The sequence below is a fragment of the Streptomyces sp. 4N124 genome (assembly GCF_052245395.1).
GTDB lineage: Bacteria > Actinomycetota > Actinomycetes > Streptomycetales > Streptomycetaceae > Streptomyces.
In genome coordinates, this window is record NZ_JBQQBS010000051.1 from 1 (window position 1) to 56278 (window position 56278).

At 67.4% G+C, this 56278-nt stretch carries 51 protein-coding genes and 8 pseudogenes (1 of these 59 cut by a window edge); 35 read left to right on the forward strand and 24 right to left on the reverse strand.

The window, feature by feature from the left end:
* The first annotated feature begins 200 nt into the window (after nt 1-200).
* From ACTWQO_RS36525 to ACTWQO_RS36600, 16 genes and pseudogenes are all read left to right on the forward strand, one after another.
* A complete protein-coding gene (locus ACTWQO_RS36525) occupies nt 201-839 on the forward strand; it encodes a group II intron reverse transcriptase/maturase (protein WP_443241682.1) in 639 nt (212 codons plus the stop codon).
* Between the two features lie 127 nt (nt 840-966).
* Nucleotides 967-1116, forward strand: a pseudogene (locus ACTWQO_RS36530) (IS481 family transposase); the annotation flags it as partial.
* A gap of 202 nt (nt 1117-1318) precedes the next feature.
* Complete coding sequence (locus ACTWQO_RS36535) at nt 1319-1801, forward strand: hypothetical protein (protein WP_443241683.1); 483 nt, start codon at nt 1319-1321, stop codon at nt 1799-1801.
* 186 nt (nt 1802-1987) lie between these two features.
* Nucleotides 1988-2770: pseudogene (locus ACTWQO_RS36540) on the forward strand (sigma-70 family RNA polymerase sigma factor); the annotation flags it as partial.
* 411 nt (nt 2771-3181) lie between these two features.
* On the forward strand, nt 3182-3553 hold the full coding sequence (locus ACTWQO_RS36545; RefSeq protein WP_443241684.1) for a phage holin family protein: 372 nt from the start codon (nt 3182-3184) through the stop codon (nt 3551-3553).
* A complete protein-coding gene (locus ACTWQO_RS36550) occupies nt 3550-4020 on the forward strand; it encodes a DUF3618 domain-containing protein (RefSeq protein WP_443241685.1) in 471 nt (156 codons plus the stop codon). Before ACTWQO_RS36545 ends, ACTWQO_RS36550 begins: the two co-directional genes overlap by 4 nt.
* Nucleotides 4021-4049: 29 nt before the next feature.
* A pseudogene (locus ACTWQO_RS36555) lies at nt 4050-4268 on the forward strand (DUF4235 domain-containing protein); the annotation flags it as partial.
* 806 nt (nt 4269-5074) lie between these two features.
* Complete coding sequence (locus tag ACTWQO_RS36560; protein ID WP_443241686.1) at nt 5075-5896, forward strand: ABC transporter ATP-binding protein; 822 nt, start codon at nt 5075-5077, stop codon at nt 5894-5896.
* Between the two features lie 14 nt (nt 5897-5910).
* On the forward strand, nt 5911-6771 hold the full coding sequence (locus ACTWQO_RS36565; RefSeq protein WP_443241687.1) for an ABC transporter permease: 861 nt from the start codon (nt 5911-5913) through the stop codon (nt 6769-6771).
* Nucleotides 6772-6877: 106 nt separating this feature from the next.
* Nucleotides 6878-7984 (forward strand): ABC transporter substrate-binding protein, encoded by a 1107-nt coding sequence (locus tag ACTWQO_RS36570; RefSeq protein WP_443241688.1) that lies wholly within the window; start codon nt 6878-6880, stop codon nt 7982-7984.
* A gap of 32 nt (nt 7985-8016) precedes the next feature.
* On the forward strand, nt 8017-9078 hold the full coding sequence (locus tag ACTWQO_RS36575) for an LLM class flavin-dependent oxidoreductase (protein ID WP_443241689.1): 1062 nt from the start codon (nt 8017-8019) through the stop codon (nt 9076-9078).
* Nucleotides 9078-9737 (forward strand): cysteine hydrolase family protein, encoded by a 660-nt coding sequence (locus ACTWQO_RS36580; protein WP_443241690.1) that lies wholly within the window; start codon nt 9078-9080, stop codon nt 9735-9737. Before ACTWQO_RS36575 ends, ACTWQO_RS36580 begins: the two co-directional genes overlap by 1 nt.
* Complete coding sequence (locus ACTWQO_RS36585; RefSeq protein ID WP_443241691.1) at nt 9734-11068, forward strand: NtaA/DmoA family FMN-dependent monooxygenase; 1335 nt, start codon at nt 9734-9736, stop codon at nt 11066-11068. Before ACTWQO_RS36580 ends, ACTWQO_RS36585 begins: the two co-directional genes overlap by 4 nt.
* Nucleotide 11069: 1 nt before the next feature.
* On the forward strand, nt 11070-12476 hold the full coding sequence (locus ACTWQO_RS36590) for an MFS transporter (RefSeq protein ID WP_443241692.1): 1407 nt from the start codon (nt 11070-11072) through the stop codon (nt 12474-12476).
* Nucleotides 12476-12976 (forward strand): NAD(P)H-dependent oxidoreductase, encoded by a 501-nt coding sequence (locus tag ACTWQO_RS36595; RefSeq protein WP_443241693.1) that lies wholly within the window; start codon nt 12476-12478, stop codon nt 12974-12976. Before ACTWQO_RS36590 ends, ACTWQO_RS36595 begins: the two co-directional genes overlap by 1 nt.
* On the forward strand, nt 12973-13473 hold the full coding sequence (locus tag ACTWQO_RS36600) for a flavin reductase family protein (protein ID WP_443241694.1): 501 nt from the start codon (nt 12973-12975) through the stop codon (nt 13471-13473). Before ACTWQO_RS36595 ends, ACTWQO_RS36600 begins: the two co-directional genes overlap by 4 nt.
* 461 nt (nt 13474-13934) lie before the next feature.
* Here ACTWQO_RS36600 and ACTWQO_RS36605 read toward each other — a convergent pair whose 3' ends face one another.
* Complete coding sequence (locus ACTWQO_RS36605; RefSeq protein WP_443241695.1) at nt 13935-15302, reverse strand: NAD(P)-binding domain-containing protein; 1368 nt, start codon at nt 15300-15302, stop codon at nt 13935-13937.
* A 231-nt stretch (nt 15303-15533) separates the two neighbouring features.
* Between ACTWQO_RS36605 and ACTWQO_RS36610 the strand changes: the two genes are divergently transcribed.
* Both ACTWQO_RS36610 and ACTWQO_RS36615 read left to right on the forward strand, forming a co-directional pair.
* Nucleotides 15534-16253: an ABC transporter permease gene (locus ACTWQO_RS36610; RefSeq protein ID WP_443241696.1), complete on the forward strand. Its 720-nt coding sequence runs from the start codon at nt 15534-15536 to the stop codon at nt 16251-16253.
* Between the two features lie 322 nt (nt 16254-16575).
* A complete protein-coding gene (locus tag ACTWQO_RS36615) occupies nt 16576-17514 on the forward strand; it encodes a zinc-binding dehydrogenase (protein WP_443241697.1) in 939 nt (312 codons plus the stop codon).
* Nucleotides 17515-17880: 366 nt separating this feature from the next.
* Here ACTWQO_RS36615 and ACTWQO_RS36620 read toward each other — a convergent pair whose 3' ends face one another.
* The gene (locus tag ACTWQO_RS36620; RefSeq protein WP_443241698.1) at nt 17881-18534 is read right to left on the reverse strand and encodes a TetR/AcrR family transcriptional regulator; all 654 of its coding nucleotides are present in this window, start codon (nt 18532-18534) and stop codon (nt 17881-17883) included.
* 100 nt (nt 18535-18634) lie between these two features.
* Between ACTWQO_RS36620 and ACTWQO_RS36625 the strand changes: the two genes are divergently transcribed.
* Both ACTWQO_RS36625 and ACTWQO_RS36630 read left to right on the forward strand, forming a co-directional pair.
* Nucleotides 18635-19834 carry a cytochrome P450 gene (locus tag ACTWQO_RS36625; protein ID WP_443241699.1) on the forward strand — a complete coding sequence of 400 codons (1200 nt, stop codon included), beginning with the start codon at nt 18635-18637 and terminating at the stop codon, nt 19832-19834.
* A 21-nt stretch (nt 19835-19855) separates the two neighbouring features.
* Complete coding sequence (locus tag ACTWQO_RS36630) at nt 19856-20731, forward strand: acyl-CoA thioesterase (protein ID WP_443241700.1); 876 nt, start codon at nt 19856-19858, stop codon at nt 20729-20731.
* Between the two features lie 234 nt (nt 20732-20965).
* Here the strand turns inward: ACTWQO_RS36630 and ACTWQO_RS36635 are convergent, their stop codons facing one another.
* Nucleotides 20966-21205: a hypothetical protein gene (locus tag ACTWQO_RS36635; RefSeq protein ID WP_443241701.1), complete on the reverse strand. Its 240-nt coding sequence runs from the start codon at nt 21203-21205 to the stop codon at nt 20966-20968.
* A 149-nt stretch (nt 21206-21354) separates the two neighbouring features.
* Here ACTWQO_RS36635 and ACTWQO_RS36640 point away from each other — a divergent pair, with 149 nt between their 5' ends.
* Nucleotides 21355-22107 carry a hypothetical protein gene (locus tag ACTWQO_RS36640; protein WP_443241702.1) on the forward strand — a complete coding sequence of 251 codons (753 nt, stop codon included), beginning with the start codon at nt 21355-21357 and terminating at the stop codon, nt 22105-22107.
* A 170-nt stretch (nt 22108-22277) separates the two neighbouring features.
* Here ACTWQO_RS36640 and ACTWQO_RS36645 read toward each other — a convergent pair whose 3' ends face one another.
* The 3 genes and pseudogenes from ACTWQO_RS36645 to ACTWQO_RS36655 form a co-directional block, all read right to left on the reverse strand.
* Nucleotides 22278-23066, reverse strand: coding sequence for a 3-oxoacyl-ACP reductase family protein (locus ACTWQO_RS36645; protein WP_443241703.1), 789 nt, complete (start codon nt 23064-23066; stop codon nt 22278-22280).
* Entirely contained in the window at nt 23067-24017 is a 951-nt protein-coding gene (locus ACTWQO_RS36650) for an NmrA/HSCARG family protein (protein ID WP_443241704.1), read from the reverse strand.
* A 202-nt stretch (nt 24018-24219) separates the two neighbouring features.
* A pseudogene (locus ACTWQO_RS36655) lies at nt 24220-24355 on the reverse strand (IS701 family transposase); the annotation flags it as partial.
* Nucleotides 24356-24553: 198 nt separating this feature from the next.
* Between ACTWQO_RS36655 and ACTWQO_RS36660 the strand changes: the two are divergent.
* The 3 genes and pseudogenes from ACTWQO_RS36660 to ACTWQO_RS36670 form a co-directional block, all read left to right on the forward strand.
* The gene (locus ACTWQO_RS36660; protein WP_443241705.1) at nt 24554-25210 is read left to right on the forward strand and encodes a GPP34 family phosphoprotein; all 657 of its coding nucleotides are present in this window, start codon (nt 24554-24556) and stop codon (nt 25208-25210) included.
* Between the two features lie 113 nt (nt 25211-25323).
* Entirely contained in the window at nt 25324-26895 is a 1572-nt protein-coding gene (locus ACTWQO_RS36665; RefSeq protein ID WP_443241706.1) for an alpha/beta hydrolase, read from the forward strand.
* Nucleotides 26896-26913: 18 nt separating this feature from the next.
* Nucleotides 26914-28036 (forward strand): annotated as a pseudogene (locus tag ACTWQO_RS36670) (transposase); the annotation flags it as partial.
* On the opposite strand, the gene ACTWQO_RS36675 reads toward ACTWQO_RS36670, so the two are convergent.
* Together ACTWQO_RS36675 and ACTWQO_RS36680 are read right to left on the reverse strand one after the other, a co-directional pair.
* The gene (locus ACTWQO_RS36675) at nt 28018-29337 is read right to left on the reverse strand and encodes an amidohydrolase family protein (protein ID WP_443241707.1); all 1320 of its coding nucleotides are present in this window, start codon (nt 29335-29337) and stop codon (nt 28018-28020) included. The pseudogene ACTWQO_RS36670 and the gene ACTWQO_RS36675 sit on opposite strands and share 19 nt — an antisense overlap.
* Before the next feature lie 226 nt (nt 29338-29563).
* Nucleotides 29564-30730: an amino acid ABC transporter substrate-binding protein gene (locus ACTWQO_RS36680; protein ID WP_443241730.1), complete on the reverse strand. Its 1167-nt coding sequence runs from the start codon at nt 30728-30730 to the stop codon at nt 29564-29566.
* Nucleotides 30731-31587: 857 nt separating this feature from the next.
* Between ACTWQO_RS36680 and ACTWQO_RS36685 the strand changes: the two genes are divergently transcribed.
* Complete coding sequence (locus tag ACTWQO_RS36685) at nt 31588-32508, forward strand: NmrA/HSCARG family protein (RefSeq protein ID WP_443241708.1); 921 nt, start codon at nt 31588-31590, stop codon at nt 32506-32508.
* Between the two features lie 527 nt (nt 32509-33035).
* Here the strand turns inward: ACTWQO_RS36685 and ACTWQO_RS36690 are convergent.
* Nucleotides 33036-33554, reverse strand: a complete 519-nt coding sequence (locus ACTWQO_RS36690; RefSeq protein ID WP_443241709.1) for a MarR family winged helix-turn-helix transcriptional regulator — start codon at nt 33552-33554, stop codon at nt 33036-33038.
* Between the two features lie 425 nt (nt 33555-33979).
* On the opposite strand from ACTWQO_RS36690, the gene ACTWQO_RS36695 reads away from it, so the two are divergent.
* Genes ACTWQO_RS36695 through ACTWQO_RS36710 form a run of 4 tightly spaced genes read left to right on the forward strand, consistent with a single transcriptional unit; the run spans nt 33980 to nt 37684 of the window.
* Nucleotides 33980-34924: an ABC transporter ATP-binding protein gene (locus ACTWQO_RS36695; RefSeq protein ID WP_443241710.1), complete on the forward strand. Its 945-nt coding sequence runs from the start codon at nt 33980-33982 to the stop codon at nt 34922-34924.
* 38 nt (nt 34925-34962) lie between these two features.
* Entirely contained in the window at nt 34963-35778 is an 816-nt protein-coding gene (locus tag ACTWQO_RS36700) for an ABC transporter permease (RefSeq protein WP_443241711.1), read from the forward strand.
* Between the two features lie 29 nt (nt 35779-35807).
* Nucleotides 35808-37073 (forward strand): sensor histidine kinase, encoded by a 1266-nt coding sequence (locus ACTWQO_RS36705; RefSeq protein WP_443241712.1) that lies wholly within the window; start codon nt 35808-35810, stop codon nt 37071-37073.
* Complete coding sequence (locus ACTWQO_RS36710; RefSeq protein ID WP_443241713.1) at nt 37070-37684, forward strand: response regulator; 615 nt, start codon at nt 37070-37072, stop codon at nt 37682-37684. The genes ACTWQO_RS36705 and ACTWQO_RS36710 overlap by 4 nt, the downstream gene beginning before the upstream one ends.
* Before the next feature lie 112 nt (nt 37685-37796).
* On the opposite strand, the gene ACTWQO_RS36715 is transcribed toward ACTWQO_RS36710, so the two are convergent.
* Nucleotides 37797-38213 carry a MarR family winged helix-turn-helix transcriptional regulator gene (locus tag ACTWQO_RS36715; protein ID WP_443241714.1) on the reverse strand — a complete coding sequence of 139 codons (417 nt, stop codon included), beginning with the start codon at nt 38211-38213 and terminating at the stop codon, nt 37797-37799.
* Between the two features lie 107 nt (nt 38214-38320).
* Here ACTWQO_RS36715 and ACTWQO_RS36720 point away from each other — a divergent pair, with 107 nt between their 5' ends.
* Nucleotides 38321-39235, forward strand: coding sequence for an alpha/beta hydrolase (locus ACTWQO_RS36720; RefSeq protein WP_443241715.1), 915 nt, complete (start codon nt 38321-38323; stop codon nt 39233-39235).
* A 492-nt stretch (nt 39236-39727) separates the two neighbouring features.
* On the opposite strand, the gene ACTWQO_RS36725 is transcribed toward ACTWQO_RS36720, so the two are convergent.
* The 6 genes and pseudogenes from ACTWQO_RS36725 to ACTWQO_RS36750 all read right to left on the reverse strand — a co-directional run bounded on the left by ACTWQO_RS36725 (nt 39728) and on the right by ACTWQO_RS36750 (nt 45828).
* A complete protein-coding gene (locus ACTWQO_RS36725) occupies nt 39728-40477 on the reverse strand; it encodes a transposase family protein (protein ID WP_443241716.1) in 750 nt (249 codons plus the stop codon).
* A gap of 425 nt (nt 40478-40902) precedes the next feature.
* A complete protein-coding gene (locus ACTWQO_RS36730) occupies nt 40903-42681 on the reverse strand; it encodes an amidohydrolase (RefSeq protein WP_443241717.1) in 1779 nt (592 codons plus the stop codon).
* A gap of 431 nt (nt 42682-43112) precedes the next feature.
* Nucleotides 43113-43361, reverse strand: a pseudogene (locus ACTWQO_RS36735) (transposase family protein); the annotation flags it as partial.
* Between the two features lie 468 nt (nt 43362-43829).
* Nucleotides 43830-44765: a DUF5996 family protein gene (locus ACTWQO_RS36740; RefSeq protein ID WP_443241718.1), complete on the reverse strand. Its 936-nt coding sequence runs from the start codon at nt 44763-44765 to the stop codon at nt 43830-43832.
* 134 nt (nt 44766-44899) lie between these two features.
* Nucleotides 44900-45625, reverse strand: a complete 726-nt coding sequence (locus ACTWQO_RS36745) for a flavodoxin family protein (RefSeq protein ID WP_443241719.1) — start codon at nt 45623-45625, stop codon at nt 44900-44902.
* 14 nt (nt 45626-45639) lie between these two features.
* Nucleotides 45640-45828 (reverse strand): hypothetical protein, encoded by a 189-nt coding sequence (locus ACTWQO_RS36750; RefSeq protein WP_443241720.1) that lies wholly within the window; start codon nt 45826-45828, stop codon nt 45640-45642.
* 504 nt (nt 45829-46332) lie between these two features.
* Here ACTWQO_RS36750 and ACTWQO_RS36755 point away from each other — a divergent pair.
* Together ACTWQO_RS36755 and ACTWQO_RS36760 are read left to right on the forward strand one after the other, a co-directional pair.
* Complete coding sequence (locus ACTWQO_RS36755) at nt 46333-46644, forward strand: hypothetical protein (protein WP_443241721.1); 312 nt, start codon at nt 46333-46335, stop codon at nt 46642-46644.
* Between the two features lie 777 nt (nt 46645-47421).
* Nucleotides 47422-47898 (forward strand): TetR family transcriptional regulator C-terminal domain-containing protein, encoded by a 477-nt coding sequence (locus ACTWQO_RS36760; RefSeq protein ID WP_443241731.1) that lies wholly within the window; start codon nt 47422-47424, stop codon nt 47896-47898.
* Nucleotides 47899-48132: 234 nt separating this feature from the next.
* Here the strand turns inward: ACTWQO_RS36760 and ACTWQO_RS36765 are convergent, their stop codons facing one another.
* The gene (locus ACTWQO_RS36765; protein WP_443241722.1) at nt 48133-48789 is read right to left on the reverse strand and encodes a hydrolase; all 657 of its coding nucleotides are present in this window, start codon (nt 48787-48789) and stop codon (nt 48133-48135) included.
* A 357-nt stretch (nt 48790-49146) separates the two neighbouring features.
* Between ACTWQO_RS36765 and ACTWQO_RS36770 the strand changes: the two are divergent.
* Nucleotides 49147-49385 (forward strand): annotated as a pseudogene (locus ACTWQO_RS36770) (transposase family protein); the annotation flags it as partial.
* Nucleotides 49386-49481: 96 nt separating this feature from the next.
* Here ACTWQO_RS36770 and ACTWQO_RS36775 read toward each other — a convergent pair.
* The 4 genes from ACTWQO_RS36775 to ACTWQO_RS36790 form a co-directional block, all read right to left on the reverse strand.
* Entirely contained in the window at nt 49482-51197 is a 1716-nt protein-coding gene (locus ACTWQO_RS36775; protein ID WP_443241723.1) for a carboxylesterase/lipase family protein, read from the reverse strand.
* Between the two features lie 179 nt (nt 51198-51376).
* Complete coding sequence (locus tag ACTWQO_RS36780; protein WP_443241732.1) at nt 51377-51532, reverse strand: hypothetical protein; 156 nt, start codon at nt 51530-51532, stop codon at nt 51377-51379.
* A 335-nt stretch (nt 51533-51867) separates the two neighbouring features.
* Nucleotides 51868-52524 carry a response regulator gene (locus ACTWQO_RS36785; RefSeq protein WP_443241724.1) on the reverse strand — a complete coding sequence of 219 codons (657 nt, stop codon included), beginning with the start codon at nt 52522-52524 and terminating at the stop codon, nt 51868-51870.
* Nucleotides 52521-53606, reverse strand: coding sequence for a sensor histidine kinase (locus ACTWQO_RS36790; protein WP_443241725.1), 1086 nt, complete (start codon nt 53604-53606; stop codon nt 52521-52523). The genes ACTWQO_RS36785 and ACTWQO_RS36790 overlap by 4 nt, the downstream gene beginning before the upstream one ends.
* A 260-nt stretch (nt 53607-53866) precedes the next feature.
* On the opposite strand from ACTWQO_RS36790, the gene ACTWQO_RS36795 reads away from it, so the two are divergent.
* Nucleotides 53867-54232, forward strand: a complete 366-nt coding sequence (locus tag ACTWQO_RS36795) for an MmpS family transport accessory protein (protein WP_443241726.1) — start codon at nt 53867-53869, stop codon at nt 54230-54232.
* A 63-nt stretch (nt 54233-54295) separates the two neighbouring features.
* Here ACTWQO_RS36795 and ACTWQO_RS36800 read toward each other — a convergent pair.
* From ACTWQO_RS36800 to ACTWQO_RS36810, 3 genes and pseudogenes are all read right to left on the reverse strand, one after another.
* Nucleotides 54296-54672: pseudogene (locus ACTWQO_RS36800) on the reverse strand (amidase family protein); the annotation flags it as partial.
* Nucleotides 54673-54702: 30 nt separating this feature from the next.
* Nucleotides 54703-55455, reverse strand: a complete 753-nt coding sequence (locus tag ACTWQO_RS36805; protein WP_443239188.1) for an SDR family NAD(P)-dependent oxidoreductase — start codon at nt 55453-55455, stop codon at nt 54703-54705.
* Nucleotides 55456-55639: 184 nt separating this feature from the next.
* Entirely contained in the window at nt 55640-56032 is a 393-nt protein-coding gene (locus ACTWQO_RS36810; protein ID WP_443241727.1) for an ester cyclase, read from the reverse strand.
* Between the two features lie 161 nt (nt 56033-56193).
* Here ACTWQO_RS36810 and ACTWQO_RS36815 point away from each other — a divergent pair, with 161 nt between their 5' ends.
* A protein-coding gene (locus tag ACTWQO_RS36815; RefSeq protein WP_443241728.1) for an AraC family transcriptional regulator crosses the window boundary here: on the forward strand, nt 56194-56278 show its start. Its footprint extends 845 nt past the window's final position; only the first 85 of its 930 coding nucleotides appear in the window; the start codon lies at nt 56194-56196; its stop codon lies off the right edge, out of view.

Sequence of the window (56278 nt, forward strand, 5' to 3'; positions counted from 1 at the left end):
TAGGCGCGTCAACTTTCGTTGACGTGAGGGTGCGCAGGTATCAGTCATCAACCGAAACGTGTAATCGCCAGCCCGGGCAACGGCCCATGCCCCTACCGTGGAAGATCATTTGCGGGACAACCCTTAGACGGCCGTCGGCAAGTGATCGACGAAATCGCCGGTCAGTATGCGGAGCGGTCGTCCTGCATGTGCCTGCCTCTGTGGTCAAGGCCAAGAGCGCCCCGTACTTGTCGCGCGGAAAACCCGCGTGCCGAAACCCTCTCGTCAACGAGACCGACTATGTCATCGTGGGCAAATATGGGATCGAGTACCGGGGCATCGTCCAGTACTACCTCCTGGCCAGTGACGTCCAACGGCTTCACCGGCTGCGCTGGGTCATGGAGACCTCCATGCTCAAGACCCTGGCAAGAAAGCACGGCTCGTCGGTGACGAAGATGGCGGCCCGTTTCAAGGCCAAGATCGCGACACCGCACGGGCCGCGCACGTGCTTCGAGGCCACCTTGGCGCGAGACAGCAGGAGAGAACTGGTCGCCCGCTTCGGGGGAATTCCTCTCAAGCGGCAGAAGACGGCGGAGTTGACCGACCGTCTGACCGGTCCGGTCTATCCGCATAAAGAGCTGATCCGTCGGCTCTCAGCGAATAGATGCGAGCTCTGCAAGCGGCCGAGCGAGGTGGAAGCCCACCACGTGAAGTCGCTCAACAAGCTCCAACAGGCCGGTGACGCATCCTCCGATTGGGTGAAGATGATGGTCGCGCGCCGCCGCAAGTCCCTTGTGGTCTGCGGTAGTTGTCACGACCGCATCCATCAGAGGAAGCCGAGTGCTACGCGAACGCAGTAGTCACTGGAGAGCCGTGCTGCCCGGAAACGGGCATGGCCGGTTCGGTGGGAGGCCGGACGGAAAAGGACCTGCTCAGCAGGCACCTCGTCGTCCGGCCGACCCTACCCGCACCCTGCTCGACGAATAGGCCTACCGGCAGCCCTACACCTCAGAAACCGAACGCCAAGCGGCGTTTCCCGACTGGCTGGACTGGTGCAACTACCACCGACCCCACACAGGAATCAGCGGCCAAACCCCAGCCAGCCGCGTCACCAACGTGTCCAAGCAGCACACCTAGGGCTTGTGTGGTGTCGTGATCAACCTTGCCGAACCGGGTCCACCAGGAAGGCGGTTCCGGTAGGAAGATGACCATGACACGTAGGCAACTCACCGACGAACAGTCTGGAAGGGATGACAAGCGACCCGTTCCAGCACGCACCCCCAGCGAGCAGCTGATGCGACTATCAGCCCTACGAACGAGCCTGTGAAGGAGCCGCGAGGTGGGTCACGAGTCATCGCACTACCGAGAGCTCTACCGGCAGTCACTCTTCTACCGGCCCGGAAGCACGCTGCTGACCACGATCCGCGCGTACACGGGCGGGCCCTCACCGGCCCGCCCCGACGACCCGGCTGTCCGTTTCCATCCCGAAGGAGTCGCGTACCACGAGGCATTCGGATACGTCCCCGTGATCAAACTGGGCTGGCCGGCGGTCCGAGCAGTCGCCGTTCTCCCCGGACCGGTCCCGGACCGACAGGTCCTGTGCGTGTACCGGATCAACGAACCACCACAGCGCGACGTCCCGGCCGACGAAATGTTCACCGGCACTGGACGGGGCCTCGGAACCCATTTCCAGGCGCTGTTCGGCACCAGACTCGTGGTACATCTGCACCATGTACGGGGCCCGTCACTGAGGAAACTCGCGCGGCGCCTACCCGCCTGGACAGACGGCCGCATCACCCTCACCACCGAACGCCCGGCCTGAAGCGGGCCGCCCATCAGGGGCCCTATGGGGAACGTCGACTGGAGCACGCGGGTACACCAGGGACTCCAAGACGTTCGTTTGGCCCTGTCTCACATTCGGCTCGGAAATCTCCTGCAAGCGGCCGATTGATCACGACATCCCACACGCCCTAGACGAGCAGCAAATGGGGGCTGAGCCCGTCGCGGATCGGCCGACCGTTCCCAAGTCGCCGATCCCAAGGCGTACTTGACGCGGATCGTGTCCAACCTGGCGCTGGAGCGCCTGCGCTCCACCCGGCACAAGCGCGAGACCTACGTCGGCCCGTGGCTGCCCGAGCCCATCCTCACCAGCAGCGACACCGCTGACGCCGTCACGGACGCCGAGTCGGTGTCGATGGCGATGCTGGTGGTGCTGGAGACGCTGAGCCCGCTGGAGCGCGCGGTCTTCGTGCTGAAGGAGGTCTTCGGCTTCAGCCACGCCGAGATCGCGGAGGCGGTGGAACGGTCCGAGGCGGCGGTACGACAGGCCGCGCACCGTGCGCGTGAGCACGTACGGGCCCGGAGGCCCCGGTTTGCCGCCGACCGCTCTCGGCAGCGCGAGGTCACCGAGCGGTTCTTCGCCGCCGCGACCGGTGGTGACATCAACACCCTGATGGAGCTGTTGTCCCCGGACGTCACCCTGTGGACCGACGGCGGCGGAAAGGTCCGTCAGGCGCTCAAGCCGGTCGTGGGAGCGCAGACGGTGGCCTCGTGGTTCGCGGCCATCGGCACGGTCACCTACCAGGGCGTCCAGCCCGCCGACATGCGCGCCGAGCTCGTCGAGATCAACGGCGGCCCGGGCATGGTGTTCAGCGCCCCGGGCCGGGTGATCGCCACCGTCACCTTCGACTTCGACGCCTACGGTCGTATCACCGCCATCCACAACGTCGCCAACCCCGACAAACTCCAGGCCATCACGGACGGCACCGCCCACGACGTCGCGACGCGGTGAGCGCTGGGCGGGAAGGGTCCGCCCACCCTTTGACCGGTCATGGTCTCGACCGCTGCGAGGCCGGGCGGACCGCTTTACGACAACAGCCGGCTCGCGGGGTGAGGAACAAGAGCAGGTCCGGCCAACGAGGTGAGCGGGGGTGGGGAATTTCAAGAAGCGCCATCACCGGATGGGAAGGCCCGTGTTTGCCGGGACCATCCCCGCGTCCGCAGGGAGCACATCGAGTCGGACCTGTCTCCCAGCCCGACGGCTGTTCTGACAGGAAGTGATGCGCGCTGACCCGGGTACCCGGACAGCCGATCAGACGGTGGAAGGAGAGCTGGCCGCTCGGTCAGGCGGGCAGCCCCGAGGAAGGTGAGCACTCATGACAGCAGATGGTTCCCCCGCCCGGGCAGCGCAGCGCAGGAACCGGTGGGTGACCTGGTCCAGCGTGCCTCGCAGCAACTGTCGCAGCTGGTCCGCGACGAGATGCGCCTGGCGCAGGCGGAGATGACCGAGAAGGGCAGGCGGTTCGGCAAGGGCGGCGGCCTGTTCGGCGGCGCCGGGCTGGTGGGCGTGCTCACCCTGCAGGCACTGGTGGCCACCGTGATCGCCGTTCTGTCGCTCGCCATGGATGTGTGGGTGGCGGCTCTGCTCGTCACCGGCGTCCTGGCCGCCGTCACCGCGCTGATGGCGGCGCTCGGGAAGCAACAGATCAGCAAGGCATCCCCGCCGACGCCCGAGCAGACCATGGACAGCCTCAAGGCCGATGTGGCCGAGATCAAGGAGAAGGCACAGCGATGACCCCGGACAAGCCGAACAAGGGCGATGAGGCAGCACCTTCCCCGGAGGAACTGCGGAAGCAGGTCGAGGCGACCCGTGAGGAACTCGGCGAGACCGTCGAGGCGCTCGCGGCGAAGACCGACGTCAAGGCCCGCGCCCAGGAGAAGACAGCGGCCGTCAGGCAACAGGTCGCCGAGAAGACCACACAGGTCAGGACCCAGCTGAAGGACAAGGCCACGCACGCGGCCCACGTGGTACACGACAGGACCCCCGAGCCGGTGCGTGCCAAGGCCGCCGCGGCCACGGAGCAGGTCCACGACAAGGCCGTGCACGTCGAAGAGCTGGCCCGGGACAAAGCCCCGGAACCGGTACGCGAGAAGACCGGCAAGGGCATTCAGGCGGCCCGCGCCAACCGCACTCCGCTGCTCGCCGGAGCCGGTGCGCTCATCGCACTGCTGCTCATCCGCCGCGCCCGGAGGCACCGTTGAAAGCCTCGAAGGTCGCTTAAGCCGTCGGCGTGGCCTTGGGCGCCGTCAGCGGTGTGCTGGCCGGCGCGATGCTCAAGCAGGACTGGAAACAGCTCGGGCACGAGGAGGACGCCCCCGATGGCACCGACGAGCCCCGCACCTGGCGCGAGGTGGCGTCGGCAGCCGTCCCGCAGGGGGCGATCTTCGCCGGTGTGAAAGCCGTCGTCGACCGCGGCAGCACCACCCGCCGCCTGACCGGCACTTGGCCCCGGATGACCGACCGTCGGCCCCCCACTACACACATCATGAACGCCTCGGACACCGTACAACTCGCCGTCGTCGGCCGCGCCGCTGACCATGCTCGCCGCGACCAGCCCCAAGCCGCTCCTCAGATGCGCAGAGCGCACGATTTCGGCGACACGCCTCCGGTTGGCGCCAACCCACGCGAAACACGCAGGAAACGGACGCTTCCTAGACTCCGGCGAATGCGCCACCTGACCGTCCTTGACGCCCCCACCGAGTGGAGCCGATTCGCCGAGGGCTCCATCGAACGCCGGATGCTGCTCGCCCTTGGCGACCGGCTCGGCACCGGGCTGCGTCCGAAGCCGCTCATGCTGCCCGACGGCAGCCGTGTGGAGGTCGAGGGGATCGACGCCGAGGGCCGGGTGCTCGTCCAACTCGTCAGCAATCAGGGCACTTACAAGCCCGCCTACCGCAACAAGGTCATGGCGGACATGTTCAAGCTGCTGTGGCTGCGCGACTCCGTGCCGACCGCCGACCATGCGGTACTCCTGGTCACCGAGCTGATCGTGCAGGCGCTCGGCGGCTGGGTGGCACGCGCCGCGGCGGACCTCGGAATCGAGATCTACGTCTTCGACGGCAGCACAGTCGTCACACTGCAGCGCTGAACGTAAGGCGCCCGAAACAAACTGCGGCGCAGGGCCGTAACGCAACGCTCCTACGGTCGAAGACACCTGAGCGGATTTCCGCGTCGCAGTCACCCGCACTCGCTACGCACGCTCTCCGACTTCCAGGATCGGGCCTTCGTGCTCGCTACATGGATGGGAGCGTGAAGGTGACTGGTACGCCAGCACTTGAACTACGGTCGGTGCACCGGGTCTACGGATTCGGGCCGTCCGCGACGAATGCCCTGGACGACGTTCATCTGACGGTGCCGCCAGGCCGCTTCGTCAGCCTCATCGGGCCCAGCGGCTGCGGCAAGTCGACGCTGCTGCGCCTCGCGGCCGGCCTTGAGCAGCCCGACCGGGGCGAGGTCCGGGTGCACGGAGTCCCCCCGGCGAAGGCGTGCGCCGCCAAGATGATCGGCCTCGTCCCGCAGAGCCCGGCGTTGCTGCCGTGGCTGTCCGTTCTGCGGAACGTCACGCTGCCACAGAAGATCAACAAAGGCGCCGCCAGGCGCCGCGAGCGCATCGCCGACTTCGAAGAGCGGCAAGCAGCCCCGGACATGCGGGACCTCCTCGTCAAGGCAGGTCTCGGCGAGGCCATGCACAAGCTCCCGGCGCAGCTGTCCGGCGGCATGCGGCAACGTGCCGCGATCGTGCGCGCCTTCGGCCTGCGGCCCGACGTGCTCGTCATGGACGAGCCCTTCTCGGCCCTCGACGAATTCACTCGCGAGAGCCTGCAGGACCAACTGCTCGACCTGTGGGACGAGTTGAAGACGACGGTCCTGTTCGTCACCCACTCCGTCTCCGAGGCCGTCCGACTCTCGGACACCGTGGTCGTCATGGCACCGCGCCCCGGCCGCATCGTGGAGACCATCGACGTCGACCTGCCCCGGCCGCGCGGCGACCGCCTCTTCGGGGAACGTCACTTCCACGAGTACGAGGACCTGATCCGAGACCGACTGCGTCGTGCCTGGCACGGCGAAGCCGCGTGAGTGGGGTGCGAGAGATGACCGTGACCGACGAACGCACCGGTACCACCCTCGTGAACGAGACGAAGACGCCCGTCGAACCGTCGCGCTTCAGCCTCAAGCACCCGCGGTCCCGGATCGCATGGATCCGCCCCTCCGCGTGGCTGCCCCTCACCGTGATGCTGGCGTTCCTCGCCGTGCTGTGGCAGTGGGGCGCCGACGAACTGCCGTACCTGCTGCCGCCGCTGCCGAAGATCGGCAGCTCACTCACCACCCAGTTCGGCTACTACGTCGACAACGCCCTGGTCACCCTGGGTGAGGCGACGGGCGGCCTCGCGATCGGATTCGTCGCGGCGTTCGTCCTGGCGGTGCTGACCAGTGAACTCCCCCTGGTGCGCCGGGCCGTCATGCCGATCGCCGTCGTCCTCAACGTCACCCCGCTCGTGGCGATAGCACCGGCGCTGGTCGTGGCCTTCGGTTTCGGCCCGCTGCCCAAACTCCTCATCGCCGGCCTGATCTGCTTCTTCCCGATCCTCATCAACACCGCCGCCGGCCTGCGGTCCGTGCCCCAGCAGGTGCTGCAGGTGTACCGGACGATGGATGCCGGCCGTATCGAGCTGCTGTGGCACGTGCGCATCCCCCACGCGCTGCCGTTCCTGTTCGCGGCGCTGCGCATCGTCTTCCCGCTGTCGATCGTCGGCGCCGTGGTGGCCGAGATGTCGGCGTCGGGATCGACCGGCGGCCTCGGCACCGCGATCAGCGTGGCGTCGTCCATGAACCAGCTGCCGGTCGTATACGCCTCGATTCTCGTCCTCGCGGTCATGGGCGTACTGCTGCTCCTCGCCGTGACGCTGGTCGAACGCCGCGTCCTCCACTGGCACGACAGCGCGCACAACTGACTCGGCTCTCCCTCACCGCGCCCGTGGCCGCCATGGCCGGGCGCCCGGCGACCCACGCCCTCATCCGCACCGTTCCCCGGCGGCCCTCGCCAGTTTGGAGTCACCCATGCAGCAACGTCTCATCACATCCGCCCTCGCCGCCGTCGTCCTGACGGCCGCCGTCGCGGGCTGCGGTTCGGACTCCGCCGACAGCGCCTCGGCGGGCTCGGAAGGTTCCGCGATCTCCGCCGACCGCTGCGCCGAGAACAAGGCCGCCGGCAAGATCACCTACCTGTCGGGCTACCAGTACCAGTCGTCGGTGTCGATCCTGGAGTACATCGCCGCGAGCAAGCTCGGCTACTTCAAGGACCTCTGCCTCGACGTCACCCTCAAGCCCGGCACCGGCGACACGGCACAGAACACCAAACTGCTGGCCAGCGGCCAGGCGACCGTGAGTCCGGTCTCCGAGCAGGACGTCATCCAGGCCCGGGCCAACGGCATCGACATCACGGGCATCTCCTCGTACTCGGACGCCGGAGTGGAGATCCTGATGACGAACAAGGACATCACCAAACTGAGCCAGCTCGACGGCAAGGTCGTCGGCCACAAGGGCTACGTACCCGCAACCGTCAGGGCGATGATGGTCAAGGCCGGAGTCGAGTGGGACTCGCTCAAGCTGGTCAAGCAGGGCTACGACCCCTCCGTGCTGCCCCGCAAGCAGGGCGGCCTCGAAGCACTCACCGGGTTCGTCTCCAACGAGCCCAACCAGCTCAAGACAGCAGGCGACGACGTGACCGTGTGGAAGCCGGTCGACTACGGCATCCCGAGCTCGCTCGGCGCGATGGCCGTGAACCCCGCCTTCGCCAAGGCGCACCCGCACGCCGTCGAGGACATCCTGCGCGCCGCACTGCACGCCTACGACTACTGCTCCGCCGGCGAACAGCACATCACCGAGTGCGTCGGATACGCCGCCGAGCTGTCCGGACCGACGTACGACAAGAAACTGAACGCGACCATCTGGAAGACCGAGACGCAGGTCGCCAAGGACAATCCGACACCCGAACAACCGCTCGGCGGCATCGACCTCGACAACGTCACCGGGCTCGTCGACATGCTGCACCAGTTCCAGGTCGTGCCCGACAGCGTCACCGCCGACCAGGCCAAGGGGTGGTTCGACACGTCCTTCGTCAAGAACGTCCACACCGCCGACAAGCTCGTCTGGCCCGCCCCGTAGCCCGCAGGAATCTCACGGAAAGGCGCACGCACATGCCCGCGAAGGAATACGGAATCTTCCTCCCCATCGGGAACGGCGGATGGATGCTCTCCACGTCCGCCCCGCATCCCGAGGCGAGTTACGAGTGGAACAAGCGAGCCGCCCTGCATGCGGAGAACATCGGCCTCGACTTCGTCATGTCGATGGCGAAGTGGCGCGGCTTCGGCGGCAGCACCGACCACTGGGGCCGCTCGCTCGAATCGATGACGATGATGGCGGCGCTCGCCGAGGCGACCAGCCGGGTCAAGATCTGGGCGACCCTGCACGCGAACGTCCACAACCCCGCCGTCGCCGCGAAAATGTTCACCACGCTTCAGGACATCTCCGGCGGCCGCGCCGGCATGAACATCGTCAACGGCTCCTACGCGGGCGAGTTCGAGCAGTTCGGGCAGTGGGACCCGCAGCTCAGCCACGCGGACCGCTACCGGATGACGGAACTGTGGACCGAGGCGGTCACCCGGCTGTGGACCGAGGACTCGGTCACCATGCACACGCCGTACTTCGACCTCGTCGACTGCGAGTCCCGCCCGCATCCCGCTGTCCGCCCGACCCTCATCAACGCGGGCAGATCGGAGGACGCCCGGCGCTTCCAGGCCAGGTACGCCGACGGTGCCTTCCTCGCCGCCGAAAGCCTCGACGAGATGCGGATGCTGTCGGCGGACGTCCATGGCCGGGCGAAGGCGGGCGGCCGTGTCTGCAAGACCTATTCGATGCTCACCGTCGTCCAGGACGAGACCGACGAGCTGGCCGCCAAGAAGGTGAAGGAGTGGGGTGCGGGCCTCGACCGCGAGGCGCTCGCCCACATGCGCCGCACCTGGGGCATCCCCGAGGACCAGGCCCGCGCATGGGCCGAGGACGCCGGCGGTGAGGCGGCGTTCCAGACGCCGTACGTCGCCGGATCGGCGCGGACGGTCACCGAGCACATCGAGTACATCGTGCGCGAAGCCGACCTCGACGGGCTCATGCTGATCTTCCCGGAGTACGACGAGGACATGCTGCTGTTCGGTGAGACCGTGCTGCCGGTGCTGCGTGCCAGGGACGAGGTGGCGGCCTGATGTCCGACCTTCGTGACAGACAACTCGCCCACCTCACCCGGCCCGGCGGCACGCCCGCGCTCGTCGTCGTCGACGTACAACGGGACTTCGCCGACCCCGACTGCCTCGCCGAATACGGCCTGAAGGAAGCCGAGTTGTCGGCGCTCGACCAGGCCATCACCCGTATCGGCGACCTCGTCGACTCCGCACGTAGGGCTGAAGTGCCTGTCGTCTGGGTCGAGTTGGGCAGTGACCCCGCCCGGCCGTGGCGGGCGGGCAACTGGCTGCGCGGAGGTGACTACGACGCACCCATGAGCCCGGCCGAGCCATGCGTCCTCGGTACGCCCGGGGCCCAGTGGTACCGCGTGCGGCCCGGCGAGGGCGAACTACGCGTGGTCAAGCGCGGATACAGCGGCTTCCTCGGCACCGATCTCGACGCACGGCTGCGCGCGGCGGGCTGCGACTGGCTCACGATCGTGGGCCTGACGAGCGAGTGCTGTGTCGACGCGACCGCCCAGGACGCCGTGCAGCTCGACTGGCCCGTCGTCGTCCCCCGGGACGCGACCGCCGCCTACGACCTGGACGTCAACGCCGCGGCCCTCCATCAGTTGGGACTCAACGTGGCCCTGCTCAGCGATGCCGACGAGGTCGTCGAGCTGTGGAAGAGGAGCGCGCGGTGAACGGCATACACATCGGCTACGACCTCTCCTTCACCCACACCGAGGGCGCGTGGGCCCGCCAGGGCTCCTGGGTCGGCCAGGACTTCCCCGACGTACGCATGTACTTGGAACTGGCGCGGACCGCCGAGCGGGCCGGCGTCGGCATGCTGTTCTTCGGCGATGGCAGCGGCATCCCCAGCACCTGGCGGGGCAGCATCGAACCGGCCGTGGAGTGGGGCATCCAGTGGCCGCGTCACGACATGTCGCCGGTCATCGCGGCGATGTCCACCGTGACCGAGAAGATCGGCTTCGGGCTGACGTACTCCTCGACGTTCCTGCATCCCTTCTACGTCGCCCGGCTGCTGAACTCCCTCGACCACGTGACCAGCGGACGTATCGCCTTCAACGTGGTCGCCTCGACCCGCGGCGCGGACGCGGCGAACTACGGCTTCGGCGAGCTGATGGACCACGACCTGCGCTACGAGCGCATGGAGGAGTTCATCGCGGTCTGCCGCGCGCTGTGGGACTCGGTGGCAGCCGACGCCATCGTGCGCGACCGGGACACGGGCCGGTTCGCCGACCCGGCGAAGGTGCACCCCATCGACCACGAGGGGCGCTTCTTCACCGTGAAGGGCCCGCTGGCGTCGGTACCGAGTCCGCAGCACCACCCGCTCATCGTGCAGGCGGGCAACTCGCCCCGCGGCATCGCCGCGTCAGCCCGGTTCGCCGATCTCGTCTTCGGCTTCGGCGGCAGCCTCGGGGGCCAGCAGCGTCACCGCAAACTGCTCGACGAGGCCCTCCTCGCCGAAGGGAGGGACCCGGCGCGCGTGGGCATCCTCTGGGCCACGCAGGTCATCGTCGGCCGTACGACCGCGGAGGCGCGGGCACGGCGTGACTCGGTGCACGAGTTCTGGAACGAGGAGGCCGTCGCGACGTACCTGTCGCACAACATCGGCTACGACCTCTCGAAACTGCCTCGGTCCTTCCGCCTGGCCGAGTTGCGCGACGAGATCGTCGCGGCCAACGCGAGCCCCGCAGGTCTCATCGGCTCGCTCATCGCGGCGTTCGGCGCGGACCACACGATGAGCCGCGACGAGTTCTTCGCGCACGGCCGCGAGCGCGCGACGGGCCTCGACCACAGCATCGTCGGCGACCCCGCCACCGTCGCCGACGCACTGGAGGAGAACTTCGCCGCGACCGGATCGCGCGGCGGCTACATGTTCTCCTGCCCGCTGGCCATGCCCTCGGGCTTCAACGAGATCAGCGAACTGCTCCTGCCCGAACTGCGCCGCCGCGGCGCACTCGCGCCGGCCCACCCGGGCGGCACGCTGCGCGAGAACCTGGCGGTGTGAAATGACCGGAGCGAGCGAGCGACGCCCCTGGCTCGCCCTCGGCAGCCTGTGCGCGGGGTTCTTCATGCTGCTGCTGGACAGCACGATCACCTCGGTCGCGCTGCCTGCGCTGATCACCGGCCTGCACACCGACGAGACCCTCGCCATCTGGGTCAACAGCAGCTATCTCATCGCCTACGCGGTGCCCCTGATCATCGCGGGACGGCTCGGCGACCGCTACGGCCACCGCCGCATCCACCTGCTCGGACTCGCGGCCTTCACGCTCGGATCCTTCCTGTGCGCGCTGGCCCCCACCATCACGGCACTCATCGGATGGCGGGTGGCCCAGGGCGTCGGTGCCGCGCTGATGACACCGCAGTGCCTCACCCTCATCAAGGCGCTGTTCCAGACGCCTCGCCTCGCCGTCGCGCTCGGCACCTGGGGCGCGGTCGGCGGAGCCGCGGTGGCCGCTGGACCGCTGCTCGGCGGGTTGCTCGTCGCGGTCGGCGGCTGGCCCGCGGTGTTCTGGGTCAACGTCCCGATCGGCGTGGCGGCGATGGCTGCCGTGGCTGCGTTCGTACCCGACCTGCCGCGCCAAAAGGTGGCCATCCCGGTGTGGGCGATCTGCGCGAACGCGACCGGCGTCGGCGCGCTCGCGCTCGGCATCCAGGGCACAGACGCAGGGAGTGCCGACGCATGGGGCGTACCACGCTGGCTGCTCACCACTGTCGGCGCGCTGGTCGTCGCTGCCGTCGTCTGGCTGCAGCGTCGCGACGGGCAGCGCGCGCTCGTGCCGATCGCGTTGCTGCACAGCCGTGGGTTCGTCACCGCGGCCTGGGGTGGCGCCGCCGCGGCCTTCTGCGCGGGTTCGGCCATGATCCCCCTGATGCTCTACCTCCAGCAGGAGCGCGAGCTCGCCCCCGGCGCGGCGGCGCTCACCCTCGTACCCATGGGAGTGCTGTGCCTGCTCGGCGCTCCGGTGTCGGCCCGCCTCAACAACGGGATCGGCTCGCGTGCGGTCGCCGTCATCGGGTCGTCCGCGCTCGTCCTCTCCATCGGAGCGTCGGCGGTACTCGTCGCGACCAACGCACCGATTCTCGCCCTGACCGCGGCTTTCGCGGTGTACGGAGTGGCCAACTCGTTCGTCTGGTCGCCCCTGTCGATCGCGGCGGTGACCGCGGTCGCTCCGGACGAGGTCGGGGCGGCGTCGGGAACCTTCAACGCCATGAAACAACTCGGCGCGGTGCTGGGCAGCGCGGCCTGTGCCGTCCTCCTGGCCGGATTCGGCTACGCCGCAACCCTCGGCGCGCTCGCCGCCGTAGGACTGCTCTGCCTCCTCGCATCCGCGCTCCTGCGCCATGACCATCGGGACGCCGGTACTCCCACGGTGTCGGCCGTCGAACCCCAACTACCCACAGGAGTCGCCTGATGAAGGCTGTCGCCGTCGTCGGAAACCCCAAAGCCGGCTCACGCACCCGCGACGCCGCCGAGCGCCTCGCCGCGGCCCTCGAACTGGACTGCGAGGTCGTCGAAGTCACCGCGCTCGGGGCCGGCTTGCTCGCCTGGGGCGACCCCGGCGTCGCCGCGGCCGTCGAGCAGGTCAGGTCCGCCGACATCGTGATCGCAGCATCTCCCACCTACAAGGGCACCTATACCGGCCTGCTCAAGCTCTTCCTGGACCAGTTCCCCACCGCGACCGGCCTCGCCGGCCAAGTGGCGCTGCCCCTCATGCTCGGTGCGGGCCAGGCGCACGCACTCGCCCCCGAACTCACCCTCAAACCAGTACTGGTCGAACTCGGAGCGACCTGCCCCGCGCAGGGCCTGTACCAGCTCGACTCCGCCTACACGACCGATGACTCACTCCCCCGCTGGGCCGGGCGGTGGAGTCGGATCGTGCTCGACGCCGCGAAGACGAGGACCGCGCGATGACGACAACGACAGGGTTCACCTCGGACCCCGGTGACATGAAGAAGGCGTTCTCCGGGTTCCCGTCAGGAGTCGCCGCCCTCGCGGCACGCGTCCACGGCGATCCAACCGTCATGATCGTGTCGTCGTTCGCCGTCGGGATCTCCCACCACCCGCCCATGGTCTCCTTCGCCGCACAGCACAGCTCGACGACCTGGCCCGTACTGTCCCGCGCACAGACGATCGGAATCTCCGTCCTGGGCGAGGAGCACAGCGACAAGGCCCGGCAACTCGCCTCCCGCACCAAGGAGGGCCGCTTCACCGGCCTAGGCACGACGGAAACAGCATCCGGCGCGATCTTCCTGGAAGGCGCCCCCGTCTGGCTCGAGTGCGCGGTCGAGCACAACTATCCGGCCGGCGACCACGACATCATCGTCCTGCGCGTGCTGGCCATGATGACCGACGAGGACCACAATCCGATCGTCTGGCACCGTCAGACGCTGAAAATGCTGGGCAGTTGAGGAGACGCCGCGTGCTCGGCATCCACGCGGGAGGGGTAACACCCAGATCGCGTCGCCGGCCGAAGGGCCGGGAGGTGCCCTGGCTGCGCGCCAGGCAGGTGGGCGGAACATCGAGACGGCCCCTCGATGCCCAGGACCGGCAGCCACCGGCGCGGGGAAACGGTTCCCGGCAGGGGCTTGGAGCAGGGTGAGGTTGCCCCGCACCATGCCCGCCACAATTGCGATCGCCATCAGCACGCGGAGAGGGCCGGAGACCACAGCGAACGCGGTGGTCTTGGTCCCGCCCATCGCGATCAGGACGCCGGTACGTGTGGTGATGCGTGTGTGGCGGGCGAGGACGGCGTAGATCCCTCAGCTGGTGATCTGGGTGACGCACAGCGCAGGCAGAGCAGGCGCGGGGCCGCGACCGGTCCCCGGTTCCGGTCGCGGCCCCGCGGGCGGCGAGGTCGGCCACAGTGGTGTCAGCAGCCGCCGGATGTGGTCGGTGCGCCGATGCCGATCTGCAGGGTGGCCGGGGCCGCGCAGCAGCCACCGCCGTCGGTCTGCGACTGCGCGGCGTCGGGGTCGTCGAACAGACCCGCGCCGCCACACACTCCCGTCTCAGGCAGGGTCAACTCGACGCGCTCGGCGGCCTCCTGGTCTCCGGCGATCGACGCGGCGACTGAACGCACCTGCTCGTAGCCGGTCATCGCGAGGAACGTGGGGGCACGGCCGTAGGACTTCATGCCGACCAGGTAGACGCCCTGCTCGGGGTGGGACAACTCGTTGACGCCGTGCGGATAGACCGTGCCGCAGGAGTGGACGTTGGGGTCGATGAGCGGGGCCAGTGCGGTCGGCGCCTGGAGGCGTTCGTCGAGGCCCAGGCGGACCTCGGAGAGGAAGGAGAGGTCGGGACGGAAACCGGTGAGGACGATGACCTCGTCGACCGGGTCGAGGCGCCGACCGTCCTCCGCGACGAGTACCAGCCGGTCGCCCTCGCGCTCCACCGCCTCCGTACGAAATCCGGTGGCCGCACTCGCGTGGCCGCTCTCAACCGCGGCCTTGGCGCGCAGGCCGAGTGCGCCGCGCGCGGGGAGCTGGTCGGCCTCGCCGCCGCCGTACGTGGATCCCGTGATCCCCCGGCGCAGGATCCACACCGCGTGTGTCCCGTCTTCCTCCTTCGCCAGGTCGGCCAGCGAGGCGAGGGCCGTGAAGGCGGACGCTCCGGAACCTACGACCGCGATGCGCTTGCCCGCGTAACGGGCGCGTACGGCACGGTCCTTGAGATCCGGCACGCGGTACGAGACGCGCTCCGAGGCCGCCTTCTCCCCCAGTGCGGGCAGGCCGTCGGCCCCCATCGGGCCGGGTACGGCCCAGGTGCCAGAGGCGTCGACGACCGCACGTGCGGTGAGGCGCTCCTCGCGGCCGCCGGCCAGCTCGATGTGCACGGTGAAGGGCTGTTCCTCACGGCCGGAGTCGACGATACGGTCCCGGCCCGCCCGCGCCACGCCGGTCACGCGCACGCCGTAGCGGACCCGGTCGCCCAGGACGTCGGCGAGCGGCTGGAGATACGACTCGGCCCAGTCGCCGCCGGTGGGATACACCGACCCGTCGGGGCGGACCCAGCCGGTCGGGGCAAGCAGCTTCTCGGCGGCCGGATCGACGACCTCGGACCAGGGGGAGAACAGCCGCACGTGCGACCAGTCACGCACAGCGGTGCCCGCGGACGGGCCGGCCTCCAGGACCAGCGGTTCAATGCCGCGCCCGACGAGATGGGCGGCAGCGGCCAGGCCGACCGGGCCGGATCCGACGATCACGACAGGCAGCTGATCGGTGGTGGGCGTGCTCACGCGATTCCCCTTTGCTTCGACATTCGTCGATCTCTTGCACGGCAAGCATGGCACCTGATTCGATAAGCGTCAACATAGACATTCATCGAATCTGGATGTAGATCGTGGAGCTGCCCAGGTGGCGGGACTTCCAGGAACTGCAGGCCGGTCCGACCCGCCTCGACGATGTCTTCCGCGCCATCACCGGCGGCTGAACCCACCAACGCTTTGCCACGAAGGGACCCAACCCCCATGTTCGCGATCGCTCGCAGTGAGCTGATCCAGATCTTCCGGAACCGGCTGGTTCTGGTCACCGGACTTATCGTGCCGGTCGCCGTCAGCGCGCTCTTTGTCTACCAGCGCGAGATCTTCGCGGAGGCGGCTGGCCTCGGCTACATCGCGGCGATCGTGATGTTCACCGTGATGGCCTTCGGGCTCTACACCACGGCCGTGACCACGCTGGCCTCGCGTCGGCAGAACCTCTTCCTCAAACGGCTGCGCTCCACCGCCGCGGGCGACGTCGACATCCTCACGGGGCTGCTCTTGCCGGTCACCGTCATCGCGCTGGTCCAGGTGGTCGCGATCCTGATCGTGCTGGGCGTGGTCGCCACCGAACCGGCCAAGATCCCGCTCCTCGCGGCTGCCGTCCTGGCCACGCTGACCATGATGGTCGGCCTGGCCCTGGCCACGGCAGGGCTCACGAACTCGCCGGAGCACGCTCAGGTGACCACACTGCCGGTCAGCCTGTCGGTGATCGCGGTCGCCAGCTGGGTAGGCCTCACCGGCACTGAAAACCTCGCCCTGCTCAAGCGACTGCTTCCCGGTGGCGCCGGCACCGAACTGGTCGTCAACGCCTGGGAGGGGAACGTACCTGTCGCGGACTCCCTGATCCTGCTGGTCCCCACACTGGGCTGGGTCGTCGTCGCTGTCGGGCTAGCCTCCCGCCTCTTTCGTTGGGAACCACGCCGATGAACCCGGCCGGGCGCCGCTGGCCCGCGGCGCCCGGCGACGACATCGCCACCTGCGAGAGCTCCACCACCAAGGCCGTCCCGACCTCGTGAACCACCTGCTGCTGCTCGCGGTCCCAAGACCAGCAGCGCCAGGTGCCGCCTCTCCTGCCGCCCAGCCGCCCGCCCGGCTGGACGTCGATGGGTCGAGCTGGCGGAGAGCCGGCCGGGGCAGTCGTTGCCGCTGGCGGACCGGGTGCTTTCAGTAGGCTGGGGCAGCGCCACTGCCTCGCACGTCAAGTAGTCCACAGCCGCCCGGCAGGACGGCGGAGGAGGTATGCCCGACCATGCGCGCCCTGCTCATCGACCGCTCAACGCCTAGAGGTATCCGTCTCGGCGAGGCGGAAGCACCCCGGCCAGCGCCCCACCAGGCACTGGTACGCGTTGTCGCCACCTCGCTCAACTTCGGCGAGGTGAGCCACGGCATTGCCACGGCGGTGCCGGGGGACGTTCTCGGCTGGGATGCGGCTGGCGAAGTGGAAGAGGCCGCCGCCGACGGATCCGGACCACCTGCCGGCACCCCCGTGCTCACCGTCGGCGCCGATGGCGGATGGGCCGAACTCCGCGCCGTGGACACCGGGGCGCTGGCCTCAGTACCGGTCGGCAGCGATCTTGGCGCGCTCAGCACGCTGCCTGTTGCCGGACTCAGCGCCCTTCGCGCTCTGCGCCGTTTCGGACCGGTGTCCGGTAAGCGCGTTCTGATCACCGGCGCGACGGGCGGCGTAGGACGATTCGCGGTGCAACTCGCCCACGCCCAGGGTGCTCGAGTCATCGCGTCCACGGGCGACCCGGACCAACATGGCGATGCCCTTCGGGCAATGGGCGCGGACGAGGTCGTTCCCGGGCCCGAGCACGCCGACGGCGACATGGACGCCGTCGTGGACTCGGTAGGCGGGCAGCAGCTGGTGGAGTCCTTCGCGAAGCTGGCCGCCCACGGCACGCTCGTCGCCGTCGGCGACGTCACCTCACGTCCCGTCACGTTCCCGCCGGGTGCCTTTCTCGGCAGTGAGAACCGGCACGGCCGCGCGATCGTCACGTTCTACTCGTTGGACGGCCCTGCGCCCGGCCAGGATCTGGAACGGCTGGCCCAGCTGATGGCCGAGAAGGTGCTCACGCCCCACATCGGCTGGCGCGGCGACTGGAGTCGCGCGGATGAGGCCGTTGACCTGCTGACATCCCGCCGCCTCCACGGCAAGGCGGTCCTGGACGTCTCAGGCGGTCGGTGACCTCAGGAGTGCCGAATCGCAGCTGACGGGACCGGACCGACCGACAGCCGCTGGCCGCGCGCCGCGTACGTCCGCTCATGCCGATTCCCGGATGCACCGCACCAACTGGTCGGAATCCGAAACACTGGCGGATCCGGTCGATCAGGGACCGGTGTCGACAGGCCACTGTCCGGCGTGTTCGATTCCGTGGGTAGTAGTGCCGCCATCACTGCGGGTCGGGAGTGTAGACGGTCAGGAACGACTTCTGGTTCTCACGTTGGACTTCGGAGGCGACGGCGTGGGCGGCGGGAGGCTCTCCCGCCCAACAGACTGTCAGGCAGGGTCAGCGCGCAAGCCCGAGGGCCGTTAACTCACTAACCTTCTGGTTCAGCTTCGTTCTTGGCCCGCAGGCACCGCGTCCAGCACCAGCTCCACTGTGGCGAGGAAGCTCTCGCGGGTGAAACCGACGGGTTCGATGCGGCGACCGTAGTGACCCAGCGCGGGAAAGTCTGCCGGGTCGGCGCCCAGCGTGATCACTCGGAAGGTTTCCACTCTCCGCTTTCGCTCGGTCGGGCCGGAGGATTGGCTGGCCGCGTGCGCGGAGATCAGGGACACGGACAAGGTCACCAGCCGGTGGTACCACTCAGGGATGAGTTCCTCGGGCACCCCGGCGTCGCTGAGGGCCTGCAGGGTCTCCTCGATCACTAGCTGGCTGCCAGGCCCGCTGCCCGGATAGTGGCTGGCGTCCTTCGCCAGCTGCGGCAGCGCGGCGTACGCATCCCATGAGCGCAGGGTCAGGTCGACGAGCCGCGCACGCCAGGTCCCCTGCCGCCGGTAGCCGTGCATGGCCTGGACCAGCACATGGTCCACGATCGCAAGCATCAGCTCGGTGCGGTTGCGGAAGTGGCGATACAGGCTGGAGGAGTCGGTACCCAGCTCGGCGGCCAGCTTGCGCATGCTGAACAACTCGTTCCCCTCGGAGCCGGAAAGCAGCTCCACGGCAGCGTCCAAGATGGTCTGCCTACTCCAGCGCTGACGCATGGCGACAGCCTAGTCGAGCGGAGTAGGCGCTGCACCAAATGACGAAAGCGGCGTTGCGCGCGGTGTTGCGCGCGGTGCGTGCATGCTGTGGAATGAGCCCATGACAGACCTGCACGAGCTGGTCACCCTGCGGACCGGGTTCGACATCGACCCGGGCATGCGGAGCCGGCGTGACTCCGGTGAGGTCTACCGGGTGCGATCGCCGCTGGGGCACGAGGCCACCCTCTTCAGCCGCTACGACGATGTCCGGGCCGTACACAGTGATGCCGAACGGCTCCGACTCGACGCGATCGGCCCGTCCCCCGGCTTGGCAGCCGAGGGCGTGGACGACGAAGAGATGAAGCAACGCCGTGCCGGGCGGCTGCTGATGCTGGATCCACCCGAGCACACCCGTCTGCGGCGGCTGCTGATGGCGACGTTCACGGTCCGGCGGGCCCAGGCGCTGGGCCCGCGGATCCAGGAGATCGTCGACGAGCACCTGGACGCGATGGAGGCCGCCGGTCCGCCCGTCGATCTGGTTTCCGCGTTCGCGTTACCGGTGCCTTCACTGGTGATCTGCGAGTTGCTCGGGGTGCCGTTCGCCGACCGGGCCGAGTTCGGTGCGCGCAGCAACCGGTTCTTCGACACGACCATGTCCGCGCAGGAACGGCTGCGGTTGGACGCCGAAGCTGACGCTTACATGCACACCCTGGTCGCACGGCATCGGGAAGAGCCAGGGGACGACCTGCTGAGTCTCTTGATCCGCGAGCACGGCACGGGTGCGCTTTCCGACGAAGAGCTGGTCGGCCTGGCGGACCTGCTGCTGATCGCCGGCCACGAGACCACTGCGAACGTGATCTCACTCGGAACGCTCGCGTTGCTGCGCCACCCCGACCAGCTCGCGCTGGTGCGCGACGATCCGAGCGCGGTCGAGGACGCGGTGGAGGAGTTGCTGCGCTTCACCTCGGTCCTGCACGCCGGCTTCGTCCGGGTAGCTGTCGAGGACACCACCATCGGCGGACACCTGGTCCGGCGTGGCGAACACGTGGTTACCTCGCTGCCCGCAGCGAACCGCGATCCGGAGCTGCTGGACGGCGGAGACGACCTCGACGTCACCCGTGGCCGCTGTCCGCATGTTGCCTTCGGCCACGGCATCCACCACTGCCTCGGCGCGACTTTGGCTCGCCTCGAACTACAGCTGGCGCTTCCGGCATTGCTGCAGCGGTTCCCCGGGTTGCGCCTCGCCGACCCCGCCGCCGGACCCGCCTTCAAGCACCGTGCACTGATCTACGGCCTGCGGTCTCTGCCCGTGGCCTGGTGACCATCGTGAAAGGAACTCCCGTTGACCATCGATGAACAGTCCAACGCCGCGCTACTGGCCGAGGACGACTTTCCTGACCACCAGGAGGTGGTGCAACGGTTCGGCGACCTCGCACCGGACGGCACGACAAGCACGGTGGCATTGTCGCGTCTGTTTGAGTATCCCCGGGTTGGTCTGCGCTTCTCGCGCTTCGACAAGCTCACGGCTGACGGCGGGTTCAAGCCGTATCAGATCCTGTTTGTCAGCCAGCGTGTCGAACGGCAGACGGCGTTCGGCAAGGTCGGCGCGACCGTCCGGGTCGGCACCGGTATCCGCGCGATCGGACGGTCCTCGTACACCTACGGTCAAGGCATGTTCGTCGACGGGCACCTCGTCGCCACGGCTGAGGCCACCATCGTCCTCGCCGACAAGTCTGGGTCGATCACCTTGCCGGACGAACTGCTCGCCGACCTTGAGGAGCTGCAGCTGCCGGAAACCAGTGCAGCAGTCACATCGAAACCCGACCCACGTCGCCGCGAGCGGCAGTACTACCCGGCCGCTGCCACCGTCCACAGCCGCGTCGGGGACGTCGACCTCAACCAGCACGTCAACTACATCGCCCAACTGGGCTGGTACGACGAGGCGATCGCGTCTTATGCACACCGTCTGCTGGGAGACGACGCTGCCAGGAAGCTCCCCCGATACCTCCCTTGGCGCTACCGCGTGACCTACCTCGGCGAAGTGCTTCACCCTCGCTCCTACGACATCGGGATCGCCGTCAGCGGACACGACGAGCACACCGTGCACTACGAACTGGGACTGTTCGACGGTGGACAGTGCCTGGGGACCGCGGACGCCGCCGCACCACGCGGCAGGCTTTCCGCCACGGCACTCGCCGACGGCGAATTCACGAGCTGATCCATTGGCGGACCACTCATGACCGGTACGCGCTCACCGTTCCAGAACACAAGTCGATCAAGCCGCAGGCAAGAGAGATCGTCGCTGGCCAGCCGATCAGAAACGTCCTGCCATGCCGCTGAGCACGCGACCGCTGAACGCACTCTCGTGCCGCGAACCGGCCGTTCGCCGCTACAGCCTGGCCGCCGGGTCCTCTGGCCATGCCTCACGTTCGGACGAAGTGGAGCGTCGAGGTCAGGTGATCGCGGTCGGATCGACGAGTTTGGCCTCCAGGTCGGCGACGCGGCGGTCCTGGAGGCACAGGTTGGAGCGAGCGGCCTCCAGGCCCTCGTCGCCGCATGCGCCACAGACAAGAACCTCGTCGACGAGGCCGCCGCCCGCGCGTCCGTGAGCGAGGTGCCCCGGGACGTGCGGCGCGCGGTCATCGGCACAAACGCCCGAGCACCGCGGGGAACCGGTGCACAGCCTGGTCAAGGACGACGTTGCCTCCGCGCAGTTGGCCTCGGACCTATTGCGCCCCCATAGCCGTGAACCATTTCATCACGTCGTTCGTCGAGGACAGGCCCCGTGGACGCTGGCCGCGCCCGTTGCCATGCTGAGATCACAGAAGCGTGGGGAGAAGCATGGGGTTCATACGTCGGATGTGGGCGCGGATGTTTCCGCAGGCGTTCCACGACACCCGTCACCAGCAGCAGAGCACGGAGCCTGTGGACATCTCAGGGTGGCTTGAGAGCCCCGAGGGACGGAAGTTCATGCTGACCCTCTCTGAGGCTGACCGACAGGACTTGGAGCGTCTGAGTCGGAACGCTGCAGGCTCCAGGGACCGTCTGCCTCGTTCCCCTGAAGACGTGGAGAAGGCAACTCAGCAGGCTACGCGGGCGTATCAGCTGGTTGATGAGGTGCGAAGGCTCGCGAAGGATGCCGGCCTGGGCGTCTCGGAGTGGCTTGAGAACTCCGAAGGACGGAAGTTCATGCTGGCCCTCTCTGCGTCTGACCGACAGTCCCTGCAGGATCTGCTGCGGCGCTCTGCGCAGACCAAGACGGAAGCCGCGTATCAGTCGATGCGACGGCGCGCAGAGGATGAGGGGCGCTCAGCTCAGAGCGCGACCGACGACCGGTGGCGGTCCGCCAGGAACGCCGAGACGCAAGCCCAGGTATTCCTGGAGGTCCATCAGTCTCCGTTGACCGCTCCTGCCGCAATGGGCATGGCGACGGCTCTCGCCAAACGCGGCAAGCTCAACGAAGCCAACATGCGCCGGGCCGAAGAGCTCTACGAGGATCGGGTGAAGAAGGCGTCGGCCGACTACTGGCCTACCGGAGAGAGCGTCGTCTCCCTGTTGTTCGGCCCTGGCCACGTCCAGCGGAAGCCTGGGTAAGCGGCAGGCGGGGGCCGGAAGCGGCGGGTGCCATGGAGCGTCTCGCGTTTGAGGGCTGCGTTGAACGATTCGGTGAGTGTGTTGTCTGCGTTCGTGCCGTGAACCGCTCCGGGACAGGCCCGGGCCTCCATCAGACCCGGAGCGCTTCACAGCCACGGCTGTCGCTGGTGTCAGACGGTGTAGCCGCCGTCGATGTTGATCGTCGCGCCGGTCACGTAGGCCGACTCGGAGCCGGCGAGGTAGACGATCAGGCCGGTCAACTCATCGGGAGACGCGAACCGATTGGCCGGGGTCAGTCCGGTCATCAGATCGGCGTGGTCCCCTTCGGACGGATTGCTGTCTGTCGCGATCGGGCCCGGCTGGATGTTGTTGACCGTGATCGCCCTCGGCCCCAGCTCCCGGGCCAGTGCTCGGGTGAAACCGCCGATGGCCGCTTTGGTGAGGGAGTACGTCGTGCCGTTCGGGATCGGCATCCGCTCGGCAAAGACGCTGCCGATTGAGATGATCCTGCCTCCGTCGCCCATGTGCCGCAGGGCTTCCTGTGTGGCCACCCACACCGAGCGTACGTTCACCGCGACTTCCCGGTCGAAGTCGTCGACGGTAAGTTTCCCGATCGGTGCGAGGTGGGCGCTTCCGGCGTTGTTCACCAGGATGTCCAAGCGGCCGAAGGCCTCCACGGTGCCGGTGACCGTCGCGCGGACGGCTTCGGCGTCTCCCGAGTCGGCCGCCAACGCCACCGCCCTGCCGCCTTCCGACGTGATCTCGGCGACGACCTTGTCGGCGTGGCCGGGGGACGAGTGGTAGGTGATGGCGACAGCCGCGCCCTCACGGGCGAGGCGACGCGCGATGGCCGCACCGATGCCACGGCTCGCGCCTGTGACCAAAGCGACCTTGCCGCTGAGTGGCCCGCTCGTCCTTCCCGCCGAGCCCTCATGAGACGCCGTACGTGTCGCGCTCATTCACTTCACCTCGATCTTCGAGGAGTTCTCGGCCAGCCAGGCGTCAAAGTCCTTCAGTGCCGGATTGATCTCGCGCAGCCGGTTCAGATCGCGGGCGCCGGTGAACTCCTGGTCGAAGTCGCCGTAATACTGGAACATGTTGGCGATCTCCGCAGCCGCCGGGATGTCCAGGGAGCGGAAGACGTCGTAGGGCACCGAGTTGAAGCGCACCGGTTCGCCGAGCGCGGCTCCCAGCTTCTCCGCGTACTGCGCACCGGTCAGGTGGTCGCCGGCCAGGCTGATGGTGCCGCCGACGAACTGCTCACCACCCTTGAGGATGGCGTTCGCGATGCGGCCGATGTCCGCCACGTCCACCCCGGCGAGGAGCTTGCCGTCCTCCAGCGGCAGGGTCAGGGTCAGTACGCCGTCCTCGGCGCGCTGAGGGCCCATGGCCTGCAGGAAGCCCTGGAAGAAGAAGGTGGTGTTCAGGAAGGTCGTCGGCACTCCGGCCTGGGTGAAGAGCTCATTGGCCTCACCCTTGGCGTCGAAGTGGGGCACGTTGTACTTGTCCTGGAGGACGGGCATCCGATCGTCGTCCAGCGGCAGCAGTTCGCGCGTGTCCTCGAGCGTCGACCAGACCACATGACGCAGCCCCGTGGCCTTGGCAGCCCGGACCAGGACGTTTACTTCCTCGGTCTCCTTGGCCGCCGAGCCATGCGCCCAGAAGTTGGTGACGAGGAAGGCGCCATAGGCACCCTCGAACGCTTGGTGCACGGTCGGCTCGTCGTAGAAGTCCGCCTGGACAACCTCCGCCCCGAGCTCAGCAAGCTCCCTGGCCGCAGGCGAGTTGGGGTTCCGGGTCAGCGCGCGCACCGTGAAGCCCGAGTCCGGATCGGCGAGGATCGCCCGTGCGGTGCCACCACCCTGTGCGCCCGTCGCTCCGGCGACCGCGATGACCTTCTTGTCGCTCATACCAGCTACCCCTGTCCGAGTGGAGAACAATCTAGTTGAGGTATCAACTGAATCAGGATTGCGTTGATGCATCAACCTTTGCCAATGAGATTCGGCCAGGTAACGAAGGCCGTGAATGATCAGTCAATCGACGAGCCGGTGGGGCCGGCGCCGGTCCAGAGTGCAAGAAGTAACTGCAGTTCGCGTACGACCTGGTAGAGCCTCAGGCGGGCGCCGTCTCTTTTGGGGACCGGGTGATGCGCTGGAGGGTGCAGAAGGCGGTCGTGCTCGATGCGCCAGCGGAGTTTCGCGGTGCGCACCAAGGCGGCCAGCGCCGTGTCGGCGGGCAGGTTGGACAGCCGGACTAGAAACCCAGAGGACCTGTCACTTAGTGTCAATTTGCCGTACAGTGACACCCGCTCAGGGAGAGTTTCCGCAGGCCTCTGTCCAGCGTCCTGGTGTGACGCGTCGTGGGAGGCGAGGAGTGTGACGCCCCCCGTAGGCCGCCCGCCGCCCTCTCCCCGCCACGGAGGCCTCGGCCCGACATGAAGGATGCAATGAACCTGAACCTCCCGCAGCGGATGTACCTGCTCTGCTATACGGTGGACAAAGAGGAGTTCGAGGCCGTCAACCTCCAGGGGCGCGGGCAGCTTCTCCGCGCTGCGGCCCTGGCCGAGCTGGTCTTCGACGGACTGCTCACCACCCAGAAGAAGAAGGTCGTCCGGAGCCATGCCGAGGCGCCCCACGATCCGTTCCTCGCCGGCGTATGGCGTGACATACCCGCGGAGAAGCCCAAGAGCTGGCTCCAGTTCGTGCACAACAAGGCCACCACCGCGGAGAAGCCGGTGCGTGAGCAGCTCGTTGCGGCGGGGGCCGTCTCACCGCCCGTCAAGCGCAGTCTCCTCTCGCCGATCGCCTCCCATCAGGTGACCGTCAACGATCCGCAGCAGGTCCTCACCCTTCAAACGACGGCTCGCAGCGCCGTGCTGGACGGTGCTGACCCGGCGACTGTCCCGGCGGACGAGTTGGCCATGGCGGTACTCCCCGTCGAGTGCGAAGTGCTGAGCGTCTTCACCTCGAAGGAAATGCGCCAGCACAAGCGCACGCTCAAGCCTTACGCCCAGCACTTCGACTCGCTTGTCCCCGGACTGCGTGCAGCCCTGCGCGACTCGTTCCTGGCGGCAAGGGGCACCGGCGGAGGCTGGGGCAGCTAAGCATCCCGGCGCGGGCTCCCCCACCTCCCCCGCCAGCCCTCAAGAGCCAGTCAGAGCTGCCGCATGGCTCACCCCCAAGCACCACCACACACGCCCGACGTTAAGGAGATTGCGTGCCCTCCCCCTCCGCCCTCGGCATACGGCCGAAAAAGCCAGCGGTGCTGCTGCTCGTGCTGTTCGCCATCAGCGCGTGCAGCCAGTCCGCGCCGGAACCGAAGTCGTCCGCATCCGCTCAGCCGACCGAGAAGCTGTCCCGCTTCTACAACCAGAAGCTCGCCTTCGGACCCTGCAAGGGATTCGGAACGAGCCCGGCTGAGGAGAAGCTCTACGCGGACTCACGGCTGGAATGCGCCCGGCTGGAGGTGCCGCTCGACTACGACGCTCCTGAAGGCAGGACCGGTCAGGTCGCGGTGTTGCGCGTCCCCGCACGCGAGAAGTCCGCCGGGTCGCTCCTGCTCAATCCCGGTGGGCCGGGCGGGCCCGGTCTGCCCTTCGCCGCAGCCACCGGCAGGGCCCTGGAAAAGAGCCCGCTGACCGCACGGTTCGACCTCGTGGGCTTCGACCCTCGCGGAGTCGGGGCGACCAAGCCGGCCATCACCTGCTTCACCAACGAGGAGTACCGCAACGGCGACGTACAGACCGAGTTCATCACGTCGGCTGGAGAATTCTCCGCGGACGACACCGGGCGGCTGGTCGAGAAGTGCGAGCAGCGCTCCGGCGGCAAGGAGAATCTCGCCGCAGTGGGAACCCGCGATACGGTCCGCGACATGGACGTTCTGCGAGCTGCCCTCGGCGAGGACAAGGTGACCTTCCTCGGGCAGAGCTACGGGACGCGGATCGGCGCGCTCTACGCGCAGGCGTACCCGGACAAGGTGCGGGCCATGGTGCTCGACGGGGCGGTCGATCCCCATCTCGGCAGCGAACGGAGGCTGTCGCAGTACGCCGGCCTGCAGCGCTCCTTCGACCAGATGGCCGCCGACTGCGCCACCCGTCCGAACTGCCCCCTGGGACAGGAGCCGGAGCGGGCCACGGAGAACTTCCAGAAGATTGCCCGCAAGTTGCTCGACAAGCCGGTGCCCTACGGAGACGGGCAAGAGTTCACTTTCGACGACCTCGTGGGCTCCACCATCGTCGCGCTGTACTACCAGCAGACCTGGCCAGCGCTCACCAAGGGGCTCACCGAGCTCCAGGCAGGCGACCCCTCCCGGTTCGTGAAGCTGAGCGCGGTCTTCAGCGGACGCAACCCGGACGGCAGCGGCAGCAACTTCACCGACGCGAACTTTGGCATCGGCTGCATGGACGAGGAACGAAAGGATCCGCAGCAGGCTGGCGAGTTCCGACAAAAGCTCTACGACAAGGCGCCGTTCGCCGATCCCGGCGGCAGTCGCGAAGGCGCCCGCGGCGCCTGCGAGGCTTGGCCGGCCCCGCCGAAGGTCACCTACCCCTTCCCCAACCGGGTCGATGGACTGCCGCCCGTTCTGACCGTCTCGATCACCGGTGATCCAAGCACCCCCTACCGCGCCGGGGTCACCCTCAGCAAGACTCTCGGCGGCAGCCTGCTCACCGTCAAGGGAGAGCAGCACACCATCGCCGCCTCAGGAACCAACCCCTGCGTAAACAAGATCGTCGCTGACTACCTGATCAACCTCAAGACCCCGCCCCCGACAGCACGTTGCGAGGTGTGACCCCCTCGACGCCGAGGCCTGTTCTGCCACGTTCCTGGGCCGTTCTCGTGAGGCCGCCCAGATCATCCCGGGCTGGCCGTACTCGTTCGTCGCCGCGCTCAGCCCGGACCGCACGTCGTGAACGCAGGTCCTGGACGCGGTCCGGTCAGGGCCCACCGACGACGACGCGGCCGTCACCGCCGACCAGCTGCGGGCTGTGGTCGAGCGCCTGGTCGCGGCCGGTCAGTGGCAGGACGGCGACCGGAACATCCTGGTCGTGATTGACGCGGGCTACGACGTGATGCGCCTGGCCTGGGTACTGAGCGACCTTCCCGTCGAGTTGGTCGGGCGCCTTCGTTCCGATCGCGTTCTGCGACTGCCGACGCCGCCGCGTGTCTACGACCCCAAGGGCGGCAGGCCGCCCAAGCACGGAGCGGAGTTCCGCCTGGCGAAGCCGGAGACCTGGCCGGAGCCGACAGCAGTGACCCTCAACGACACGCCCCGCTACGGCAAGGCCGAGGCCCGCGCCTGGGACCGGCTCCACCCCCGGCTCACCCCGCTCGGCCTGGACGGCGAACTCCCCCTGGTCGAGGGCACGTTGATTCGGCTCAAGGTCGACCACCTGCCCGGCGACCGGGACGCGCCACCGGTCTGGCTGTGGTCCTCCGCGACCGGCGCCACCCCGGACGACGTCGACTTCGTCTCGTCGTGCTACCTGCGCCGATTCGACCTGAAGCACACGTTCCGCCTATTCAAGCAGTCCCTGAGCTGGAGCCGCCCCAGGCTGCGTGACCCGCAGTCGGCGGACCGGAGGACCTGGCTCGCCGTCGCAGCCCACACCCAACGCCGCCTCGCGCTGCCGCTGGCAGCCGACCGACGCAAGCCCCAGGAGAAGACCACCCGCACCGTCACTGCGGTGACCCCGACCCGGGTCCGGCGCGGGTTCAGGAACATCCGCCCCCATCTCAGCAGTCAGGCCCGTGCGCCCAAACCCACCCGGCCGGGTCCAGGACGGCCACCCGGCTCGAAGAATCGGCGGCCCACCACCCGCTACGACGTGGGCAAGACCATCAAACGACCCGAGATCCTCGTCGCTCTGCGTGATCGCCCCTCCCCTACAACGCGGACGGGCCGTCGAACGGCTCACCCCCGCAGCATGTGAGCGGCCGCCGCGGCCACTGCCCGCTGGGCAGCGAGGCGGTCGACGCGCAGAGGTTCCCCGTAAGCGACCACCTGTTGGCCGGCGACCCAGACGTCGCGCACCGCCCGGGAACCCGCGGCCCACACGAGGTTGGCGAGCAACTGCTCGTCCGGGACGTCGAGTCCCGCGGCGAAGTGCGGCCCGTCCACGCCGACGTGAATCATGTCGGCCCACGCGCCGGGGCCGAGCGTGCCGATGTCCTGGCGCCCCACTGCGGCGGCTCCACCGCGGGTCGCCATCAACAGCGCGTCCTTGGCGGTCAGGGCGAGAGGATCCCCGGTCGTCGCACGGGCCATCATCATGGCAAGCCGCATTTCCTCCCACAGGTCGAGGTCGTCGTTGCTCGCCGGTCCGTCGGTGCCCAGGCCCACCGTGACGGAGCCCGCCCGCAGTGCCGTGAGATCGGCGATGCCCGAGGCGAGCTTGGCGTTGGATCCGGCGCAGTGGGCGACTCCGGCGCCGCGGTCGGCGAGAAGCCGGACATCCTGGGTGGACAGGTGCACGGCGTGGGCCGCCAGCAGGCGCCCGTCCAGGAGACCGACGTCATCGAGCAGCCGGGGGACGGATCCGTACGCCGCTCGCTGTTCCTGGTCCTCCGTCAGGGACTCGGCGACGTGGATGTGTACGAGGGCTCCCCGGGCGGCAGCCGACTCGGCCGTCGCCCGCAGGGCCTCCACGGGCAGGGTGTAGGCGGAGTGCGGGCCGTAGCACAACTCGACACGTCCACCGGGACCGAACCTCAGGCCGTCCTCGTCGATCCACTTGTCGATCGCGGTCAAGGCGCTCTGCCATCCCGCCCCGGGCAAATCGAAATAGGCGGGAGCGAGGAGTATCCGGCTGCCGGCGGTGATAGCCGCGTCGACCACCGACTCGCCGTGCCGGTACATCTCGGCACTGGTCGTGATGCCGTGCTGAAGCATCTCGACGCAGCCGAGCAGCATGCCCGCGTAGGCATCCGCCGGGCGCATGCGGTCCTCCGCGGGCCAGATGACGTCGTTCAGCCAGGACATCAGCGGAAGATCTCCGCCCGCGCCGCGCAGGGGTGTCATCGCACTGTGCGCGTGTGCGTTGACGAGGCCGGGCATCAGTATTCCGGAGAGCCGTGTCACGGGCGTTCCGGGAGCCGGTGGAGCATCGGTCCAAGGCCCGCAGTACGCGATGTGGCCGTCGTCCTGTACGTCGACGAAGCCGTCCCGGATCACTGAGCATCTCGCGTCCGCGGGAAGGACGACGGGGGCGTGGAAACGGCGTAAGAGTTGCATGATCACTCCTCGGGATCCTGTTCAGCCTCCCGTTTGCGCAGGAGGGGCTGGGTGGGAGGAAGGGGCCCGCATACACCCGGGAACGTCCATTCGTACGCGGCCGGATAAGCGCCCAGCACCGGTTGGGCGCCCGGGCGAACTCGCGGACCCAGGCGGTGAATGCGGTGAGTGCCGTGGTCGAGGGCGACCTCACCGACGTCGGCCTCGGCAGTAACTGCGATGCCCCTTACTCAGCAGTGAGAGCTTCCGCGTAGGGAAAAATGAGGGTTCCGGAGGACGATTCCGGTGGCGACACCACGATCTGCCGCGACCCGTTTTGGAACTGACCGACCTCGTGGCCGGAAATTCCCTGGAACTGGACCTGCAGAACCCTGGGTTGTGGCCACTCACCCCTCACGCCGAACCGGACATCACCCATGACGGTCGGGAATATTTCCTCCCGCGCGTACGCCGAGAGACTCTCGTCGTCGAAGCCGCCGGTCGCCTCGACGGCCTGAGCAACCACCTGCATCTGGGCGTACGCGAGCGGCACCATGTAATGCCCGAGCAGGTCGACACCGGCGTCTGCCGCACGTGCCTGGTAGGCGTTCAGAAGTTCCTGAACACCCGGGAACATCATTTTGGGGACCGGAGCCCAGTACTCATAGTTCACGAAGCCGTTGAGCAGCGGTCCGAGTGTCGTCTTCACCGCTGTATTCTGCGGGCCGATCATGGCACCGCCGACCATCTTCGGCCGGTAGTGGTGAGATCGGATCGTCCGCGCCAGGCCGATCGAGTCGTCCAGGTAGGAACACAGGAACAGCAGATCGCTGCCGGTTTCCGCGACGGCGTCGATGACGGGCTTGAAGTCCTCGGTCGACAGTGGGTAGGTGGCCTCGTGGACGACCTTGATTCCGTACTTCTCGGCGTTGGCCTTGGCGCCGAGAACAGGGTTGCGGGAGAACTCGGCATCCGCAGCGACGAGCGCCACGGTCGTCGGCCGCGGATTCTGCTGCGCTGCGAGTTCGAAGAAGCCCTCGGTGAGCGCCGCGTTCGGATCCGACCCGGTCGGGATCATGGCGAAGTAGTTCGGGTAAGCGAGCACATTGTTGACGCCGAGGCCCATGAGCCCGACGAAGAAGCGCTGCCGCTCCATCACCAACGGCATAGCCGGCAGGAGGGTGTTGGTGCCGTATCCACCGATGACGAGGTCAACCTTGTCCTCGTCAATCAGCCGTTCGTAGATCCCGGGGACCAGGGAGGCGTCGCCCTGATCGTCGTAGAGGACAAACTCGACCGGACGGCCGAGCAGTCCACCGCGAGCATTGATGTCCTCGCGCCAGATCTCATGGGCGAGCCGGGCTGACCGGCCGTTGTCCGCGAGGGGACCGGTTAGCGACAGGCAGTACCCGATGCGGACGGGTGCCAATTCCGCGGCCATGTCAGACGTCGCGCTCGGGTGTCAGCAGCGCCTGCAGGCCGGACTTAGCTTCGTTGCTCATGGGGTCCCTCTCCGGGTTTGCGTGTCTGTGTGTTCAGAGTGCTCAGACGGACGCCGCTCATCTCGACGCCGGAATGCGGCCGTACGCGTCCGCGCAGGCACCCCTGAAGCCGAGTCGGTCAACCACCGCGCTGAATCGGCTGACATCGCGTCACGACTGGGCTCGGCTCCCGTATCGAGACGGTTTGCGGCGACAGTAACGACCCGCCCGATCAAGTGGATGACACGTCACTTACATTAGCATTGACACTTGATGCGTCAACTAGATGCCGACCCAGCAACGGTGGCCGGCCGTGAACGCACCCCACCTCGTGCCCCGCGTCCGCGCCGGAACCCGCTTCGAACGAGGCGGGCTCGTCGAGCGCCCCGAGGGCCATGCAGCCTGGGCCAGACCGAGGCGCTGGTCGCGAACGCGTTCGTCGTACGCGCACCGAAGGACCCGGAGATCGCCGAACGATTCCGCGTCGGTCACGCTCAGCTCCGCGACGCCGTAGCCGCCATGGTCACCGCCGCCCAGGCAGACGGGACCTGCACGCGAAACTGGACCCGTTCCAGGAAGCAGACCTCCTGCTGTCCCACAGATCTGCGCGGCAGACGGGAATCGCCCGCCTTAGGTGGGCGAGGATGTCAAGCCACATCGCTCGCGACCAGCGAAGGCCCCGGGCCGTCCTCGGTCTCACCGGATGAATCCGGATGAATCCTGACAGACATCGATCAAGCAAGGGACCCTGGCCCGGAATAGGGCTGACGCCCGGGTAGTTGTGATCGGCATGATCAACATAAACAGGACCGTCGTCGTCCTGGGCGCCACGGGACAGCAGGGAGGATCGGTCGCCGCTGCGCTGCGGGACGACGGCTGGGCGGTTCGCGCGGTCGTGCGTGATCCGTCCGGCCACCGGGCCCGATCCCTCTCCGCCGCCGGCATCGAGACCGTGCGCGGTGACCTCGGCGATCCGGAGTCGCTCCGCGCGGCCTTCTCCGACGCCCATGGCGTCTTCAGCGTCCAGCCGAACTCGGGCCAGGCCGGCGCCAACGTGACCGACGAGGACGAGATCCGCTTCGGCACGACGGTGGCCGACATCGCCGAGCGCTGCGGCGTCGCCCACCTCGTCTACAGCTCCACGGTCGCTGCAGGGCCGACACCGACGGGTGTCGCCCATCTCGACACCAAGAGCCGTATCGAGGCCCATGTCCGGAATCTGGATATCGCCAGCACCATCATTCGGCCGGCCACGTTCATGGAGATCCTGATGCTCCCCGGAATGGGCCTCGACCGGGGACAGATCTCCTTCCTGATGCGCCCCGACCAGGCCATGCAGTTCATCGCAGTACGCGATATCGGCCGGATCGTCGCCGCAGTCTTCGGCTCACCCGATCGCTACGCCGGCCGCACCGTGGAGATCGCCGGAGACGCTCTCACCGGCAAGGCCCTGGCCGATCATCTGACCCAGGCCACTGGTCGGCCGATCAGCTACAGCCGCCTGCCGACGACGCTGCTGGAGCAGAATGAGGCCCTCGGCGGATCGGCAGCGCTCGTTGACTCCGGCAGGCTGGCGGGAAACGCGAATCTCGACGCGTTGCGTGCGGAGTTCCCCTTCCTGCTGCGCTTCGACCGCTGGTTGGCGGGCCCTGGTGCGGGCCTCCTCAAGGAGGCGCTCCGTTCTACGGGCACGGGTATCGCTCTGCGCTGAACGAGGCCCTGTGCGATCCGGTCAGAGCTTGGCGACGAGGTGCACCTCGACCGGTAGTTCGGGGAAGGCCAACCGAGGGATACCGATCATCGTGCCCGTGGAGACCTACTCGGCCGCTTGATCCACGAATACACGCAGGTCACACGGGACTGTCCAGTTTCGGGCACCCACAGGGGATCTCGTTGCTCTTGTAGGTGACCTGGCGCTGGGCCTGAACCCGTCCCATCCTGGCCCGCCATTGACCTGATGAGCGCACCAGCACGGCACGAAGAAGGCCGCCGACACCGCGCTCACCGGGCGGATTCCCAAGGTCCAAACCGAGTTCGGGAAGACGTAGAAGACGTACGGGTCATGCGGATCACCCGGAACTCCGTACGAGCGACCTGGTTCAAGCCGCAAGCGTGCTGAGCGACTCATGCGTCAACACGTCGCCCGGGGACGTGAGGCTGCGGCATTGGTCTTGACCCGCATGATCCGGTGGGCGACAGCGGCTCGACCCCAGAACGTAGATGTGGGCACCGGCCAGGTCACTCTGGCCGATCGTCCAGGTTCGCGATGATCTTCTCGGCGATGGTGCGCAGGTGCGTAACCTCGGTCGCGCTGAGGCCGGCGAGGGCCGTGTCCCAGGCGAAGACGTCCTGCAGCGGCAGCACCCGTTCCACGAGGTCGAGGCCACGCCGCGTGAGGACGGCCTGGTAGGCACGGCCCTTTTCGGGAGTGTCCTCGCGGCGCAGCAATCCGTCAGCCTCAAGTGAGCGGAGCGCGTGCGACAGGCGGCTCTTATGGAATCGTAGTGCCCGGCTCAGTCGGGTTAGACCCATGGTGTGCCGATCTGCACCGGCGAGCAACGCGAGGATCTTGAAGTGGCTGTGCGGGATGCCGGCGTCGTGCCGCGTCTGTCGTTCGAGTTCGGCTTCGACCAGGTGCGCGAGGATGACCAGTGACTGCCAGTCCTCCCTCTGCTCCTGGGGCACCCGGGGCCGGGCGAGTTCGGTGGAGGCGCGGGCCCGCCGTTCGTCCGACCCAGGCGTCGTGAGATCAGACAATCGGCCATCCGCCTCTCCCGGCTCACCAAGCGGCGAAGCCTTCGTACATTGCACACCTAGTGAGTTGCAGGTTCAACTCCCTAGCCCGACGCGCCCGAGGGGAGAAGTCTAGTCATGCCAGCTCAGCTCGTCGGCAGTCGCCGACCTGTCCGATCACCTTCGCGGCCAGCACCATGCCTGCCCAAGCCGGGCAATGACGTCAAGCTGGTGCGGGAGGCTGCCGGAGCGTCTCACATCTGGGCTCCGTTGTCCCTGACCTGCCGGTCGAGCCGCAGGTCGGCCGGATCGCCGGCGATGTCATGACGGCAGTTTGTCGACCCACACATAGGGCTGCCCCCACACACAGCCGCCGTTCTGACATTTGTCATGCCGGCTGGTGACAGGGCGGCACTGGTTCCCCGCCTGTCCACGAACAGGATTGAGGCATGCAAATCAACAGACACGAACACGTCATTGAGGTCACCGACCTGCGGCGTGTGTACGGGGGCGGGTTCGAGGCCGTGCGCGGAATCAACTTCTCCGTAAGTCGGGGTGAGGTCTTCGCGCTGCTCGGCACCAACGGCGCCGGCAAGACGTCCACGGTCGAACTGCTGGAGGGCCTCGCCGCTCCGGCCGGCGGCCGGGTGCGCGTCCTCGGACACGACCCGTACACCGAGCGGGCCGCCGTACGCCCCCGCACCGGGGTCATGCTCCAGGAGGGCGGCTTCCCCTCCGAACTGACCGTCGCCGAGACGGCACGGATGTGGGCGGGGTGCGTGAGCGGGGCCCGCCCGCCGGCGGAAGTGCTGGGGCTGGTCGGCCTGACGTCGAAGACCGATACCCGTGTGAAGCAGCTCTCCGGCGGCCAGCGACGCCGCCTCGACCTGGCGCTCGCCCTGCTCGGCGACCCCGAAGTGCTCTTCCTCGACGAGCCCAGCACCGGACTGGACGCCGAAGGCCGCCACGACACCTGGGAGTTGGTGAGCGCGCTGCGCGACCGCGGTACGACCGTGCTGCTGACCACGCACTACCTGGAGGAGGCCGAGCACCTCGCCGACCGGCTCGCGATCATGCACGAGGGCCGAATCGCCGTCACCGGCACCCCGGCTGAGGTGACCGCCGCGCAGCCGTCCCATATCTCCTTCGAACTCCCCGCGGGCTACTTCGTGGGCGACCTGCCTCCATTGGCCTCACTGGGCGTGAGCGACCATGAGGTCGACGGCCGGATGATCAAGCTGCACACGCAGGAACTCCAACGCGCGGCCACCGGACTGCTGGTGTGGGCCGGACACGCAGGAGTCGAACTGCGCCGCCTGGACGTGCGCTCGGCGTCCCTGGAAGAGGCCTTCCTGAGCATCGCCAAGAAGGTGTCCGCGAGGACGGCCGACTGAACGACTCCCAGGACGCAGACGCCGCAGGAGTACGCGGCATGAGCGTCACGACCACCAATGCCTCCACCACGCGCACCGTGACCTCTGCGGCGACCACGCCGAGGACGCGCATGACCGCCCTCGCCCGCGCCGAGCTGACCCTGCTCGGCCGGAACAAGGGGGCCCTGGCCGCCACGGTGTTCGTGCCGCTGGTGCTGCCGTTCAGCGTGCGGGCGGCGGCAAAGGAGATGGACCTCGCCGAGGCCGAACTGACCATCGGCACCCTTATGCTGCCCGCCGCGATCGGCTTCTGCCTGCTGTTCGCCGTCTACTCCGCCCTCGTCGGCGTCTTCGTCGTCCGGCGTGAGGAACTCGTCCTCAAACGGCTGCACACCGGCGAGCTGCGCGACGTGGAGATCCTCGCCGGATCCGCGACGCCGGCCCTGCTCAGCGCGCTCGTGCAGTCCCTGCTGCTCGCCGTGGGCTGCGCCCTGCTACTCGACCTGTCCGCACCGTCCGCGATCCACCTGTCCGTTCTCGGCCTGCTGCTCGGTCTGGCGATGTGCGCCGCGCTCGCGGCGGTCACCGCGAGCTTCACCAGGACCAGTGACAGCGCGCAGGTCACACCGCTGCCCTTCATGTTCGCTTCCATGCTCGGCTCCGGCATGTTCGTCCCGCTGGAGCTGCTCCCCGACCGGCTGGCCTCCGTCTGCGAACTGCTGCCGCTGACACCCGTCATCACTCTGGTGCGCGGCGGCTGGACCGGCGACCTGTCCGGCGCCGAGACGATGGGCGCCATGGCGACGGCCGTGGCCTGGACCGTCCTGGCGATGTTCGCTGTACGGCGGTGGTTCCGGTGGGAACCGCGGCGCTGAGGTACGGGGCGAGTGGGTGCGGCGGACAGATGCGCAGGCCGGGCGGATGGTGGCGGCTCAAGAGCACGCCGGAGAAGGTCGAAACGTATACCCGGTGGACGTTCCACTTCTTCGGGGTGAGCGAGATCGTCGGCATCCGACTGGCGACCTACAGACAGACGGATCCGCGACTCGCGACGGTGCTGTCCCTGATGGTCGTCGTGCATGCCGTGGTGTGCATGGCGACCGCCTCACGGGCCCTGGACTGGACACTCGGACACCGTCCCCAGCCGCTACGGCAGCTGTGGCTGCTCGGCGCCGTCACCGCGGTCCTCGCGATCGTCGCCGTCGGCATCGCGGAGCACGGCCCCGCGGGCGAGAACGTCGAGGGCATGGCCCTCAGCGTGTTCGTGGGCCTCCAGGGCTTCGGCGTCGGCGTGATCGCGCTCGGGGTGCACAACGACCGGCGGCGTGTCATCAGGCTGGTGAGCGGATTCGCGGCGGGCGCGGGTGTCGTGTCGTTCGCCGTGGGCATGCCGTGGCTCGCCGCGCTGATCATCGCCTGCGTCGTGCTGTTGGCGGGAGCGTTCCTCGCTTTCACCGCGATGCTCTCCGTCTGGCTGCTCAACGTGGTCTTCACGCTCGACGAGGCCAAGGAGACCCGGGCCCGGCTCGCCGTCGCAGAGGAGCGGCTGCGGTTCGGCCGGGATCTGCACGACGTGATGGGACGGAACCTGGCGGTGATCGCCCTCAAGAGCGAACCGGCGGTCCAGCTGGCCCGGCGCGGGCGGCCCGAGGCGGTGGAGCAGATGATCGAGGCGCAGCGCATCGCGCAGGAGTCGCAGCGGGAGGTCCGGGATGTCGTACGCGGCTATCGGGAGGCCGCCTTGGAGGTCGAACTGGCTGGCGCCCGCGGTGTGCTCTCGGCGGCCGGGATCGTCGCAAAGGTCACCGACGAGACGGAGGGGCTGCCCTCCGCGGTGCAGTCGGCCCTCGGCTGGGTGGTGCGGGAGGCAACCACGAACGTGCTGCGGCACGGGGACGCGAAGAAGGTCGCCGTGACAGTGCTGATGTCGCAAGGGCGGGTAGTGCTGACGGTGGAGAACGACGGGGTCACGCAGTGGCGGGGATCCTCGGCCGACGCGGACGCGCCCGCCGGGACCGGTGGCTCCGGGCTCGCGGGGCTGCGGGAGCGGCTGGCCGCGGTGGGCGGCACACTGGAGGCGGGAACCGTCGGCAAGGGCGTGTTCCGGCTGACAGCCGAGGTGCCGCTGCCGTCCGTCGGGGCGGGAACCGCACTGAGGGTGGCGTCGTGACGGCTACCGTGCGCGTACTGCTCGCCGACGACGAGCACCTCATCCGCGGGGCGCTGGCGGCCCTGCTGTCCCTGGAAGAGGACCTGGTCGTGGTCGCCGAGGCGGCCACCGGTACGGAGGCGCTGGCGATGGCGCGGGCGCACGCGCCGGACGTCGCCGTCCTCGACCTCCAGATGCCCGGCGCCGACGGTGTCAAGGTCGCCACATCGCTGCGGGCCGAGCTGCCCGACTGCCAGGTACTGATCGTGACCAGTCACGGGCGCCCCGGGCATCTCAAGCGGGCGCTCGCGGCCGGGGTGCGCGGGTTCGTCCCCAAGACGGTCAGCGCCCAGCGGCTCGCCGAACTGATCCGCACGGTGCATGCCGGAAACCGGTACGTCGACCCGGAGTTGGCCGCCGACGCGATCTCCGCCGGGGACTCGGCGCTGACCGCGCGCGAGGCCGAGGTGCTGGAGCACGCTGCTGACGGGGCGCCCGTCACGGAGATCGCCGAACGCGCCGCGCTCGCCGAGGGGACCGTACGGAACTACCTGTCGTCGGCCGCGAGCAAGCTCGGCGCGGAGAACCGGCACGCGGCGGTGCGGCTCGCACAGGAGCGGGGTTGGGTATAAGGGCATCGCCGCGACCGCGCCGCCTTCCGGGAACGAGCCCTCTCCGGCCCTCCGCCGCTCGGCCCCGGCGCAATGCCCGTCGCCCGACTGCGGGCCGCTCGTAACGATGGCCTCACGCAGGCGAGGCCAGCATCTCCTGGAGGATGCGCTGCAGTTCGGTGCGGTCCTGTGGAGTGATCCTTGCCAGCCTGCGGTCGTACTCCGCGGCGAGGGCTGCAAGTGCACGATCCCGCGCCTCTGCACCTTCAGCGGTCAGTGTGAGCTTGTGGCGCCGCAGGTCCGCGTCGTCGATCTCGCGCCGGATGAACCCTTTGGCGACGAGGTTGCGGACGTAGGTCGTCACGCTCGCCTTGGGCAGCAGCAGCGCCGCTGCGATCTCGGCCGGGTACGGCGATGCTTCCACCTCGGCCAGGACGAAGAATTCCTTCGTGTCCAGCCCAAGCTCGGCCAGCTCCTGCGTACAGGCGTCCATCACGACACTCAGCAGCCGCTGATTCAGCGTCCACAGTTGCGCCCCGTCGGCCGACATGCGAGCCCCTCATCCAAGTGGTACGGTTCCGCACTAGTTCCAAACCGTACAAGTGCTGTTTCGTACTGAACGTCTACGGAGCAACAATCTCACGAAGGACGTCACCCATGCTTCAGCACATCACGATCCCGCGCGGACCGATCAAACTCGCAGCCGCCCTCCACCTGCCCGACAACGCCGACAGCGCCGCTCCGTTGCGCGCCGTGGTGCTTTCCACGCCCGGCAGCAGCGTGAAGGAGCAGATCGGCGCCAACTACGCGTCCCGTCTCGCCGCCCGCGGCATCGCGGCGCTCGTCTTCGACCCCGCTCACCAAGGACAGAGCGAAGGCGAACCCCGTGACCTCGAAGACCCCTACCGCCGCGGCGAGGACATCTCCTACGCCATCAACGCGCTCACGACGACCCCTGCCATCGACCCGCACCGCATCGGCGTTCTCGGCATCTGCGCCGGCGGCGGCTACGCCGTACACACCGCCCGCACGGACCACCGCATCAAGGCGGTCGGCACGGTGGTCCCCGGCAACATTGGCACGTCGTTCCGCAGCTTCCAGCCCGACGGTCCGGCCGCCGCGCTCGACACCCTCGCCGACGCGCGCATCGAAGAGGCCCGCTCCGGCGAGGTGACCCGTGTGAACTGGCTGCCCGACACCCTGGAGGACGCCGCGGCAGCCGGGCTGACCGACATCGACACCACCCAGGCCATCACCTACTACCGCACCGAGCGGGGCGGCAACAAGCACTCCACCAACCGCCGCCTCTCGCGCAGCGACTCCCTCCTGCTGGGCTACGACGCGTTCCACCTGGTCGACCAGCTCATGACCCAGCCACTGCAGGTCATCCTCGCCGGACGCATCGGCAACACAGGCTCCTACGAGGCGGGCACGCAGCTGTGGAAGATGGCTCCCAACCCGGTCGACCTCATGGTGATCGACGGCGCCGGCCACTACGAAATGTACGACGAACCCGCATACGTCGACGCCGCCGTCGAACGGCTCACCAACTTCTATTTCAACAACCTGTAAACGTCCTGGTGTACGGACGTGTGATCTCCACGCTGGTCCCGCTCAACGAAAGATCCCTTCGGGCAGGTTCGCGCTGTTTGCGATCAGCTGTCACCGGCCCGGAGGGATGTTGACCGAGTCTGCCAGGGATGTCAGGGAGACTCTCGAAGCGTTCGAGCTGACCCGCTGCGCGTTCTCAGCCATCCAGTTGGCCGGGTGCGATCCGAAGACCGTTCAGACGTACGTCGACCTCCGTGAGGCCGAGCTCTCTCCCCAGGAGACGGCCCGCCGCCCGCGGATGATCGACGAATTCCTGCCGAAAATCGAGGAGTTGGTGGAACACTCCAAAGGACGATTCGACCCGCAAGGCCACCGAGCGAGCCCGGCGCACGTTCCGCACCCGCCTGTCCGACGGGGAGAAGACCTGCCGCGAGAGGATGGCCACCTCGGCGGTCGCCCACGACGCCGACCCTGCCCCGCGCCGTCCGCACGGAACTGATCCAGTGAGCTCTTTCAGCTTTGCCGCTCCAGAGTGAGGACGGCGGCGGAGATTGACGACATTCGATTCGGGCTGCACCGGGACCTGCGGAAGATCCGCCACGACTTCAGCCGCGCGACGCCGCGCTCGACTGGTGCCCGTGCGGCTGACGGTGCGCGGATGACGGTCTGTTGGGTGGGCGTGAGATCACCGCCCGGCGGGCGTCTGAGGGCTGTCGTCACCCACGGGCCGGCTCCGATGTAGGCGCGGTCGGCCAGGACCGGGATGCCCTGGCGTTCGCAGATCCGGATGATCCGGTGGGTCCGGGCCGCGGTCAGGTCGTGCGCGCGACCGGGCAGCGCGGGCGAGAGCCACAGCAGTTCCCCGGCAGGGTCGGTCACCACCTGCACGTTCACCCCGTGCCGACGGTGCTTGTGGGAGAAGTCGGCCCGGCTGTCGCCGACCCGGTCGCCCTCCGCCAGGGTGCCGTCCAGCAGGACGTAGTCCGGGTCGGCCTCGCGCAAGGCACGCAGCAGTCCGGGGGAACGGTCAGCGGGCAGGTCGACGGCGGCTGCCGCGTAGGCGTGGGCGGTGCCGACGGCGATACCGAAGCCGGCAGCGAGCTGGGCGATGGTGTCGTGCCGGCGCAGGTACACCAGACCGACGAGCGCGCGTTGGTGCGGCGGAAGCTTGCAGCGCCGGTCACCCTCGCGGGTGACGATGAGCATGGTGACCCACTCGACCAGGGCGTGAGGCGGGTCGAGTGCGGCAGGATAGGAAACCAACAAGGCTCCTGTGCCAATGAGTTGAGACGTCGAACACCTCCCTCAACGGCACGGGAGCCTTGTGCGTTGCGGACACCGATCCCGTCACCCAATCAGTGGCAACGCTGAAAGAGCTCACTGCCAGGAAAAGAACAATCCGCACAGATGTATTCAGTGTCAGAAGTGTTAGGGCCGTCGTGAAAGTGCCGTTCCCGCTCGACATCCATCAGATCACCCGCGCCTATGTCGGCGACTACATGTCCATAGTCAAAAAATACGTGATCTGCCGAACGGGCCGGGTGTGCGGGCCTACTTCGCCGGATTCGCCAGCTCTTTTGCCGAAGCGGCCCCGGGCCGGACGGGCTCATCATAGTTCCCGCCCCAATAGCTTGCACAAGTCGCATGCTGTGAGTGGCGGCCGAGGAGGCCGCCACTCAAGCGTTGGCTTACTCGGCTCCGTGGTGGTAGCCCCCGAAATATTTGACGGGTGACCAAGCGGGCAGGATATCGGGCAGACGCGGCGTGAGGGTGCTGTAGTCCTGCGCCCCGAACACCACCCTTCCATCCAGGACTGTCAAGACGGAGCAAACATGTTTGATCTGATTTTCAGGAACAGTGAAATAGTCCCTGTCCAACAGTGCAAAATCCGCCAGGTGTCCTGGAGCGATCATACCCATTTCGGATTCTGCGTTCATGAACCATGTTGGACCACTGGTAAACAGCTTGAGTGCCTCGACTCGGGACAGGCGATTAGCCTTGGCAAGCACTTCAGACCCGGATGCCGACTTTCCAGACACCATCCAGCTGACGCCTACCCACGGGTTGAAGGTGGCTGCCCGGAAAGCATCGGTGGTCATGGCGAGAGGGATTTCGCTATCGACCAGCTGGCGCAGCCGCGGAGTTCTCAGAGCCTTTTCGCGGCCGTGCGTTTTGATGAACCCATCTCCATGCAGCGCCATTTTGGCGTCCAAGGCAATTCCGCCGCCAAGCCTTTTGACCCGGTCAATGTTCTCCGGAGTGATAGTTTCGGCGTGTTCGATGCTCCATCGCAAACCGTCTAGCGGCGTTGTTTCGTTCATCTTCTCCAAGGCGTCAAGGAACGGCGTGATATTTTCGTTGTAGCTGATGTGCATGCGAAAAGGGATGCGCCGCCGGACCAACTTAGTGACATTTTCCTCGACGTGTCGCCGCATCTGGTCGGGGTCGATGATGACCGCCGGACGGTCGAAATTCTCATGATCGTGCACTTCCGCCTGCAACACTTCGCCGGCGCCACGATATTCGTGGCCATGTTCCAGGGTCGGGTGCAGGTTTTGGCCTGGGCCGATGGGAGCGGTTTTGGTGATCGCTTCAATGTGTGCGTCCACCATATTGATTGGGCTGCCGTCGCCGAGTTGTATGTCGACGAAGGGCATGCGGACGTTGAGGCGGTTGTCGCGGGCCAGGACGTCTACGGTGGCTTGGGGTTTGGGGTAGCCCTCGCTGCCGCCGGCATCCACGATCGAGGTGACACCGAAACGGTTCAGGGCATGGACGGTATGGATCAGCGAGCTGACTTCTTCGTCGAACGAAAGTTGCGGGACCATGGTCTCCATGGCGAGGAAGGTGAATGTGTATCCGTAGATCACACCGGTGTAATGCCCTTGACCGTCCTTCTCGAATTCGGTTCCTGGCAATTCAGGAAACCGATCGGTGCCCACGCCCAACAATTCCATCGCCTGCTTATTCAGGAAGGCGCGATTATAGGCATATTGCACGATCAATGGACGGTTATGCACGGCTTCGTGCAGCTCGTCCATCGTAGGGAACCGATTCTCCTCGAACTGGTAGGGGGACCAGCCGCCGATCACTTTGACCCAGTGCCCCTCAGGCGTTCGCTCCGCCTGCTCGCGCAGCATGCTCAGCGCGCGACGTAGCGTGGGTACGCCGTCCCACCTTATATTGTAAGTGTAGCCACTTTCGTTGAGCACGTGAGTGTGCGCATCGATAATGCCCGGAATGAGTCTGCGGCCACGCGCGTCGATGATCTTCGTTTCTGAATTTTTCAAACTCAAAATTTCCGCATCGGGACCAACCGAGTAGATGCGGCCGCCCTTCACGGCTAAAGCGGATGCTTCGGCCTGTCCGCGGTTATTGGTGAAGATTTTTGCATTGATTACGATCAAATCCGCACCGGGGGGATTCTGCGTCGATTGCGCTTGGGCGTTGGGCATAATTCCAGTCATTTGTCCTCATTCAATTGAAACTTATGGAACACGCTAGGAAAAAATGCAGATCACTGGGGGTCGAATAGGGAATTGAGATCGGCATCGACCGGGCCGTTCTGGCCAGGTTGACGGTTATGTCCTGCGGCCTCAGCTCGCGCGTCAAGGCCTCCCGCCTTAGCTGAGGGTGACATCCGTTCCTCGCTCTGCCGAGGCAGACGCGATTGAGCATTGCGTCAACAGACCGCTGGCGCCGCCGGTGATGCCGAGGGTGAAAACGTCCACCACGACCACTCCGTTCACTCGAAGTGACTCATCGGCTCCATGCCGACGGGGCCTGTTCCTGATGCCAGTTGCTACGCGAGCCCACAGATCGGGCATCTAGTTGATGTATCAAGTGATGAGGCTAGTGTAGATCACGCATGCACACAAGGCGCGGGATCGTGAGCCTTTCAGCGGTGCCGCTCCAGGGTGAGGATGGCGGCTACGATTGACGACATGCGGTTGGGACTGCGGCGGGCTCTGTGAAAGATCCGCCAGGACTTCAGTCGTGCGACGCCGTGTTCGGCCGGGGCGCGTGCTGCTGACAGCGCGCGGTTGACGGTTTGCTGGGTTGGTATGAGGTTGCGCCCTGCTGGGCGTCTGCCTGGTGTTGTCACCCATGGGCCGGCTCCGATGTAGGCGTGGTCGGCGATGATCGGGAGCCTCGTGCGTGGCGCACCCTGTCGGCGTCACCCGATCGGTGGCCGAACTGAAAACGCTCCGTCAGAAGCAGCCCGCCGCAAGGTCGAGATCCATATCGTCCTCGACATCGTGCACGTGCTCTAGAAGTCATGGGCGGCAGCGCGGTGTCTCCACACCGCCATCGATCCCGCCGCCGAAGACTGGGGGGGGCGCCAAAGCCGCCCGGATCCTGGCCGGTGACGCCCTCGCAGCCGTCGCAGCCATCCGCACCGAGGCCGACCGCACGGGCCTGTCCCCAGATCAGCGGGCCGCCGCGGACAAAGCCTGCCGCTACCTGGAGAACAGTGCCGCCTTCGTCCACTACGACCAGGCCCTCGACGCCGGCTGGCCGACCGCCTCGACATCACCGGCAGCCGCTGGAGCGTCTGCGGAGCCGAAGCCGTCCTCACCCTCCGCGCCTTCATCAGCAACGGCGACTTCCCGGCTTACAGAGGTTCCGTCCACCGGAAGGGGTCGTCTTCCAGCGCGGCACGGTCCCAATGTCCGCGCACTGCGGCGGCTTCGTAGGTGGTGTGGAGAAACTCGGCGACGGCGCGGTCAGGGTCGGGCGCGGCACGGACGGCTTCGTAGGGCAGAAGGAACTGCTGAAACTCGGCACTGAAGTAGGCGCCTTCGGGGCCGACCGGGTGATCGGCGAACCCGCCGGGTTCGGGGTAGGCGTAGGCGTAGAAGGCGCCCTCCTCTCCACCGCCGGGCCAGAACCCGCAGCTGGACAATTCCCGGGAGTAACCCTCGACCATCACCCAGTCTCCACAGTTGGGTACGCCGCCGGGGTGCGGAGGAGCCGACCGTCCCGAGAAGCGGGTGCAGGCGAGATCCATCCCTCCCCAGAAGAAGTGCACCGGGCTGACCTTGCCGACGAAGTGCGACCGGAACTCGCCCATCACCCGGTTCGCCTGCAGCATCTGTCGCCAGAACAGGGCAGCAGCTTCTCCGTCGTAGGAGGCGTGGTCGTGGTCCTCGGCAAAGGGGATCGCCGGCTCGACCTCGTTGGGGTGCGGATGGATCGGGGCGTCGATCCCGAGCTCGTCGAGCGTGTGCAGGACCTGGGTGTAGAACTCGGCGACCGGCATGGGCCGGAGCGGGAAACTTCGCACGCCACTGTCGCTGCTGCGGACTTCGAGCTGATGGCCGACGAAGTCGAATTCGATCTCGAAGGCCCCAGCGCGGTACGGGATGGTCGATGTCGTCAACCCGCGGGGGCTGACGTACAAGGTCACCTGCCACCAGTGGTTGAGCAGCGGAGCGTGGGCCATCCGGATCTTGCCCACGATCTGGGTCCACATGTGCAGAGTGTCGCGGGTGGCGGTCCAGTCCGAGACCCGGAGGCTCGGCCAGTTCGTCGTCGCTGGTGTGGTCATCGTTTCTCACATCCTTGACAGCACCATCAGTGGGTGGCGGTCGTCGAGGCGCGTAGATATCGATCGTTGGGGACAACAGACCGCTTGGGGGAACCTGCGCGCGCCGGGGCTTGTCGTCCCAGAGCCGCAGGTGGTCAGCGGTATTCGGGATTGGTGTTGTCGGGGTGGCAACCGGCGTCCCAGGCCGAGCGCTGGTTGCCGTAAGCCGGAAACCCACCGGTGCTGCGGATCATCGACGCGAGGTGGAGCAGGTTGTAGGTCATGAACGAGATGTTGCGGTTGGCGAAGTCGTTGTCCGGGCCGCCGGAACCTTCGTCGAGGTAGGAGGGGCCTGGGCCGACCTCGCCGAGCCAGCCCGCGTCGGCCTGGGGCGGGACGGTGAAGCCGATGTGTTGCAGGCTGTAGAGGATGCTCATCGCGCAGTGCTTGAGACCGTCCTCGTTGCCTGTGAGCAGGCAACCACCGACGCGTCCGTAATAGGCGTACTGTCCCTGCTCATTGAGCACGCCGGAATAGCCGTAGAGCCGCTCGATCACCCGGCGGGTCACCGAACTGTTGTCACCGAGCCAGATGGATCCACCGATGACCAGGATGTCGGCAGCGAGGACCCGGGGCAGCAGTACGGGCCACTCATCGGTGTCCCATCCGTGCTCGGTCATGTCCGGGCGGACGCCGGTGGCGATGTTGTGGTCGACGGCGCGGATTTGATCCACGCTCACTCCGTTCGCCTCCATGATCGCCACGCTGCGGTCGATGACCCCCTGGGTATGGCTGAGGTCTGGGGAGCGCTTGAGGGTGCAGTTGATGTACATCGCGCGCAGCCCGCTGAAGTCGGGCTTGTCATTCACGGGCACATTCATGGGGCTCCTTGCTTTCAGATCAGGACGCCTTCGATCTCGACGCCGGGGCTACGGCCGTACGCGTCCGCGCAGGCGCCCCTGGGTTCGAACCGGCCAACCACGCCGAATCGGTTGACGTCGCTCCACGAACCGGCGCGGCCGCCGCACAGCGACGGTCCGCTGCACCAGTAGAGACCCGCCCCGTCATGTAGATGACGCGTCATCTACATTAGCACTGACACTTGATGCGTCAACTAGCGGTTGATCCGCCGAGGCATGTGGATGTTGCTCCAGCGAGCGGTGCCGCCAGCACCAGTTCGCCCGCGGGGTAGAGGGCATCGTCTGCGAGGAGACCGCGCGGTGCCGGCCGCGATCATCTTCGTTGCCACCTCGGCATCAGCCGCAACGCCGTTCGCGCCACCTGCGCGCCGCCGAGGGCCAGTTGAGCCGCGACCTGCTGATACTCGGGAGCGGCATCCACGGCGTCGTCCACGCCCTCCACGCCACCGCAGCACGGGCACGCTGAGCACCGTGCACAACAGGCGCCCGAAGCTTCCGGGTGGCGGTCATCTGTCGCACGGGGGTACAGGTGACGCCTTTCCGACAGAACGGGGAGAAATCATGAAATTCAAGCGCACACTGCGCGTCGCGGGCGTATCAGCGGCGGCGGTGGCGACCACCTTCGCCATGGCCACCGGCGCTCAGGCGGCAGACCCGGACCATACGCTGTGGACCAACGACGACCGCCCCGGGGCAAGATCGAGTTCACCCGGAACGGGGACAAACTGGAGGTCTGTGACGACCAGCCGGACGGCCTGCGCGCCGTCGCCTACGTCATCAACCCCGACGGCACCCAGCGCTACGGGATCGCCGCCAGCGGCTCGGGCAACTGCACCGACAGGGACGACAGCGACGGCTCGCGATACAACCTCAACGAGAACAAGAGGTACACGTTCAGGGTCTGCCTGGACGAAAACGAGGACGGCTCCGGCGACGACTGCTTCTGCCAGTCGCGCAAGTGGCGCGCCGGGGCCGGGTGACCTGCCCGCAGCCCGCCACATCCGCACGGACAAGGAATAGCTCATGCCCGCACAACGCCTGTCGGCGTAGGACCGCTGCTCCCAAGTTGCGTACGGACGAACGTCCCTGGCTGTCAGGCCACTTCGGTCTCCTGCTCGATGGCCTTGAGGCGGTTCTCAGCCGGTAGCTGGGGCCGTTGACGGAGATCACGGCTGACGGAGGCGGGACCGGGGCTCTTTGCTGCGCGGGGCCTGGCTCCGGTGGAGACGGATGCGCCGGAGCATGGACGGCCACCGGCCTCGCGCGGTCGCGCCGGTGTGAGGTCAGGCTCTCATCCCTGGCGTCGAAGGTGCCAACCGATTCCACGCCCGGAAAGCGAGAGCCCGATCACTAGAGCGTATGGGGCCGTCTCGACGGCTGCCCCCTGGTCTGCGATCCATCCAGCCCCGAGACACTGCGCCTGCCGCACGAGCGGGTGGCGGAAAGCGTCGAAGAAGGCCGGGGAACTGGGCCGTCTGCTCCTGCAGGGCCACTTCGATCTTCGTGCCGGCCGGGAGGAGGTTCGGCTGTCCGCCCTGGCGGCTGATGCGTGGACCGCTGGGGCCGTCGGCCGCACCCGCCTGGAGAAGGGACACCGGCGCCAACTGGTCACCGTGGTCGGGACGGTGACCGTCTCCCGGTGCGCGCTGCGCTCTCGGCCGCGAGCGTTCGATGCCGAGGCGGCGCTCGAGAAGGCGATGGTGGTCTTCTGGCGGGAGGGTTGCGAGGGTGCCAGCCTCGCAACCCTGACCGAAGCCATGGGTATCTCCCGCAAGAGCAGGTACGCGGTCCTCGGCAACAAGAAGAGCAGCTCTTCCGGAAGGCGTTGCAGCGCTGCACGGAAGGTCCCGGCGCAACGTCGTCCAGGCGTTGCGCGCACCCACCGCCCGCGAGGTGGTCGCGGCGTTCCTCGCTGGCTCGGTGCGAGCCCACACCCGGCCCGGATGCCCACTGGGTGCCTGGGCGTACAGGGCGCGCTGGCCGTCGGCGAGACCGGGCAGGTCGCGCGCGACACCCTGACCGAATGGCGTGCCCAGAGCCAGGTGCACCTGCGCGACCAGTGCCAACGGGCTGTCGCAGAGGGCGACCTGCCCGCCGACGCCGACCCGGAACTGATCGCCCGCTACGTCATGACGGTCGCGAACGGCATGGCCGTGCAGGCGGCGGGTGGTGCGGCGGGCGAGGACCTCCAGCGAGTGGCCGGCGCCGCTCTCCGGAACTGGCCGCCCTCCTGACAGCTGCCGCGCTTGAAGCAGCCGACCAGTGAGGTTCGCCACCAGGATCAGTTTTCCTGGACCGGGCTGTCATCGGGGGATCCGCAAGGTCTGAGGTTCTGTGCTCAACACGCAGAGGACCATGCGGTGCCCGAGCCTGTTCCAGCGGCCTCAACCGGTTGGATCACGAACTGCGGCTGGAGTATTGACGACAGGCAGTACCCGACACGGATCGGTGCCGCGGCAGCGGTGACGTCAGGCATCGTTTCCAGTGGGCGTGGCCAGGAACTGCTGCTCCCAGGCGAAGGCCACACCGCTGGCACCGCCGTGCTGCGCCTGGACCTCGACGGTGCCCGATATGGTCTTCTCGCGGGCCCAGTCGCGCTGCCACTCGGCCATCACGGCCATCCAGGTGATCGGGGTCACGCCCGCCTGGATCATGCGCTGCACCGCCATATCGTGGGCCTCCTTCGAGACTCCACCCGAGGCGTCGGTGACGGCGAAGACCTCGAAGCCCTCACCCGCCGCCTGTATCGCCGGCATCGCCAGACAGATCTCCGTCCAGAGGCCGGCGAGGATCAGCTTCTTGCGTCCGGTCGCGTTGACGGCATCCACGACCCGCTCGTCCTGCCAGGTGTTGATGAAGGTCCTGTTGATCGGCTTCTGCTCCGGGAACACATCCTGTACCCCCTGGATCAGCAGGCCACCTCGCTCTTCCAGAACGGTCGTCAGAATGGTCGGGACGTCGAACGCCTTGGCGGCCTTGGCGAGCCCGACGACGTTGTTGATGATCATCGTCGGTTCGTGGCTGTGCAGGTTGGCGACCTGGAACGGCTGGTGGTCGATCAGGACAACCACGCTCTCCTCGGGCGTCAGCAGCGCGCCGAGTCCGGCCTTGTTCTCAGTGCTCACGAGATTCCCCTTCTGGAACTTTGCGTCCGCGGGTCTCCGGCAGTGCACCGACCCCTCGATACCCCGCAGTGAGCCAGCTACGGTTGGCCGGGCCGGCGACCCCAAACCATTTGGTTGACGCGTCATCGACCCTAGGTGTCGATCGGTGATGCGTCAACTAGCAACGGTCTTGGGTGTTCAGGCGAACTGGTCAGGCATGGCCCCGTCGTCCGGGAAGCACAACTGGGGGGACCGTGTTACGAGTTGAGGCGTGACAGCGGGTGAGGTGTCGGTGTTGGTGAAAGGCATGATTCATTTGTGACGGTCAAGGTCCGGCCGCAGGGCTGACGCCCGCCACCAGCTCGTCTTTGTCGGCCCGCCGAGGGAATCGAGCTCCGCCTCGACGTCACCGGGATCCAGGTCCGCCGGCTTCTCGCCGCCGCGGCGACGGCGCCCGTTCGTCTCCGTCAAGAAGAAACAGAACGCCATGAAGGCCACCGTCATCGCCGACTTGCGTGGCCGCACGGTATGGGCCGATGCCCTGCGACCCGGCCGCACGCATGACGCCACGGCCGCCCGCAGCGAAGGCATCGCCGACTGCGTCCAGTACTTTCCCGCCGGTCAAGCCTCCGGGCGGTTTCTGCTGGGAGGCCATGACCGGCTGACGGAACTGTCGGCACCCTGGTCGCCAGGCTCGCCAGATCGCATCGTTGCTAAGGGATCGGTCCGTCGTAGTCCATCCAGAAGTCGATGGCGTCCGGCCGCGGCCGGGTTGCCAGCGCGCTTCCTTCACCAAATTCCATGACCTGCTCGGGTGATCGCGCCACCGTGGGCCAGACCGGCAGGCCCGATCCGTTCGGGTCGCCCGTACGCACGAAATTGACCCAGTAGGCGCTCATCTGGTCGCGCAATCTGTAGTCGACCTCTTCGTATGCGGCGTCGTTGTCCTTCCCGAGGTTGTCATAGGCGTACATCACCTCCGCACCGTGATAGGCGCCGAACTTCTCGAGGCCTTTTTCCGGTGGGACGCGAGTGAAGTAGTAGAGGTACGCGGCTGACTCGCCCGTTTGAGTCTGCAGGCGCGCCCAGCGGCGCATGGAGCGAGTCATGATCTTGTCGGTGTCGGCCTGCAGACGGGACTTCAGCACTTGTTCCTGGTTCTCGCCGGGGTACAGACGCAAAAAGCGCTCGGCCTCCGCGCCATACGTCTTGTGGGCCGACTTCTGATACTTGTCCACGTCGGTGTCCGGTGGGCTGGCCAGAGCGAGCGAAGCCTCGTCCGCGTTACTGCCGAGAAGGATCGGCACGTCCAACTGTTCGCCGGACGCGTAGATCTCCGCCGGCGGTCGGTCCAGAAGGTGGCCGTCGATGGAGGGACGCCAGTGGGCGTCGAGTGACTTGGCCGCGTCGAGGATGCGCTTGACGGGCATCTTGCGCATCTCCTCCACGGAGGCGCCCCCCAACTTCTCGCTCAGACGTCTGCCGGCGTCCTCTGCCACCGCCTTGATATCGGCCTGATCGTCCTTCTCGGTGCTTCCGGCCGTGCCCATGCAGGCACCGCTCCCGGCGATGATGCCGTCCACCAGCCCTTCGGCGAGTGGCGTCGCGCCCAGGATGCACACGCTCGCGCCGCCGGCGGACTCTCCCGCGATCGTCAATTGGTCCGGGTCACCGCCGAACGCCGCGATGTTCTGCCGGATCCACTTCAGCGCGGCAATCTGATCGAGGATTCCGTAATTCCCCGAAGCGTTTTCCTTGGATTCTGCCGCGAGTTCCGGATGGGAAAGGAATCCGAGCACTCCCAGCCGGTAGTTGAGTGTGATGACGATTGCCTCACCCCTGGAAGCGAGTGACTCGCCGTCGTAGAGCGGCAGAGCTCCGGAACCGGTCGTGAACCCCCCGCCCGGAACGTAGACGAGCACGGGAAGCTTCGCCGAGGCGGGCTTCGTGCTGTGCCAGATGTTGAGGGTGAGACTGTCCTCGCTGACCGGATACGGGTTGAGGAACGTGTCCTCCAGAGGTATGTCGACGACCTGTGAAAGCGCTCGCGTGAAGAAGGTTGACGTGCCTTGAACGGGAACGTCCGAGAACCGGTCGGCGGTGAACACCTCGGGGCGCGGCTCGGGAGGCTGCGGCGGACTCCACCGCAAATCTCCCACGGGGGGCCGGGCGTAGGGGATGCCCGCGAAAATCTCAACCGTGCGCTCGTCGTTGAGGACGCCTCGCACGGCCCCCTCCCGCGTGGAGACGAGCGCGGAAGGCTGGGGATCGGTCCCGCCCGCGACGCGGTTCTGCGCAGGTGGGTAGACGAGGACGGCAGTGGTACTCACGAGTGCTCCGGCAAGCAGCCAGGCCCCCACCTGGAGCAGGGCCCGCCCTCGAAGCCACCAGTGTGCGGTCACACCCAGGGTCGCCACCAGCGCGCCCACGACTGCCCAACTCCACCACGGGCTCCGGTTGAGCCATGCAAGCACGGCCGCGATCGCGGTCAGGGGAAGGAGGGGTACCCAGTACTTGGGAGATCGATTGAACCTACGACGCCGACCTGCGTCTACAGTGGCGTTTGCTTGATCAACGCCCGTTGGGTGAGTCGTTTTTCCGGTTCGCACTAAACCAATCTTTCGTTTCCTGGACAGCGCACACCTACGTGCCGGCAGTCGATCGGGTCGTCGTGCCCGAGGACGCGCACCCGGCCGCCGGCCGGAGCGGCGAGGCCCTCCAGCAGTTCGACCGTGGACCTCTTGCCGGCGCCGTCTGTTCTCATGCTTCAACCCTCTCCGTGGAGGCGCGGGGCACCAGTGCCGCCCTGTCACCAGCGGGCATGACAAATGTCAGAACGGCGGCTGTGTGCCAGGGAGGCACGCCCGTTCAGTACTCCAGCAGCGGTTCGGGTCCTGAGCTGGTGATCGTCGTTGACCAGGCGTGGAGGGCGCGGCTGAGTTCGGCTGCTGGACTGGGAGTTGGAGTCGGTGTTCGAGCGGGTGGCAGGCTGGTTCGGTCGGGCGGATCTGCGACGGCGAATGCGGGACATCGGCGGCGGTGACCTCCACCTGCCCCAATTGATAACCGCCGCCGCACGCGTCTCCGGACGGGTGATCGTCAGTTGACGACTCCGTGCTCCCACGCCCATGCAGCGATCTCCACACGGTTGCGGGCCCGCAGTTTGTCCTGGATCCGGCTCAAGTGGCTTTTCACAGTGCTCAGGGAGAGGGTCAGCTCCTCCGCGATCTCGTTGTTCGTTCGCCCTCGCGCCACGAAGCGGACGATCTTGTGCTCCTGCGGGCTCAGTCGCTGTGTGGCGGCCGAGTTCTCGGTGTGCTGCGGTGGGCTCAGGTGCTCCAGAAGCCGCACCGTGACAGACGGGGAGATGAGAGAGTCCCCTCCGGCCGCGGCATGCACCGCCTCGATCAGCAGCCGAGGGCCGGCGTTCTTGACCACGAAGCCGTTCGCTCCGGCGCGCAGCGCGCTGTATACGTACTCATCGAGGTCGAAAGTGGTCACGATGACGATCTTTGTGTCGTCCGTCGCGTTCCCCGGCGTCCGCCGGAGCTGCCGGGTGGCCTCAAGCCCGTCCAACTTCGGCATCCGGATGTCCATGAGACACACGTCGGGGCGCAGCCGACGCACCGCCTCGACAGCCTCCACACCGTCGGACGCCTCACCGATCACGGATATCTCGTCCTGTGCCTCCAGGATGAGGCGGAAGCCCGTCCTCACCAACTCCTGGTCGTCAGCGATCACTACTGAGATGCTCACCGCGGTTTCCTGTCTGCCCAATTCAGGGGTATCGATGCGGATAGTTCCCAGCCGCCTTCCGGCATCGGTCCGCTGCTGAGTTCACCGCCGAGTTCGTGGACCCGCTCCCGCAGACCGATCATGCCGAACCCACTGGGCAGGAACCAGGACCGTCCGTGATGCTGGCTGCTCCCGTTGTCCCGAACGTGGATGACCAGCCGGCCCGACGCGACCTCCACCCCTACGTGTACGGCGGACGCGGTGCGGGCGTGCTTGCGTACGTTGGTCAGACCTTCCTGAACCAAGCGCTTCGCGGTCTTGGCGAGCTGCGGTGGCCAGTCGTCGGCTTTCACCTCCTCGGCGATCTCCAGCGAGACACGCTGCCCTGCTGAGTCGGCACGCCTGACGAGTTCCTTGATGCTCGTCATCACGGGTGTCACCGCGGCCTGCGCCGTCGCAGTTTCAGAGGTGCGCAGGAGTCCGACCATGCGTTGCATCGCCACCAAACCGTCCTGGCCGGTCTGCTCGATGTTGCTGAACAGGCTCCGTGCCGTCGCGGGATCCTTCTCCACGATGTGCTCGCCGGCCTGGGCCTGAACAACGATGGCGGTGACGTAATGAGCCACGTGATCGTGCAGATCCCGAGCGAGGTCCAGCCGCTCGGCCCGCCGGACGTCGCGTGCGGCCGCCCGGCGCCTGCCGTCCTCACCGCGCAGATAGCCGCCCAGCAGCACGAAGGCCATGGGGAGGAGGACGAACAAGCCGTCGATGTCCCTGAACACCGGCAGGTCCAACACCACCGGAGCACGCTCCTGCGTCCGTATCGCCGCGACGAACAGCGGAACCGAGCACACCATGACCAGTGGCGGCCGTGCATAGCGACAGGTCAGACACAGCAGGGCCAGAAGGCCGCACAACTCGGCCCAGCCGGGGGTGCGTTGCAACACCGCACCTTGCACCAAAGACGTGGTCAGCAACGAACAGGCCGCCACGCAAAGGCTGAGCCCACACGCGACGACATGCCAGCCTGTGCCGTACAGCCATGTCTGCGCCGCTGCGACTCCCAGGGCAAGGGCTCCGCTCGACAGGACTGCCAGTCCCACATGACTCCTGCTCACGACAGACGCGTCAAGCAGGAAAGACAGTAAGCAGAAGCCCGTCATGACGCTGGGCCCGACGGCGGGACGGTGGGGCACACGGAGCATGGGCGGAACCTCAAGCAGCCCTTCAGGGACGAGGTGAGTTCGTACTTTCGGCCGTCCCGATGGCGGCGGATTCCGTCTTACGGCCGAACCGACGCGGTCGCTCGCCACGAACAATAGATCACGCCAGACGAACGAACCACCTACCAACAGGAGTTGCCGTGACATCCGCCAAGGCCCGCCCCGTCGCCAAGATACTGATGGCGGCGGGAGCCCTGTCATTGACCGCAGTCATTGGCTGGGGGGTGTCCGGAGAGAGCTGGGACGTCAAGCTCGAAGTGGTCGGCGGTGGCAGCGGCAACGTCAGCTACGCCTTCTCCGGCGACAACGAGGGCAAGTCGGAGAACGGCCAGACGCTGCCCTGGAGCAAGACCCAGAACGTCGGCTACGGCTTCAACGACGTCACGGTCACCGACGCGGAACCGGGCACCGCCTGCCGCATCTACGTTGATGGAAAGCTCAAGGAGGAACAGCGGACGCCGAACGCCGAGGGCACGATTTCCTGCTTCGTGAACCTCCAGGACTGAGCCGTCCGCGTCACACCGGGATGGCTCCTGGGCGAAGCAGGGGTCGCCCGGTTCCCGGCCTCACATCCGGTCGGGTAGCACCGCACTGTCACGTACCGTGCGGCTGACGCCGAGTTGCACGGCCAGGCCGTTGAGAACCTCGTCGAAGTCGGAGGCCTGCGGAGACCCGGCCGCGGGTGGGCGTCAGTCCGAAGAGGCCGTTGTAGGCGGCGGGGACACGGATCGAACCGGCGGCGGTGGCGTCTGCGATCGGCGCCACTCCGGCTACGACGGCAGCGCCCGCTCCCCCGCTGGACCCACGCGCTCTGCGCTGCGGGTCCCACGGGTTGCGGGTCGCGCCGTACAGCACTCCGTCGTGCTCTGCTGCAGACCATCTCCGGTGTCGCGGTACGCCCGAACGTCGCGAGGCCGGCGTGTCGGAAGCGGCATGGAAGCTGGGACGCTTCAGATGCCGCCCACCGTGTGGTGCCTCAGGTCTGGTTCTCGCCACCGTCGACGTAGACGTTCGCGCCGACGACGTAGCTGCTCTGTTCCGAGGCCAGGAAGGCCACGACTGCGGCGGCCTCCTCGGGCCGGCCCATGCGGCCCTTGGGCACGGTCGCGGCGACCTGCTCCTTGATCGCCCGGGCGGTCTCCTCGTCGCCGAAGGCGGCGGTGCCCCCGGGCGTCTCGATCCATGCCGGCGAGACCACGTTGACCCGGATGCCACGGCCCTTGAGCTCGGTGGACCACGTCCGCGCGAAGGACCGGACGGCCGCCTTCGACGCCGCGTACGCGCCGAACGCCTCCATTCCGCGGTCAGCGGCCGTGGAACCGACCAGGACGATCGAGGCTCCGTCGTTGAGCAGCGGCAACGCCTTCTGCACCGTGAACAGCGTGCCTCGGGTGTTGACCGCGAAGGTCTGGTCGAAGTGCTCCTCGGTGGTCTGTTCCAGCGTCATGAACGAGCCGATCGCCGCGTTCGCCACGAGCACGTCCAGATTCTGGCCTCGCGCCCGAACGGCCTCGTAGAGCCGGTCCAGGTCCTCCGGCTTCCCGATGTCGCCGACGACCGCGGTGGCCCGGTCCGTTCCGATGGTCTTGACGGCGGCCTCCAGTTCGGCCTCGCGGCGCCCGGTGACGAACACGTACGCACCCTCGTCCGCCAGCCGTACGGCGGTGGCCAGACCGATACCCGTGCTGCCCCCGGTGACCACCGCCGTCTTGCCTTCCAGCTGTCCCATGTCGGTGTCTCCATCACTTTCTCGTTGCCGATCCGTTCGACATCGATAATGCGGGAGATCGGGGAGACTATCCATAATGCAGAGTCCAGACTTCTTTACGCATCGTCCAGAGATGGGCACGTAGCCTTCGCTATCGGCTCTTCGCAGCGATGGCGTGGGCCGTCGCACGCAGAGCCCGGCGGGGTCAGCCCGCGAGCTGCTTCTTCAGGGCCTCGGCGTCGTGGACGTTGGACATCTGCACGAACTTTCCGTCACGGATCCGGTACAGGGCGAACTCGTCGATCTCGATCCGAGCGCCGGTGGGGGCCACCCCGAGCCATTCCTTGGTGGGGGTGCCGTGGTTGACGGAGTGGCAGGCCAGGGTTTCGCCGTGGATCGCCACCTCCTTGATCTCCCAGTACATGTCGGGAACCGCGTCGGTGATGCTCTTGAGTGCCGCGACTACGTCCTCGCGAGTGGCCGGCTCGCCGTGCGAGAGGATGGACTCGTGGACGAACTCGTCCATGCGGTCGAACTCATGCGCGTTGAGCGCCTCGCAGTAACGGTCGTAGAACTCGCGAACGTTGAAGTCGGACATGACTGCCTTTCTCGCCCGGTGTCCGGGCTGTACTCGTGTGCTCATGGTTCACCTGCGACATCGATATTGCTGGAGCAGCGGAGTACGATCCATGATGCAGAGTCCACAGTTCTTTACGTATCGTCCAGGAGGTGTCGTCGGTGCTCGGCTTTCGGGATCCAGTGGCTGACGCGATCGGCCTGCTCAGGCCCCGCACGGTGATCGGGCCCAGTCTCCGGGCCGCGGGAGAGTGGGCGTTGCGCTTCG

What these genes read in the sequence shown, in the direction of transcription:
- ACTWQO_RS36550 (WP_443241685.1), top strand. Translation starts at nt 3,550, where the DNA reads ATGACCCCGGACAAGCCGAACAAGGGCGATGAGGCAGCACCTTCCCCG.
- ACTWQO_RS36565 (WP_443241687.1), top strand. Translation starts at nt 5,911, where the DNA reads ATGACCGTGACCGACGAACGCACCGGTACCACCCTCGTGAACGAGACG.
- ACTWQO_RS36570 (WP_443241688.1), top strand. Translation starts at nt 6,878, where the DNA reads ATGCAGCAACGTCTCATCACATCCGCCCTCGCCGCCGTCGTCCTGACG.
- ACTWQO_RS36575 (WP_443241689.1), top strand. Translation starts at nt 8,017, where the DNA reads ATGCCCGCGAAGGAATACGGAATCTTCCTCCCCATCGGGAACGGCGGA.
- ACTWQO_RS36580 (WP_443241690.1), top strand. Translation starts at nt 9,078, where the DNA reads ATGTCCGACCTTCGTGACAGACAACTCGCCCACCTCACCCGGCCCGGC.
- ACTWQO_RS36590 (WP_443241692.1), top strand. Translation starts at nt 11,070, where the DNA reads ATGACCGGAGCGAGCGAGCGACGCCCCTGGCTCGCCCTCGGCAGCCTG.
- ACTWQO_RS36595 (WP_443241693.1), top strand. Translation starts at nt 12,476, where the DNA reads ATGAAGGCTGTCGCCGTCGTCGGAAACCCCAAAGCCGGCTCACGCACC.
- ACTWQO_RS36600 (WP_443241694.1), top strand. Translation starts at nt 12,973, where the DNA reads ATGACGACAACGACAGGGTTCACCTCGGACCCCGGTGACATGAAGAAG.
- ACTWQO_RS36610 (WP_443241696.1), top strand. Translation starts at nt 15,534, where the DNA reads ATGTTCGCGATCGCTCGCAGTGAGCTGATCCAGATCTTCCGGAACCGG.
- ACTWQO_RS36615 (WP_443241697.1), top strand. Translation starts at nt 16,576, where the DNA reads ATGCGCGCCCTGCTCATCGACCGCTCAACGCCTAGAGGTATCCGTCTC.
- ACTWQO_RS36620 (WP_443241698.1), bottom strand. Translation starts at nt 18,534, where the DNA reads ATGCGTCAGCGCTGGAGTAGGCAGACCATCTTGGACGCTGCCGTGGAG.
- ACTWQO_RS36625 (WP_443241699.1), top strand. Translation starts at nt 18,635, where the DNA reads ATGACAGACCTGCACGAGCTGGTCACCCTGCGGACCGGGTTCGACATC.
- ACTWQO_RS36640 (WP_443241702.1), top strand. Translation starts at nt 21,355, where the DNA reads ATGGGGTTCATACGTCGGATGTGGGCGCGGATGTTTCCGCAGGCGTTC.
- ACTWQO_RS36645 (WP_443241703.1), bottom strand. Translation starts at nt 23,066, where the DNA reads ATGAGCGCGACACGTACGGCGTCTCATGAGGGCTCGGCGGGAAGGACG.
- ACTWQO_RS36650 (WP_443241704.1), bottom strand. Translation starts at nt 24,017, where the DNA reads ATGAGCGACAAGAAGGTCATCGCGGTCGCCGGAGCGACGGGCGCACAG.
- ACTWQO_RS36660 (WP_443241705.1), top strand. Translation starts at nt 24,554, where the DNA reads ATGAACCTGAACCTCCCGCAGCGGATGTACCTGCTCTGCTATACGGTG.
- ACTWQO_RS36675 (WP_443241707.1), bottom strand. Translation starts at nt 29,337, where the DNA reads ATGCAACTCTTACGCCGTTTCCACGCCCCCGTCGTCCTTCCCGCGGAC.
- ACTWQO_RS36685 (WP_443241708.1), top strand. Translation starts at nt 31,588, where the DNA reads ATGATCAACATAAACAGGACCGTCGTCGTCCTGGGCGCCACGGGACAG.
- ACTWQO_RS36695 (WP_443241710.1), top strand. Translation starts at nt 33,980, where the DNA reads ATGCAAATCAACAGACACGAACACGTCATTGAGGTCACCGACCTGCGG.
- ACTWQO_RS36700 (WP_443241711.1), top strand. Translation starts at nt 34,963, where the DNA reads ATGAGCGTCACGACCACCAATGCCTCCACCACGCGCACCGTGACCTCT.
- ACTWQO_RS36705 (WP_443241712.1), top strand. Translation starts at nt 35,808, where the DNA reads ATGCGCAGGCCGGGCGGATGGTGGCGGCTCAAGAGCACGCCGGAGAAG.
- ACTWQO_RS36715 (WP_443241714.1), bottom strand. Translation starts at nt 38,213, where the DNA reads ATGTCGGCCGACGGGGCGCAACTGTGGACGCTGAATCAGCGGCTGCTG.
- ACTWQO_RS36720 (WP_443241715.1), top strand. Translation starts at nt 38,321, where the DNA reads ATGCTTCAGCACATCACGATCCCGCGCGGACCGATCAAACTCGCAGCC.
- ACTWQO_RS36730 (WP_443241717.1), bottom strand. Translation starts at nt 42,681, where the DNA reads ATGACTGGAATTATGCCCAACGCCCAAGCGCAATCGACGCAGAATCCC.
- ACTWQO_RS36740 (WP_443241718.1), bottom strand. Translation starts at nt 44,765, where the DNA reads ATGACCACACCAGCGACGACGAACTGGCCGAGCCTCCGGGTCTCGGAC.
- ACTWQO_RS36745 (WP_443241719.1), bottom strand. Translation starts at nt 45,625, where the DNA reads ATGAATGTGCCCGTGAATGACAAGCCCGACTTCAGCGGGCTGCGCGCG.
- ACTWQO_RS36750 (WP_443241720.1), bottom strand. Translation starts at nt 45,828, where the DNA reads ATGACGCGTCATCTACATGACGGGGCGGGTCTCTACTGGTGCAGCGGA.
- ACTWQO_RS36760 (WP_443241731.1), top strand. Translation starts at nt 47,422, where the DNA reads ATGGGTATCTCCCGCAAGAGCAGGTACGCGGTCCTCGGCAACAAGAAG.
- ACTWQO_RS36780 (WP_443241732.1), bottom strand. Translation starts at nt 51,532, where the DNA reads ATGAGAACAGACGGCGCCGGCAAGAGGTCCACGGTCGAACTGCTGGAG.
- ACTWQO_RS36805 (WP_443239188.1), bottom strand. Translation starts at nt 55,455, where the DNA reads ATGGGACAGCTGGAAGGCAAGACGGCGGTGGTCACCGGGGGCAGCACG.
- ACTWQO_RS36810 (WP_443241727.1), bottom strand. Translation starts at nt 56,032, where the DNA reads ATGTCCGACTTCAACGTTCGCGAGTTCTACGACCGTTACTGCGAGGCG.